This window comes from Bradyrhizobium sp. F1.13.3, from assembly GCF_040548265.1.
GTDB lineage: Bacteria > Pseudomonadota > Alphaproteobacteria > Rhizobiales > Xanthobacteraceae > Bradyrhizobium.
In genome coordinates, this window is sequence record NZ_JBEPRI010000013.1 from 57,672 (window position 1) to 114,552 (window position 56,881).

Below are 56,881 nucleotides of genomic sequence, written 5' to 3' on the forward strand. Positions count from 1 at the left end.
GTCGCAGAACCGGGCGGCACAGCCGTCGACCATGGGAATGTGGTCACGCTCGCCTCTGATCGCCGCCGAAACGTCATTTATGCGGCCGGGGTGCCGACCGGCGAGATTTTTCGGTACGACGTTGGAAGCGGCCGAACATCTCGCTTAGGCAGGCCAGCGGCATACGACCAGCAGTTTGTCTATTCTGGCCGGGTGATGTGGACCGACAGCCGGGGCCGGCTTTATTTTACCGCCAGCAACTCCGGGTCTCCGTCCGTCTATGCCCACGTTTATTATTTCGACCCCGAAACTGGGTTTGGGGAGCACAAGGACTGGCCACTGCAAGCTGCGCAGGCCCTTGAGGCGGGGCAGTGCATCCAAGATGGCAAGCAATGCTTCTTTTCGGATGATCAAGGCCACATATACAGATTTGCTGACGAGGGCCCATCCTGGTCATATCTCGGACAACTACACACCGCCGCGAAAGCTTATGTTTGGTTGTTCAACGTCGATTCGGAGGGACGACACGCCTACCTAGGAACCAGCATTCCTTCTGAGGGCAAGCCAACTGCGCTATTCGAGTTCGACCTGCGAGCAGGAACAACGGAACGCATATGTGACGTCGCCGAGCTAGACCCGTCTCTCAGAAGCCTCAACATCCATACTGGATATGATAGCTGGGACGCGCAGGGGCGGTTCTACTTTGCGAGCTTTAACGGGCCTACCGAGCAGCGGGTGATCCTAACGCGCGTGGATATTCGTCGGCTCAAAGCCACCCTAAGGAAGAACTAAAGGAGTTCTCGTTGGCAACAATCCAATTCTCGTACGGGGGGATCTCCGCGACCAGTCAAACGCGGGACTGGTACCCCTGCAATTATGATCGGCGATTCTGACCCAAAACGCCGAATCAGTCGTTCCAAACCGTCTTCGACAACACGCTGTTCGGACGCGGGCTCACGCAAACGCGAACGTGAGGAGGCTGATAATCCTATCCGTTTGCCTTGTAATGATCGGCGTCACGTTCTTGACGATAGTTACGATCGCACCGCGTCTGAATTTTTGGATCGACGATCTCTGAAGGTCGGCTTCCTCTGCACTTAGGTCGCGTGCAAGGAGATTTTGGTGGCTTGGCAATCCGCCGGGCGCGTTAGAAGACATTACTGCCTCACCAACCTCCGGCGGACGGCGATCACTGCCGCGAGGTGATGCGTAGGATCTGTGCGTTGTTGGCGGTCACGACCGTATCATTGGCTGTCGCGATCACGACACGAACGAACTGCAGGAACTTGGCGGTATCGACGGTGGCTGCGTTAGCGGCAAACAGAACGTCCTTGTCGCGCATATCAAATTTAGTCGCCAGGAAGTATGCGGCGGGATCGCGGAAGTCTGCGTTGTAGACCACCGGCACCGTTGGCCCGACGAACTTGGAGCAATCCACGCCTAGCCGTTCTGCGAGTTCGCGCGGCTCCCGGCGATAGAGGTACACGCCGCTCGGCTCCGCTTGGCCATCCAGGAGGCCCCCCGCCTTCGCCATGGCTTGGGCCATGTTGATCTTCCACATGTCGAACGGGAATTGTCCCTGCTGGCCCGACGCACCGAATGCCAGGAAGATCTGCGGTTCACGGTAGACATAGATGGTATCGCCGGGATGGACCCAGACATTGTTGGCGGGAGTATAAACCAGAGCACCGAACGGAACCGTCGCGCGCTTGCCGTGACGCTCAAGCGTGACCCAGGTTTCCCAGCCCTGCCCCTTTGGACCACCAGCCCGCGAGATCACATCAAGGACCCGCTCACCAGCCGCATTGGCCGTGAGGCGGGTAGGCAGATTGACCTCACCAAGAACGCTGATCAGCGAGGTGTTCTGGGTGACTAGCGAGACCACAACCTGCGGCTCGATGGCGCGGTTGCCGATCGCCTTGACGATGTCCTGCTGGATTTCACTGGGCGTGCGGCCCGCGGCTTTGACCGCGCCCGCATACGGAACAGTGATGAAACCAGCCGAGTCGACGTTCTGGTTCGGCAGGGCAACGAAATTGCCCGGGCGTACGCCTGCTTCGGCTGGAATGAAAAGACCACCCGCCGCCGCCTCGAAGATCGACACCGCAACCACGTCACCAATGCCGAACTTAATGGAAGGCGGCGGTCGATTATCAGGGAACGAGCCCGCGATGGCACCGGGGCCGTATTCTTTGAGGATGTCGACCACCGTGGGCGTGAGCGTCACCAACCCATATTCCGGGCCATTCTTGGTGTGCTCGCTCTTGATGACGTGGTCCTCAGGACCCGACATCGGCATGATTGCACAGCCCGCAGAACCGAGCAGCACAGCGGAAAGCATGCCGATAAGAACGAAGCCCCGTTTAAAATCCACCCGAGTTCCCCACTACAACGAACCCCAAATTCCGCGAATTCCCCAGAGGAGTCAATGAATCGCGCCCGATAACCTGGCTCCTAAGGAGAATAACCTGGAGGTTGTTGCAATGCGGTTACAGGCGGGCACCGGGGGAGATGACCCGATAGGGGGCTAATAGGCGTTTCTGCTGCGGGTAAGTTCTAAACACGTGAGCAGGAGGATCTTCAGGTCGAGCGCCAAGCTCCAATTGTTAATATACCAGAGGTCGCAATCCACCCGGCCCTTCATCTGCTCGACAAACGCGGTTTCGCCGCGATAGCCTTTGACCTGCGCCCAGCCCGTAATACCCGGTTTGACATGGTGCCGAAACGCGTAGTCGCAGAGCAGCTGGCCGTAATGCCCGTCATGCGCCAACGCATGCGGCCGCGGCCCCACTAAGGACATCTCCCCTTTCAGGACGTTCAAAAGTTGCGGCACTTCATCAATGCTCGTTTTACGGAGCATTCGTCCCGTCCGGGTGACGCGCGCATCGATTCGCTTCGCCTGCACCACATTGGGACCATCCTCCATGACGGTCATTGTCCTGAACTTGACGATCGAAAATTGATGTTCGTTAAACCCGTTCCGCCGCTGCCGAAAGAATACAGGGCCAGGCGAATCCAGCTTGATCGCTACCGCGCTGAGAGCCATCAGCGGGGCGAGAAGGATCAATCCGATCGACGCCCCCACAATGTCCAGCACGCGTTTGCCCAGCTGCTCGGCGCGGGAGAGCGGGCCGCGCTGAAGTTCGATAGAGAGCGAGTTTTTTACCCGGAACGACGGGTTCTGAGTAAGGGAGCGAACCCGCCGATCCGGCAACAGCTGCACCGGCAGCGGCGAAATCCGAAGCCCATCCCGCATCAGCTCAATCTTGCGGGTATCGCTCCAAGGAAAGGCCAAAACGATACCCTCAGCGCCTTGCGCGCGTGCCGCGGCAATGGCGCGCTCTAGCGCCGCGAGCTCGTCTTGGCTTAGGGCAAAGCCGCCTGTCGCGGTGGGGAGCATCACACGCTCCACTTCGGTCAGACCAAAGTTTTCCAATAACTCTTCAAGGCCTATCGACGCCAGTTCCTCGCGGGTCCCGAGCAACACGATACGGCGCCCCCGGACCTGCCCATCCGCAACCACACTCAAAACCAGTCGTCTGGACATTCGGCGGCAGACCACCAGCAGCAGCGGGGCAAGCAGGCCAAAGCAGATCATGGAGCCGCGCGAGTAAACCGCGCCGCTTTTCATCAAAAACACCAACGAGGTCAGCAGCAGGCACACCAGGGTCCACTGGCCAAGGATCCGCCCTAGATCCCTCCGCTTCTTTGCAAGAGCCGCTCGAAGATCATACAGACCGGTGGAATGTCCGATGATCACATAAAGCATCGCTGCGACACTCCCCTGAGCGACCACCGGCTCCAGGTTAAGTTCGGCGTTTGCGAGCGTTTGATAGATCCCGGCGCCCACAAGGCTCGACAATACGATCACGGCAGCGTCAAGGACTGCCAAGAAGTACGCGAGGCTTGAGTAGGGTATTTTCAAGCCAAACCAGCGGCCGTCTAATGCAGCACCGGTCGCCGCACCGAGGTCAGGGGCATCAGGCAGCTTGGAGGACGTCGCCTCGCTGGGTTTTGAGAGTGAAGTTCGCGGGATCAAAAATCGCCTCCTACGAAAACAAACAGGCCACCGCCGCCAACAATCACTCTAGCCGCTGCAATGCAGCAGAATTATGCAGAAAACTGAAATTAAAAGCTCTATAATCGTCCCTTACTGCCAACATGATGAGCTCAGAGTCAAGCCATTGTTTTCCATCACCATTCTGAACCGGCTGACGATCGCGTTGGCATTCACGTTAATCGTTCTGGCCACAACCGGCGAAACTTTCGGTCAACCCCCTCGCGGGAAGCGGGAGTGCGGTCCAGGACTTGGTTCTGAAGACCAGAGAAATTGCGATAAGCAATTTTCCGAGCAGCTGCGCAGCAGCAGCGGCATTGTGCCACTCGCCCAAGGCTGGCAGCTGGTGAAAACCAAAAGCCCGACAGGGGGACAGGATGCCATCTCGGTCATGCACGTTGCCGATTCGGGGAAGTCGGACATCGGCCTCGCTGGCCTGAGCCTTCAGTGTGGTCAAGAGCGCCAGAGGATCGACGTGATCGTGATTCTTCTGGACCGTTGGTCGCGCACCGATCGTCCCAAGATCGTCCTCACCTCGCCGAACGGCCGAGCTGCTGAATTTGAGGCATCCGTCACCCAGGCCGGCGAGGCTCTGTTACTGCCGAAGAGTGCATCAGAGCTCGTGCAGAATGATTGGCAATCCGCAACGGAGCTGAACGTCGAAATCGACGGCAAGGCCGGTCAGATTCGGGGGGTCATTTCCGTTACCGGACTGGCGGCCGCGGTCCGCACCTTGATGGAAAGCTGTGCAGGGCGCTAGCGCTGAATCCGGGGGGAACGAGTGACGATTCCTTAAGAAAATGGGTGGAATGGTGGCGACGGAGACAGACAATGACCCCGGTCGCCATCTTGCTATTTCTTACGGGCGCGGTCCTCGCGTGGCGCTTTCGCGTCTGGATTCTTGTGCCCTTCTGCCTAATCGCGATCGTTGCCACGCTCTCGATTCAACTTGCCCAAGATCAGGGCTTTGCAACCGCAGTCGGATACGCACTTTTGGCAGGCTGCGCGCCACAATTTGGCTACGCCTTCGGCCTGCTGGCACGAGGCACATTGATGGCTCGCTATTCACCCCGTCAAACTGTTTCTCGGAAAGCGTCGGTGGCCGCGCTTTATCGGCAGACATCGGCTCGCGACGACCGGGATATCTGACAGGGGTCTGCATCCTGAGTGCCGCCCAAAAGAGGGTTTGGCGACGCCGACCCCCCATGCGATAGTGAAGCACCGCTCCCGGCCATCAGCTTTCTTCACTTTCCTCATCCCCCTTGAAGTTCTCCATTGCCGCTCGCGTTTTCCCTTCTGATCATCCTGTTGGTTGCAGCTGCCGCAACGCCATTCACCGATGGCATTTTCGTCCAGCATACGGTGTATCTGCTGGCCCCGCTCATGCTGGTGTCCGCGGCCGCTGCGGCGAGCTTGGCCGATCTTACTGCACTCACCCCGCTCCGCAGGTTTATGCTGGCGGCGCTCTTCCCGATGCTCTGGATGGTGACGCAAATTGCTCCCCTTCCATTCTCCCTCGTGAATCCCATCTGGCCCACAACAGCCGTCGCGTTGAATGAACCGTCGTTGGCGGGGCGAATCACGGTCGACCTGGGAAATACTTTGCGCGGCTTGATGTGGTATTCGGCCCTCCTGTCACTGCTGCTCTCCACCACCCTGCTGGCAAAAGATCGCAAAAGGGCGGAAGTCTTGCTGGTCGTTCTGACTGGCGTCGCGACGTTTATCGTGCTCGCGAGTTTGAGTCAGATCGTGCTTGCCCGAACAGCCTTGCTAGATCTCGGTCTGGCAGAAAACAATTCGCTTGCTCTCGTTGGGGTCATTGCAGCGCTCGCAAACACGGCAACGATTGCAATGGCAGCGGAGCGCCAGCTTGGTCGCGCCGGCACTCTCTTTCCACTGAATGGCCCATTCCTGCTGCGCATTGTCCCGGGCATTGCCGGTCTCATGATGTCTCTTGCTTACCTGGCAACGCTCGAACGAATAGTCCACATGCTAACGGCGCTGGGATTTGCAATCATGCTGTTCATTGCCGCCGTCCGTCGTCTCGGATATCGGTCTTGGCCGTCGGCGCTCCTGGCCGGCCTCCTCATTATGATGGCTGGTGCAGCGACGCTATCCCAGGAACGACCCGCGACATGGGCGGATCTGCTAGCTCGGAGCCGAATCGAGAATCAAGACTCTGTAGCGATCACACGACGTGCCATATCGGACAGCTCGTGGACCGGCAATGGCGTCGGAACATTCGCCCAGGTTGCCCGCATCTATCAGGACTATGCTGTTGGTATTGCGCCGCGCGCTCCTTCAACCGCAGCGCTGGTTGCAATCGAATGGGGTCGCTTAGCCCTGCCAATCCTGGCGTTATTTGGGCTTCAGGTCTTCTTTTTCATCTTGCGCGGAGCCGTTGGACGCGGACGGGACTCGTTCTTTGCCAGCACAACTTGCGCCCTTGTGCTTGTCGCAATTTGCGAGAGCTTTGTCGACACGAGCATGTTGAACCCGGCGGTGCAGATCATTCTTGCAGGATTGATCGGGCTCGGCTTGGCGCAAAGCACCGGGCGGACCAGCTCCCTGTAAGCGCGACCTCAGACCCTGGCGCTCGAGATCGTCGCCCAGAGCTTGGAGTTGGGCATCTGCATCCGCACCCAGCGATAAGGAACACGCGACCACGGCTTGATCTGCGGCGTCATGTTATCTAGCACCAAGTCTCCGCTATTGGTCCGGACCACGAGAATCAGGTGATGCTCACCGGAATTGACCATGACCTCGCTCAACAGCAAGGCGCGAGCCGGCCAACCGCGCTCCAGCAATTCATGCCGCTTGCTGACCGCATAGTCGTTGCAATCGCCCCGCGCTGGATTGATCAGCCATTGCTCGCCAGCCACGCCGAGTTCATTCCTCTCCGGGGCAATTCCGCGGTTAACCACCTGATTGATCTCCTTGAGATCTGCCCATCGCTCCTCGGTCAGCCGGACCGGCCCGCCCCGAAACATCGGCCGCGTGCGGCACTCGCCTCGGTATCGAAGACAAAATTGGGTAAACGCCATCGGCGGAAGAGTGGGAGTTTCGAGCTTGATGCGCTGGATTGCGGATTGAAGCCCCATTGGCATTCCCACAAGTCCGGCCTGGACCGGCTCAAGCCACATGGAGCCGGCTGCGATGACCCCGAGGGCGATAGTGATGATTCTGCGCATTAGTTGCTCCCCGCATGCTTATTGGCTAGGAAGCTAACGCGAAGGGTTTGAAATTTTGCGGCATCCCGCCATTCAATTAGAAACAAAAGCCAAGCAGGACATTGCGATCCCGTTAACTATGTGAGCTGACCTGAATCATTCGGGCGCTGGCCCCAAAGACTGCAAAGGCGACAAGTTCGGCAAATGCTCAGATTGTCGAGATCGAGGAACAAAAGCCGAATGCCGACGGTGCCCGAGGGCATTCGCATCTATGCGATAAGCGACATTCATGGATGCGCCGATCTGCTTCAGCAGATGTTTGCCGTCATCGACCGCGATCTCACCACAATAGGTTCAAGGCGCGCAATCCACGTTTTCCTCGGAGACTACATCGATCGAGGGCCTGACTCGAATCGGACCATCGAATTGCTGATGGAACGCGGCATGAAGCATGAATCGATCTTCCTGAAAGGCAATCATGAAGCCTTCCTGTTAGACGTTCTGCATGCCCCTTCGCAGCTTCAGGATTGGAAACAATATGGCGGCCTCCAAACCTTAGCCTCGTATGGACTTAGACCTTCCCTCAATCCTGATCCGGCAGAACAAGACGAACTCATTCGACGATTATCGCAGGCAATTCCGCCTCATCAGTTGCACTTCTTCAACAACCTGCGTGCGCGCTTTGTGTGCGGAGATTTCTTTTTTGTCCATGCTGGAGTGAAGCCTGGTGTCGCCCTGGCGAACCAACAAGAACAGGACATGCTCTGGATTCGAGACGAATTCCTGGAGAGCAACAAGAATTTCGGGAAATACATCGTCCACGGCCACACCCCCGTCCAGCAGCCCGACATAAGACCGAATCGGGTCAATATCGATACGGGCGCCTATGCGACCGGAAATTTGACCCTGTTAACACTTCAGGACGACAGTATGATTGCCTTGTAAATCAATGACACGTCGTTTTTGCTTTGGAGATTTGATGCATTCAACGACCCTAGTTCGCGTCCTCCTGTTGGGCCTTGCGGCAGCCGTCGGCTGTTTTGGGATCGTATCAGCAGCCGCAGAACTGATCACCTCCAAGCGGCCGGATTTTCCAGAGCACCCAACCAAGGCCAGTCTCAGCTCGAACGCTCCACCCGAATGGGTTGGATTGATCTCTCCCTTGCGCTCTGACCTCGAAGGCAATCAGGCTCTATTTCTTGCGCTCCAAGTAATGCAACTGCCAAGAGGCGATGACAGGGTTCGGGCCCAGAGCGAACTTGCCCGGTCGCGTCTGAAGCATGTTGTTTCCATATCGCCATATGATGCTGAGCTATGGCTCGCCTTGGCAGTGCTGGAAGCCCGGCAGGATCCGGACAGTCCAGCAGCGATCGAATCCTTGAAGATGGTCTATCTCACGGCACCGAGCGAAGGCCGATTGATGCCTCTGAGGCTTGCTTCTGCAACCCGATTCGATGCCCTCGCCAGCCCCGATGTGAGGGAGCTAGTCCAAGGTGACGTCCGCCTGATGTTGACGCGAGAGCCGAAACAAACGCGAGCCCTGGTGTTCGCATATCGGCAAGCCTCAGCCCGGGGCAAAGAATTCCTGAAAGATGCGATCCGGGCTATCGATCCCGCGCTTCTCAACGTGCTCGGGGGCTAGTCGAGCGGGCCTGCTGCGGGCGGAGGAGTTTGGCCAGCCGACCCAGTTTAGAGCATATTGCCCGTTCCTCGCGAAGCGTCTAAGATTAAGACAACTGGGGGCCCCCAAATGCGATCAATTCTCGGATTACTTACGCTCACCCTGGGCATGTCGACCTTGGTGACACCGTCTTACGCCGCAGACTACGCCGTGCCTACGCAAAGGACCGCGGCGCGTATTCCGTACATTGACCGAGGTCCCAATCCGTACTGCGGGCCCCGCTGCGGATGTCCCACGGTGGCGCAGGTTCGGCACAGGTCGCTGCAACAGGCCTACCCCGCCACATTTGATCCGCGCACGAGGGATGAGCCTCACTATTACTATGGGCCGGTCCGCACTTATGTGCGTTACGTGAACCCCTTGGATCCTGAGCGGGTCTTGACCTACTAGTTTGCCACGCAGCCTTAAGCTCCGTTTAACTGCGGCGGTATAGCCTCGTTCATCGAACGGGGCTAGGTTCGATGTTCGCCATCCAGTTGCTGTCGTGCGCCTTCGTGCTGGGCGCGGCCGTTACATTCGGCAGTTACGCGTTGCTGCGGCATTGCTTGATGCAATGGAGTGACGAGTTCTAAAGGCCTAGCGCTGCACGTTTCCAGCCAAACGCCCTTCGTTCGCTGGCCGGGAATTCGGAAACCTGCTCAGCACGGCTGCCTTCATGAATTTGTAGTGCGCAATGGAAGAACAGAGTTCTTTCAACCGGCGCTGTCCGCTCTGGATCTCCCGATCGAACAGATCCTGATGATGGTTATCCAACGCCTCGCGTTCGAGATATTCATCATCACCGTTGCCGAAGGTCACCGCGGCCCGGGCCAAGACATCTTCGACCCGACGGTTCAGGCCCGATTGCTCCCGCTCGGCCGCGTGCAGCGCTTCCTCGATCGCGACCAGGATAGGCTCTATGCGGGTCCGGTCGGTCTCAGCATCCCGTTCAGGCGAACGCGCGCGGAATCCCCGTTCGCCGCCAAAACGGTCCTTCAGGAAATTCTGCGTGCGGGCCCGCAGGAACAGCTGGAACATGCGTGCGTTTTCCGGTTCAAAGCCAGACTAGAAAATGGGTCGGCGATGGTTAATAAACCTTGAAGCTTCTGGGTTGCTCGGCCCGGCTCCGTGCCATCCAGGCCTTCCAGGCACTCTCATGCTTTTGATACAATTCCAGCCAGCGCTCCTGCACCGTGGCCGCCCAAAGCACGCCGTCGTCAAGCGCCTGACCTTTAGCCTGACCGAACTCGGCCCGGCCCTCGAGGCGCTCGAATTCGAAGGTTTCCTCAACCGTCAAGCCAATCAAGACGCGCTGGCCCGCAGCATCAGGCAGATACCGCCGCGGGGCGTTGTTTCTCAGGCTCGTCATGGCGCTCCCCCTTTAGTGATCCACGGACCGGTCGGGCCTCGAGAACGTCGGCATTATCCCATATGTCCCCCAACGGGCCATCGATCAATGTCCAAATTCAAGGGTACGGAGCAACGATATGCTTCCACATGCAGTACCGACCGCGAACCGCACGAACAACAGAACGCGGGCGTTAACGTAACCGAATGTGGTTACGTGAGAGGTCACCGAGCCTATTTTTGCTCTGCTCGCACGTGTCGCGAAAACAGAACAGCCCATCCCAAGTTGCAAACATTCATGATGCACGCCGCGCTCGGACGAATGATGTAGCCTCTCCGGCTGTCGCGGAACGATAGTGCGAGTACAGCCGGCGGCGCTCGTTGCGTTTGCGCGATCGCCAGGCCCGGGTTGCGTAGCCTCCGCCGAAACCGGCAAAGAAGATCGAAGCCAAAACCGCAACTAGCACCATTGGGCAATCTTTCCATATGCAAGACGTTTCCAACTACTAGCATTGTGGTCGCGCAGTTGTGTCGACATCGTGATAAGTGTCGCTGATTTTCTCATCTCGGCGATAATATCTTGGGCAGCACAGTGCTTAGAAACTGATCGCGCGCACTTCAACCGAAGCACCATAGAGACAGCCTCACGAGCAACAGCGTGATGAAATACAGCCAGCCTGCCATCGCGATCATCGCAAGGCTGAAAAATCCGACCTCGAACATACGGTCTCGAAGCCTTGCGAACGACGATATTGTCTGTGTTTCTTGTAGCATGTCGGTGCTTGCACTCTCCAGTCTCAAGCATATCAAATTGAATTCGGCGATCTCATGACACGAAAGACACGAAGCAAGAATCTCGGTGTGAATGCGACCTTCCCGAACGATCTTAGACGAGTCGTGTTTAACCCTGCGCGCAACCAGGTTCCGAAGATACACACTCCAGAAAACGACGCTGCGGAGAAATCCTTCAAAGCCACCGACTTCATTCGATCAACGCGCCTCTCCTCGCCACGAAGCAAGTTGGCCTTTGCTCAACCCAGATTTCTAACGAGAGAGCAGACGGGGCGGTTTTGCGCGAACCGGAGGCGGCGCCGTCCCGCGAACATGGATCCACTTGCGCCTCCATCACCTTGTTGAACAGTGGAGAGCCGCCTCCTATCGGCTGGCTCTCTTTGTGGCGAAAAACGTCACAAGGATTCCCCGAAATTGCCTTATCTCGGCTGACCCGCGTGCGTACAAGGGTCGGTAACTCGTTCACAGGGTTTCCCTCAATGCTGGGTCTTCTGCTCTTATTTCTGATTGCGATGACCTCATTTGCGGCGGGGTACGTCACCCGTTCAGCGATCTCGCGGCGGCGGCGGGCGAACTATCTCAAGTTGGAACCTTACGTTCGGCCGTCACGACCATCGAAGCCTCCGTCGTTTTTGGTGCGTTCAGACAATCGCAACTCTCCACCGCTCCAAAGACTTGCGTCCGGTGGTCGTCGCGGCAGCTGAGTTGGTGGCATTGAGCGCTTCAACGCGTAGGCTGGTGGGCTTTATTGTCGTTCGTTTCGCTGGGATATTCTGGGATTGCGCATTCCGGCGGCCGTCGCCAGGCGGGCACCAAGCATGATCCCTCATTTCTACTTGCTCAATCAAACCGTAACTTTGTTCACCGCACTCGCGCTCTCAGCGCCGCGGTGCCCCTCCACAACAGGCCCAGGTATGGTTTGGCATCGCCGCGCTCTGGGTTCATAGTGGTGGCGCATCAACCAGATGGAAAACTCAATGAACCGTTTCGCAGTGCTTCTGGCGGGGGTCGCGCTCCTCGGCACGTCCGCATCCGCTCATGCTCAGGGGACCTACTCAAACGGGAGTCGCAACGGATATGCCGCCAGCGCACCACGTTCGACGATCTCGACAACAACATCTGCAGTCTCGCCTTCCAGTCCCGCACCTACACCAAGAAATCTGGGGACGGGCCAAGGACGAACTGAAGGCGCTATGGGGCTCACACCGCAACTGCAACGCGAACTTGGGATCGGGCGGCAACAATGAGTCGCCGCTGGGCAGTGCCGGGCAATTAGACCCGGTCCATTCTGCAGGCTGCGATGGCGTAACCGACATGCTTGGCTTTGTAGGCGAAGAACCTGTGCCCCATCGCGTTTATGCCGTCACGACTTAGCCGTGATCAAGCGACCAATGGTGGACTGATCGCTTAGCCATCAGGCTTCCGGGTTCGTCCAGCCGACGCACGTTGCTGTGCATCAGCCTCGATGTATTTACAAAGGGTGCAGCTCTGCTGAACGAAACCTCCGTGCTTATACGGGGGCCCCGATTTTGTCCCGGTAAGGTTGAGCGGTTAGCTTAATCCGCGTTGTTTGTTGCGAACTCTCACCGATCGCTTATCCCATCGTCTCACCGGGCTTCCCCAAGCTCGGCCCCACCCAAGCAAAGCCGTCGAGCGATATGGGTCCGCTTGGCGGCTTTGTCTTTGTCGCGACGAGAGGATGATTTCGGTTATGGCGCGCAAGCCCTGGTCGTTCAAGGAAGACCGCCGGCTGATGGAGTTGGCCAAGTCTTCGGCTTCATTGGAGGAGGCGGCGAAACAGCTCGGACGCTCGCCCGATGCGATCAAGCGCATGGCCTTGCGCCTTGGTCTTTCGCTGAAACCAAAGACAGGTAAGAAGGGCTAGAGCGAAAGCGTTGCGTCGAGCGCGCAGCGTTCCATCTCCGCTCGGGCGCAGCTCAACCGCGCGACGATCGACCAACGATCTCTCGATGACTGCGAGGCCGCCAAACCGGCTAGAGGACCAGAAGCCCTCTCGCAGATGCCTGAGCCAGCACCCCCAAATGGGTCTGCTCGCCGAATTCGCCCGACAGGATGAGGCTGCGAAGTTCATCCGGCGAGGCGGAGCTGACCTCGACACCTGGCTCTTCCACAAATCCGGGCGCGCGACCGCCGGTTCTGACGAAGAACGAATGAGTCGTATTGCTGATCCGGCTGGAGCAGGTCGCGCATCTGCCGATGAGCTCGACGCTCATCGTGGGATAGCCAGTCTCCTCCAGGAGTTCGCGCGTGGCGGTTTCCGGCGGGTCTTCGTTAGGATCCACCACGCCCGCTGGCAATTCCAGCGAGAAGCGCTCGATCGCCGGACGATACTGACGCACCAGGAGAACGCGCGAGTCCGGCGTCATCGCCAGAATGACTACATAGTCAGGTTGCGCAACTGCATAATAGGTTTCAACGGCAGACTCCGCGGAGAACCTCACATCCCGGGCCACGACCTCGAGCCAGGGGGAGACCACCATATGCTCGGTCTTTAGGATCGTCGGCAATTCCCGGACCATCAGACAATTCTCCTTCGTTGAACCTTGCTGGTAAACCATATGGCCTTGCAGGAATGAGGCCGCTGGCGCGGGAGGCCTGAATTCCAGCGGCTGAATTAGGCGCTTTAGCCCTATTCGCCAGGGAACCGAACGCGCAAATTTGCGTTGATCTCAACTTCGTCGCGAGGTCTGGCCGTGGCACATCTAGCCATTTCCGTCATCCTGGTCTGGTTGGCTATCAATATCGCCTTCGTGGTCTTGCGTTTGCGAGCCACCCGGCCACAGCATGGTGGCAGCACCCGGCAGGTTCCCATTGCGCCCTACAATCCCGCACCCGCTTCCCTCCGCCATCGAATGGGCCGCTAAAACTTGAGAGCGGAGGAGTAAGGGTCTCGGCCCCACTGCCTTTCCCGAGATTCAACGAGTTGGTCGAGTCACGCTGCTTGACGCAGAGCGCTAAATTTCCGACCGACGCGGTGCTGGTGGCCTGACTGGATTGAACCGTTACCCGGGCCGGCAAAACGCTCCGCACCAGGCGTGCCCTGCTCAATCAGCCTTAACGATACTCTCATCTTTCAAAGCGGTCTGGCTCCCATCCGGCTATGGTCGTCCAATGCGCCGAAACCACCTTATCGCAGCCGCAGGAATCTGCTTCGCGCTCATCGTCTATGCCACGCTTGCGAGACTGGCGGGGAGACCCGTGCTTATCGGTCATCACGAGGCTTATTGGGTCGTCGTGATCGAGCGCTTCAGCGCCTACGGGTTGCTGGGATTTCTCTTATCCTTCCTGTTGCCCGGTCGGCTCACCCTCGCATGCTCGCTTGTCGTGGCCGTCGCAATGGGGCTCGAAATCCTGCAAGCAATGACGCCCGATCGTGATCCGGGTTTCCTGGACGTGATGCAAAAAGCAGCAGGCGGGACCGTCGGGGTCCTCCTCGCTCAAACAATCCTGGCCTTCCTACCGAGACCGCCCGCCTGAGCAACACGTCCGCATCGGAAGTTGCTGTCGTTATTTCATCATTTGTCCGCGTCGTTCACCGCCCGGGTTCGCGACCGTATGAATGTTCGCGTGCCATTTCCCGGCCAGCAGATCCGCAGCCTGCCTTGGCTTTGCCCGTTCCAGGCGAGCTGTTCGGAGCATGCGGGCGGCTAAGCCGACCGGCGCCGGCCCTGGAACTGGTTCGGCGTCAGGAGTTCTGCCATCTGGCGGTGGGTGTCCTGGAGCGCCTCGATAGCGCCGTCCAGATCAAAATCGGCGTCTCGGACCGAGGCGAGGAATTTAGCCGTCAGCGCCAGATCGAGCTTGACGCGGGTTGCGCCATCGCGGCTTTTGCGGCGGTCAAGTGACAAATGGATGGCCCGCATTCTGGCCTCGGCAGGCGTGCAGCCACTGAGCCCGGCGAGTTCGTCATAAGTCATCCAGATCTGTGCCATGTTTCAGTCACTCCTTTACTCGGCCTCAGCTTATTTTTCGTGCTTAAAGCTTCGGTTGCCGCGATGCGCGCGCCGACCGTTTCGCAGCGATAGGGTCAATGCGAGCTAAACGAAGAAGGACAATCGTGCCGAGCCCCCGGTGGGTTGCATACAGCGAAGATCGATCTATGCTCACCAGATCGATCAACTGTTGAACTGAGGCAATCGCATTGGGACAGGTCACTCGGAAGCCCTCTCCTTGAGTGATGTCGTGTCCCGTGGCGCCACGCGGCATGTCCCCGTCTTCGGCACCGCTTTAAGCCGGCTTCGCCGCAAACGTCCTGCATTGCTGACGCTTGCGGTGCTCGTGCTGTGTGCCGATTTGGTGCTGGCCGCGGGCGCATGGATGATCGTTGATTTCACCTCGAGGTAAGCAGACATGACCGACCGACCGACTGTCCTCGTTACGGGAGGCGCGGGCTATATCGGCTCGCATGCCTGCCGCGCCCTGACCGCGGCCGGCTATCAGCCCGTCGTTTATGACAATCTGTCGACAGGCCATCGCGGCTTCGTCGCCGGCCCGCTGGTAACGGGCGATCTGCTCGACGGCGCCACGCTGGCGCGCGCCTTCGCCGACCACAAAATCACGGCGGTCATGCATTTCGCGGCGGCGAGCCTCGTCGGCGAGTCGATGACCGACCCGCAAAAGTACTACATCAACAATGTGCAGGGCACGCTGTCGCTATTGCAGGCGATGCGCAATGCGCGTTGCCATCGTATCGTGTTCTCCTCGACCGGCGCCGTCTACGGCAATGCAGACTCCAAGGAACTGCCGGAAGACTTCCCCTGCGCGCCGATTAACCCCTATGGCGCATCGAAGTGGATGATCGAGCGCATGCTGGCCGATTACCGGTCGGCTTACGGCTTCGGCGCGTTCTGTCTGCGCTATTTCAACGCCAGCGGCGCCGATCCTGCCGGCGGGATCGGCGAATTGCGTGACAACGAAACTCATCTCATTCCGCGCGCCATGATGGCGTTACAGGGCCATGTCGATTTTGCCGTGTTCGGTGAAGACTACGACACGCCCGATGGCACCGCGATCCGCGACTACATCCATGTCACCGACCTCGCCGCGGCGCATGTCGTGGCGCTGAAACTGCTGGAACAAGGGCATGCCGGCGGCAGCTTCAATCTGGGCACCGGCTCCGGTTTTTCGGTGCGGGAAATCCTGACCGCCATCAGGCAGGAGACCGGGCGCGAGGTGCCCCACACCGTCAAACCGCGCCGCGCCGGCGATCCCACCTATCTGGTCGCCGATCCCTCTGCAGCGCGAAAAGTGCTGAATTTCGTACCGCGACATTCGGATCTGCCGACCGTGATCCGCACCGCCTGGGCCTGGCACCAGAGGGCTCATCCGCTTAAGCAGCCCTGACGACATCGTCGAAGTCGATCGGGCGGGATAAGACGTTGCCTTATGGTCTATTCCGTTCTGACCCGAGCGATCCCGGCGCAAACGGATGGCGCGATCGCGAACGGCCGTCGAGCCCCTTGGGCAGCTTGTCGGCATTGAGCTTCACGACCGCACCTCTGGCGTCAACGGCCGGCGCCTCGTCCCGGCTGTAGATGAGCGTCGCCTCGAAGGTCACATCGGGCGCCTGCTCGGCCGTCCCGGAACAGGTCGCCATCGCGCCGCTGCACACGCCCGAGAGCTTGACCTCGACTTCGTCGAGCCCGAACACAGTCGGCGGCCCCTCGGCATGTCGCCGCGTGGTCAGAACCGCCGTGAAGCGCTGCTCGTCGATTCGGTAAGAGCCGCCATACGTGAAGAAGCTGTCGCTGCCGGAGATTCGTCCCTCCGCCAGATGCACGACGCCCGTGCCCTGACCGCGCGGGGTCCTGAACCAGGCAGCATATTTGCCGTCTCTCAGCATGAAAACATCCACCGTAAAAACTCAAACGTATTTGCAACCAACTCTGGGGCGCGACAATGACCCGCGCGGGGAGCATTCCGCCACGGTTAACGTCCTGCAAAGCGAGCCAGTCAAATTGCTGCCGACGCGCAGCGACGCGGGCGAGCGCACGCTCCCCCGCGCAGCGGGCAAGAAAGCTGGACCTCGTTGCATACCGCGCTAAAAAGATCGGCTTGCCGACCTCGTTTGGCAGCTTGCATATAACCGCTATCAACTCAGCCAGTTCGTGACAGCTAGCCTTCCTGTCGCGCTGGGAGGAAGTGGTCGAGATTGCAGCCGGTCAGCAGGCGACGCCATATCAGAAGACCGAGGCGACGCTCCCGCCCATTGTGGATATAGAGAGTGCAGCGGAGGGCCACCCGGTCGAGGCCGTCCCAGCCGAATGAAATTATCCATCCGGCCAACAGCTTCCCGGCGCACTGTTTTCTCCGGTCGCTGATTTGAACCTCTTCCTGATAGAGTGCACCAATATCTAAGAGTGATTCCGGTCACACTTGCCTGGGCGTTTCGCTGCTAAGCATCGGGCCTGGATGGGGACCGGGCAAGTATCGGTCGAATTGGATGAGAATTCCCATGAAAAGCCTGATCGGCGCTGTTGTCGGCGCGTGCTGTCTTGCTGCCCCGGCTTTGGCGGAGAGCCCGGCCGCCATCGTCGAGGACGTGCAAGGCAAGGTCGACGGCGTCGCGTTCATGGATTATGTGGCGCCGGGCAAGATCATCAAGCTGGGGCCCAAGGCAACCATTACGCTCAGCTATCTCAAATCGTGCCAGCGCGAGACCATCAGCGAAGGCGTCGTCATGGTCGGCACCGAGCAGAGCACCGTGCAGCTCGGCGAGGTCAAGCGGGAAAAGGTACCCTGCGATACCAACGCGGCAAAACTGTCGGAGCGCGAGGCGAACCAGAGTGCCGCGACGACCTTCCGCACCATGCGGTCGGACGCCAAGGGTGGCGCTCCGGCCAAGCTGCCGACGCTCTACGGAGTCGCACCGTTGGTGCAGGCCAAGAGCGGCAACACCCTGGTGATCGAACGCACCGATGGCAAGGAGCCCACGATCAGCGTGCCGCTCAAGAGCGAGACCATGGTCGGAGGCAAGTTCTATGACTTCGCCAAGGCCGGGAAGTCGCTGACGCCGGGCGGCAGCTATCTCGCCATCCTCGGCACCAAGCGTTACGCCTTCCAGGTCGATCCCAGCGCCACGTCATCGCCGACGCCGATAGTCGGACGCCTGCTGCGGCTCGAATAGGCGGCTAGCGACGGGGCGATGCGGCGGATCGGCAGACGGGACATCGTTGCAGCGATCCTGATTGCGCTTCTTGCAGGCGCCGTCGTCACGTCTCCACCGTTCCAGACGCTGCAGGGCCTGTCGCTCGACATCCTCACGGCACTGCGCGGCAAGCTCGTCGGCGACCACCGCGATCCCGCGACATCACCGGTCGTCGTCGTCGCCATCGACGGCGAGACCTACGACACTCCGCCGTTCAAGGGATCGCCAACGCAGACCTGGACGCGCGAGATCGGCCGGGTTCTCGGCAGCATCGACGACGGCGGCGCCCGGGCGATCGGCTTCGACGTCATCTTCCCGAGCTCGATCGAGCAGTCGGAGATTCCCTTCGGCGACGCGTCACTGGGCAGCCGCATGAGAGGCTTCGATCGGGACTATCTTATCGCCCTGCGGAAGCTTTCCGACAGCGGCAAGCTGGTGCTCGGCGAGATCCTGAGCAACGACCATCAGGAAAGGCCAGACCGCGCGCAGCAACTGGCGGTGAGAAACAATATCCGCGCCCTCAACGTCCATACCGACACCGACGACGTGATCCGGCGGATGCCGCTGAGCTTCTCGATCGACGGCAAGCCGGTCCCCGCGATGGCGGTCGAGCTCGCCGCGCGCGCGCTCGCTGGAAGGCCCGAGATTGGACCGTCCGGAGCGACCGAATTGTCCGGTTATGCAATTCCGAGCGCGGTACCAAACACACTGACGCTCAATTTTCGAGGACTGGGCCGCGACATCCCGACTTTCTCCTTCGCCGATCTTCGGGCCTGCGTCGAAAAGGGCGATCGCGATTTCTTTCGCCGCGCCTTCGGCGGCAAAGTCGTGCTGCTAGGCTCCGCCCTGAATTTCGATGATCGCAAGCTCACCTCGGTGCGACTGTCCGGCGGATATGACGGAACGCCGGCACCACGATGCGCCCAGCCCGCCTCGGCAAGCACCGCACAAAAGGCCCGCAGCGACATCGCCGGTGTCTTCGTGCATGCCAACGCGGTACGAAATCTGATCGAACGCGATGCGGTGACCGAGCTCGGCTTTCCATTGCGGAGCATTCTTACCATGGTGTTCGCAGCGATCGTGGCCTGCGCGGCCTGCGTGCTCGCACCGGGTGGCGCACTGATCGCCTGGTTCGGCCTCACCGCCGTTTACGCCGCTGTGGCCGTCGGTGCATTCGTCCATGCCTTGGCGCTGCCGCTGACGGAGCCGGCACTCGCAAGCCTTGCCGCGCTCGCGATGATGATCGGCTACCGTTTCGTGCTGGCCGATCGTGACGAGCGTTTCCTGCGCAAGAGCTTCGCGTTCTATCTCGCCCCCGAAGTGATCGACACCATGGTTGCCTCCGGCAAGATGCCGGCGCTCGGCGGCGAAATGCGCAACGTCACCATGTTCTTCTCCGACCTGAGCGGCTTCTCCTCCATCGCCGAGACGATGACGCCGGGCGAACTGGTGACGCTGATGAACGAATATCTGTCGGCTATGACCGACATCATCGAGAGCCATGGCGGCTATGTCGACAAATATATCGGCGATTCCATCGTCGCCATGTTCGGTGCGCCGGCCGACGATCCCGCTCATGCGCGCCACGCCGTCCATGCCGCGCTGAAATGTCACGAAAAGCTGGCAGAGCTCAACGCGGGCAGCGCCGCTTTCGCCGGCCACGGCCTGTCGCACCGCATCGGGCTCAACAGCGGCGAGGCCGTAGTCGGCAATATCGGCTCCCGTCGCCGCTTCAACTACACCGTGATGAGCGACACCGTGAACGTCGCCTCGCGGCTCGAAGGAGCCAACAAATACTACGGCACCGCAATCATGGCCTCGGAATCGACGATGGCCCAGACCGGCGACGGCTTCGCCTGGCGTGAACTCGACGCGATCCGGGTGCTGGGGCGTAGCGAGGCGATCAGGGTGTTCGAGCCGCTCGCGGACAAAGGCGCGGAGAGCGCCGGGCAGAAAAAAGTGGCCGCGGCTTACGCGGAGGGGCTCGCCTGCTGGCGGGCGCGGGAGTTCGCCAAGGCGGCTGATGCGTTCGGGCGAACGGCGGAAATGGATCCGGCATCAGCGCTTTTTGGCAAACGCGCGACTGCGCTCGCTACAAATCCACCGGGGTCTGACTGGACGCCGGTGAACATCCTAGAAGGAAAGTAGCGCAGCGTCGCGGCGGTTTTCGGGTCCACTCCACGCTAAAACGGCAACCCTACATAATTCTCCGCGAGCAGGCGCTGTGCCGTCTCAGACGAGAGGAGATATTCCAGTTCGATCTGCTGGAGCCGGTCCTCGTATTCGAGCCGGTCGGGGAAGCGATGCAGCAGCATCGTCATCCACCACGAGAAGCGTTGCGCCTTCCAGATCCGCGCCAGCGCCTTGGCGGAATAGCCCTGGAGCCCGGAATCATCGCCGTTCTGATAGTGCGCGAGCATGGCGTGGTAGAGATAATAGATGTCGGAGGCGGCGCTGTTCAGCCCGCGCGCGCCGGTCGGCGGCACGATGTGGGCGGCATCGCCGGCGAGAAACAGGCGGCCGTAGCTCATCGGCTCGGCCACGAAGCTGCGCAACGGCGCGATGCTCTTTTCGATGGACGGTCCCGTGATCAGGCGGCTGCCGACCTCGTCCGGCAAACGACGCTTCAGCTCGGCCCAGAACGCATCGTCGCTCCAGTCCTCCACCTTGTCGGTGAGCGGCACCTGGACGTAGTAGCGGCTCAGCACTTGCGACCGCAAGGAACACAGCGCGAAGCCGCGCTCGTGCTTCACATAGATCAGCTCCGGCGACACCGGTTTCGTGCGTGACAGCACGCCCAGCCAGCCGAACGGATAGATCTTCTCGTATTCCCGCAGCACGTCCTTCGGGATCGACTTGCGGCTGACGCCGTGAAAGCCGTCGGCGCCGACGATATAGTCGCAATCGACCCGGACGGTCTCGCCATTCGAACGATAGGTCACGTAAGGCCGGTCCGAGGTCAGGTCATGCGGCATCACGTCCTCGGCATTGTGCACGACATTGCCGCCGAGGCGGTCTCGCGCTTCGTAGAGGTCGCGCGTCAGCTCGGTCTGGCCGTAGACCAGCACCGAATTGCCGCGGGAATGCTTGTGGAGGTCGATCTGGGAGAGCACCCCGTCATGGGCGATCTCGAATCCCTTGTGGATCTCGCCCTCGCGGTCCATCCGCTCGCCGCACTGAGCCTCGCGCATCAGCCTTGCGAAGCCGTGCTCGAGCACGCCGGCACGGATCCGGGCAAGCACGTGGTCGCGGCTGTATTTTTCCAGTACGACCGTGTCGATGCCCTTGAGGTGCAGGAGCTGGGACAACAGCAGCCCGGACGGCCCGCCGCCGATGATACAGACCTGAACTTTCATTTTCTCGTCCTCCTCGGCACTTTTTTGCAGATTCAGCGCCATTGACCGATGGAGGCTTTCGTCTTTGTCTTGTACTATTCGAACATGAGAAGCGCAGCCCCCGCCCCGGCCATCCGGGTCTACAATTTGTTCGGCGAGTCCGGCGATCTGCCCGATGTCGTGCATTGCGAGACGATAGCGTCGCGCTCGGTGCTGCACGACTGGACCCTGGCTGTGCACCGCCATGCCCGGCTGCACCAGGTGCTGCTGATCGAGCGCGGCGGCGGCGAAGCCACGCTCGACGGGCGCGTGGTGCAGCTGAAGCCGATGCAAATCGTCAACGTGCCTGTCGGCCACGTCCATGGCTTCCGTTTCGTGCCTGATACCCAGGGTTGGGTGCTGACCATCGCCGCGGAAATATTGGACGAAGCGCTGCTCGCCTCCGAAGGACTGCGCGGTGCCTTGTCGCGCTCGGCCGTGATACGCGGCACGCCGCAGATCCGGACCACCATGAAGCAGATCTTTGCCGAACACGCCGCGCGCGATTTCGGCCGGGCGCATGTGCTGCGTGCACTGTCGGCGGCCATGATCGGGCTGGTGGCCCGCGCGCTCACCGGCGAGAGCGGTGGCAACGGCACGGCTGAAAGCGGACTATTCCGCCGCTTCGAGGCGCTGCTGGAACAGCATCATCTGAAACGCTGGAGCGTTGCGGACTATGCGGGCGCGCTGTCGATCACGCCGACCCATCTCAACCGGGTGACGCGGGCAGCAACCGGCGATACCGCCTCGCACCTGATCCTCAACCGGTTGATCCGCGAGGCGCGGCGCAACCTCGTCTACACCAATTTGCCGGTCTCGACGATCGCCTACGCGCTTGGCTTCGAAGACCCCGCCTATTTCAGCCGGGTCTACGCCGCCGCCACGGGCGTGTCACCGCGCGCCTTTCGCGCGCGGCTCCACGGCGACGAGACCTGAGACGATCACACGTCGAAGAACACCGTCTCTTCCGGTCCCTGCAAATTGATCGTGAAGGAATACACGATCTTGCCGGCGCGTTCGCTTCGCTTTGCGATCAGCGTCGAGCGCCGGACCGGCTGCTCGATCAGGTTGAGCACGGGGTCGGCGGCGTTGGCGGCCTCTTCATCCGAGAAATAGAGGCGCGTATTCAGACCGATATTGATACCGCGCGCGACGATCCAGACATTGATGTGCGGCGCGCCTTTGCGGCCCGTCTTGTCGATGATCGCGCCCGGCTTGATGGTCTCGAAGGTGACAAGACCGCTCTCGAAGTCGGAGCCGGCGCGGCCCCAGCCACGAAATGCCTCGTCAAGCGCGCCGGTCGACCGATCGGCCGGATGGTTGTAGCGGCCGGCCGCGTTCGCCTGCCAGATCTCCAGCAGCACGTCGCGCAATGGCGTGCCGCTGCCGTCGATCACCCTGCCCTCCAGCGTGATGCGCTCGCCTTGCGTGTTCGGCGTCACCAGCACGTTGGAAAAATTCTTCTCGAAAATGTCGAAGCCGGCCATGGCCGGGATCAGCCCGATATGGACGTAGGGCCCGGCCGTCTGCGAGGCGGTTTCCTTGAGGTAGTTGAGCGGCTGCGGCATGGACCTAGTTCCCTGCGGTGCGATTTTCAAAGTAAGTGGAGCGCTGGCCGCGCAAGACGATGTCAAAGCGGTAAGCGAGCGAATCGAACGGAGTCGATGCGTTGAGGTCGAGCGGCGCGACGAGGCGCTCCAGCGCATCCTTGTCCGGGATCGTCGTGAGGATCGGGCAGACCGGGATCAGGGGATCGCCCTCAAAGTACATCTGGGTGATCAGGCGTTGTGCGAAGCCCGAGCCGAACACCGAAAAGTGGATGTGAGCGGGACGCCAGCTGTTGACGTAATTGCGCCAGGGATAGGGTCCAGGCTTCACGGTGCGGAAATAATAGTGGCCGGTGTCGTCGGTCAGCGCGCGACCGCAACCGCCGAAATTCGGATCGATCGGCGCCAGATACGTGTCCTTCTTGTGCCGGTAGCGGCCGCCGGCATTGGCTTGCCAGAACTCGACCAGCGTGTTCGGAACGCCGCGGCCGGTCTCGTCCAGCACGCGGCCGTGGACGATGATGCGTTCGCCGACGGGATCGCCGTCCTTGGCGTAGTTGCGGATCAAATCATTGTCGAGCGGCCCGAGGTCGTTGTGTCCGAACACCGGCCCCGTGATCTCCGAGACCGAGTTCTCAAGCGACAGCAGCGCCTGGCGCGGCGAGCGCAGCACCGAGGATTTGTAGCCTGGCGCGTGCGCCGGCGGATGCATGGAACGGTCGCGCTGGAAGAAGTCGCCGTCACCGAGCGGCGGCGTGAACGGCTCGGGGCGGTTGAGGCGGGGATCCCGCAAGGCTGGCGCCTGGGCATGCATCGGCGTTGTCTCTCCCTCTGGCGCCCGTTTGGGCGCACGGCTTATCGGGAGATGATGACGCCGGCTATTCTCAAGATAAATAGATCGATTATAATGAATTCCATGAAGCAAATCGATCATTTGGCGCTCGATGGCCACGCGCTGGAGCTGTTTCTGGCGGTGCTGGAAGAAGGCTCGGTGACGGCGGCCGCAACGCGGCTCGGCCTGACGCAATCCGCGGTCAGCCACGCCCTGAACAAGCTGCGGCGGATCGTCGGCGATCCGCTGTTTGCCAAATCCGGCCGCGGCATTGTGGCCACGGCGCACGCCCAGGCACTCGCGGCAAAGGCGCGGGCGGTGATCGACGAGATGCGGAGCTTTGCCGGCGGCGTCACGTTCGCGCCGGCGAGCGCGCAGCTTTCGCTGACAATCGCCGCGAACGACTTTCAGCGCGACCTGCTGCTGCCGCGGTTCTTCGATCACGTCGCCGCGCAAGTGACGAGCCTGAACCTGCGCGTGATCCCCTCGCAGTCGCCCTCGCCGGCGATGCTGCGCGAAAACCGCTGCGACCTGCTGATCACGCCGCTGCCGCCGTCCGGCGTCGACATCGTGCAGAAGCGTCTGCTGCAAGACCATTATGTCTGTTACTTCGACCCCAAAGCGCGTGCCGCGCCGGCTACGCGCGACGCCTATCTCGCGGCGCGTCACATCACGGTGGTCTACACTGACAATGAGCGGCTCGACTTCGATCGCCGGCTTGCGGCCAACGGCTTCCACCGCGACATCGCGATCTCGGTGCCGAGCTTCTCCGGCGTGCCGTCCTTCCTGCGTGGCTCGCAGATGCTGGCGAGCATGCCGAGCCTGCTGGCGCCCGGCGTGATGCACGGCTTCGCGCAGGTGCGGATTCCGCTGGCCTCGCGCACGCGAACCCTGGCCGAGCTGCCGATGTTCATGGTCTGGCACCAGCGCTATCAGAAAGATCCGGCGCATCGCTGGATCAGAAGCCAGCTCGAGACCGTGGCGGCGAAGGCCTCGCACCCCGCCCCCGCGAAAAGCTGATCCCCGTCAAACCCACTGGTTGCGCCGGGGCCGCCACGCTAGAATTCCCCCATGACAGTGACCGACATTGCGAGCCGGACCTACAATCACAGCTGGCGGCTGGATCCCATCATCCGCAGCCTGCTTGATACCGACTTCTACAAGCTATTGATGTTGCAAATGATTCGGGAATCTTACCCGGATCAGCAGGTGACGTTCTCGGTCATCAACCGGTCGCGCCATGTCCGGCTCGCCGAAATCATCGACGAGGGCGAACTGCGCGCTCAGCTCGACCACGCCCGCACTATCCGCTTCACCAAGAAAGAGCTGATCTGGCTTGCCGGTAATACTTTCTACGGCAAGACCCACATGTTCTCGGCGGACTTCATCCGCTGGCTCGCCGAATTCCGGCTGCCCGACTACGAGCTTCGCAAGGTCGAAGGCCAGTACGAGCTGCACTTCCACGGGCCGTGGAGCCATACCACGATGTGGGAGATTCCTGCGCTCGCCATCCTCAACGAATTGCGCTCGCGCGCAGCGATGAAGGGCCGCGGCCGCTTCGAGCTCGACGTGCTCTATGCTCGCGCCAAGGCCAAGCTGTGGACCAAGGTGGAACGCCTGCGCAAGCTGGATGGCTTGCGGCTCTCCGATTTCGGCACCCGTCGCCGCCATGGCTTCCTCTGGCAGCGCTGGTGTGTGGAGGCCGTGAAGGAGGGCCTCGGCCCGTCCTTCATCGGCACCTCCAACGTGCTGCTCGCGATGGACAATGATCTCGAAGCGATCGGCACCAACGCCCATGAGCTGCCGATGGTGGCGGCCGCGCTGGCCAGGGACGACGAGGAATTGCGTTGGGCGCCCTACCGCATCCTCGACCAATGGCGCCAGACCTATGGCGGCAACCTCCTGATCGCGCTGCCCGACGCTTTCGGTACCAAGGCTTTCCTGCGCGATGCGCCGGAATGGGTCGCCGACTGGACGGGCTTCCGTCCCGACAGCGCGCCGCCGATCCAGGCCGGCGAGGAGATCATCAAATGGTGGGAGCAGAAGGGGCGCAATCCCAGGGACAAGCTGCTGGTCTTCTCCGACGCGATGGACGTGGGCTCGATCGAGGAGACCTACCATCACTTCACCGGGCGCGTGCGGCTCTCGTTCGGCTGGGGTACCAACCTCACCAATGATTTCGTCGGCTGCACGCCCGACGGCTCGTTCAATCTCGATCCGATTTCGCTGGTGTGCAAGGTGTCGTCAGTCGATGGACATCCGGCCGTCAAGCTCTCCGACAATCCCGAGAAGGCCACCGGCCTGCCTTCGGAGATCGAACGTTATTTGCGCGTCTTCGGCGACGCCGGCCGCGTGCGCAAGCCGGTCCTGGTCTAGCGCCAGACCAATCTCTCTCCATCAGGTAAACCATTGGGGGCGCATGCGAGACATCGGCTCTCCGATGCCGCGTCAGTTCCGGTTCGACGGCATTTGCAACGATCTGCAAGCATCCACTTCACAGCGCCTTCACCCTGCGACGCAGTCTCCCGGCATTTTCAAGTCGAGTTAAGCACCTTTCGCGCGTAATCCGCGTTATGAGCGGATCGCTCCGCTGGGGTCGTTGAGCGACTTGGGGAAACGCAACGTGTTTCGCAGAACAGCGCCGTCAACGAAGGGACGAAGCTTCCTTCATGTCATCAAGCTCGTCTCGCCTTTCGTCACGGTCGTTCTGCTGCAGGCGGCGATCGCCGGCTTCAGCCTGGAGGTGATGTCCTCGGTCCGCGCCTATGTCGCGGGCGAGGCGCTGTGGTCGCGCTCGCAGAAGAACGCCGTCTATTTCCTCAATCTCTATCTGCATTCGGGCGACGCCGGCCAGTTCGCGCAATATCAGGCCTCGCTGGCCGTTCCCATCGGCGACGAGTTCGCGCGCTGGGCGCTCGAGCGCGATCCGGTCGACGTCGAGGCCGCCCGCATCGGCTTCCTGCAGGGCGGCAACCATCCCGATGACGTTCCGGGATTGATCTGGCTGTTTCGCTACTTCAAACAGGTCAGCTTTCTCAAGGAAGCGATCCGCGAGTGGGCTGCCACCGACCCCATGCTGCTGGAGCTGAGCGTGTTCGGCGAGGTCATCCGGTCAGAGTTGAAGAGCGGACCGGTTCAGGACGGCAACCGCCTGCAATTATTGTCGTCGCGGCTTTCGGAGCTCAACACTCAGTTCACGGTGCACGCCAAGCGGTTCTCCACCGTTCTCGGCGAAGGCTCGCGCGCCATCAAGATGACGCTGACTGGCGTCAATATCGTCACAGCGATGACGCTGATCCTGCTCCTGATCTGGCACACGCGGCGATTGGTGCTGCAACGAGAGGCTTTCGAGGACGCCCTGCAGGCCGAGAAGGAGCGCCTGGCCTGGCAGGCGTCGCACGACTGGCTGACCGGCTTGTCCAACCGCCGCGCATTCGAGGCCCGCCTGCAAAGCGAGTTGGACGACACCGCGGCGGGTTCGCTGGGCCTGATCCTGCTCGATCTCGACCAGTTCAAGGACGTCAACGACAGCTGCGGTCACCTCGCCGGCGACCGCCTGCTCTGCCAGATCTCGCGTCTCCTGCAACAGGAGCGGCGGCCGCATGACCTGGTGGCCCGGCTCGGCGGTGACGAATTCGGCCTAATCCTTCCGCAATGCACGCCGTACGACGCCGTGGATATCGCCGAACGGCTGCGCCGGTCGCTCGAGCTATCCGTCTTCGCGTGGGATGATCGTTGCTTTGCAGTGACCGCCAGCATCGGCGTTGCCTGCATTACCAACGGCAACACCACGCTTGAGGACGCGATGCGAAGCGCGGATGCCGCCTGCTATCGCGCCAAGGAGAACGGACGCAACCGTGTTCAGGTCGACAACGGGACGACGGACGTCGTCGTCGTCACCTCGCGGCAGCGCAAGGCCGCCAGCGCATAGCAGCGCTCAGCGCTTTATCGTATTGGCAGAATCCCGAGCCCCGCGAGATGCGCATCCAGAAATTGCTCGACCTGCTGGTGCAGCATCTGCGGTGGCACGGCCAGCATGCGCTCTTCGAGGCCGAGCGAGATGATCCCGTGCACGGCGGAAAACAGGGTGCGTGATAGCAGCGCGATCTGCACGTCGTCTGCATTCGGAAGCAGCCGCACCAGGGGCGCGTGCATCAACGCGAAGGCGTCCATCACCATCTGAAGGATGTCATCGGGGTAAGGGCGGTCGTCCTCCATCCGGTGTTCGAACAGCGAGCGCAGCAGATTGGCGTGCCCCGCGAAGAATTCGAGGTAGGTCGCCGCCAGCCCGTAGAGCTGGCGAACGGGATCCTCGGCAGGAACCTGGCCGAGCCGCACCGTCAGCGCCTCAACCGTCTCTCGATTCACGGTCAGGATCACCCCGTCGAAGTCGCCGAACTCATTATAGACACTCCCAACCGAGCAGCTGGCGGCGTCCGCGACATCCCGGACTTTCAACGATTTCAGCCCCTTAGTCGCAATAATGCTGCGAGCGATCTCCACGATCTGCTGTCGCCGTCGAGATTTTTTTCGATCCCGCAATGATTCGTATTGAACATTGTTCATTTTCAGGATACTCATTTGAACAATGTTCAAGTTAACCCGGAGACCTGCAAAATGCAAACCCTCACTGTTGATATCGCCTCCACCTTCGTCGATGACGCCACCGCTCTCGTGACTGGATTTGGCCGCGGCCTCCTGCGGTTCGCGATGGGGCCAATCGATCGCATCGCAAATGCCTGCGATATTGCCGGCGTCCTGACCGAGCGCCGCGCGACCTTCCGCATGTGGCGGGCCAACCGCGGCCGTGCCCGTCATGAGGGCCGCCGCCTTAGCCTGCTCGGCCGCCTCTCGCCCTTTCGCCGCCTCGCCCATCTCACCTGAGGCGAGCGCAGCCGCCACGTTCGGGTCGGCCCGAATGCAATATCAAGCCGCAAGGAAGGACTTACCATGTCTCGACATTCGAGCCGATGCCGCGGCCTTCGACGATGCGGTTCAGGTTTCGCTCATCGCCCGGGGCAATATCCTGGCAGGCGCGGCCTGCCTGGATAAGGCCGCAACCGAACCATTGCGAACCAAACCACGCCACGCGGAGACCAACAGGATCGGAAGGTAAGCGCGCAGAGCAGGCCGGGGCGACTGTCGTCAACCCACAATAGCCCGTCGCATATCCTCTGGACCCAACGTCCATCCGACAATGAAACTTCAGGCAGCCTTTCCAAAACAGGACTAGTCATGATCAGGGATTTGATGTCGTCACGCCGCTTCGCGCCGCTGTTCTGGGCGCAATTCTTCTCGGCGCTGAACGACAACGTGCTCAAGAACGCACTTGTCATCATCCTGCTTTACAGTGCCGCGACCGGCCACGGAGATGCGCTGGTGACGGTCGCAGGCGCCGTCTTCATCTTCCCCTATTTCATCCTGTCCGGGCTCGGCGGCCAGCTCGCCGACAAATACGTCAAATCCGTCGTCGCAAGGCGGCTCAAATTCGCCGAGATCTTTGCCGCGGGGTTTGCCGCGGCCGGCTTCTTCCTGCACTCGGTGCCGCTGCTGTTCGCGGCGCTGGCACTGTTCGGCGTCATCGCCGCGCTGTTCGGTCCCGTGAAATACGCGATGCTGCCGGATCAGCTCGAGCTCGGCGAGCTCGCGACCGGCAACGCGCTGGTCGAAGGCGCGACCTTCATGGCCATCCTGCTCGGCACCGTCGCCGGCGGCCAGTTCGTGGCCGGCTCCGCGCATATGGGCTGGGTCGCGTCGGCGGTGGTCGTGCTGGCCCTGCTGTCCTGGGCCTTCGCCTCCCGCATTCCCGCGACGACGCCGTCTGCACCCGATCTGCCCGTCAACGCCAATCCCTGGACCTCGACGCTCGGCCTGTTGAAGACGCTGCACGCCGATCACCGGCTGTGGGATGGCACCGTGATCGTCTCCTGGTTCTGGCTGGTGGGCGCCATCGTGCTCTCGCTGCTGCCGGCGCTGGTCAAGGAGGTCATCGGCGGCACCGAGGGCGTGGTGACGTTGTGTCTCGCGATCTTCGCAATCGGCATTGCCATCGGCTCGCTGTTCGCCGCGAATCTGAGCCACGTTCGCCCGAACCTCGCGCTGGTGCCGATCGGCGCCATCATGATGGGGTTCGCCGGCCTCGACCTCGCCTGGGCGATCGGCGTGACCACCAAGGGGCAGGACATCACCGCGGGCGACTTCGCAACCTCGTTCGCGGGACTGCGCATGCTGGTCGATTTCGTCGCCTTCGCATTCGGCGGCGGACTGTTCGTCGTTCCGTCCTTCGCCGCTGTCCAGGCCTGGTCCGCCCCCTCCGAGCGCGCCCGCATCATCGCTGCAGGAAACGTGCTGCAGGCCGCCTTCATGGTGGCCGGCTCGCTGTTGGTCGCGCTGCTGCAGGCCGGCGGATTGCACATCGGCTGGATCTTCTTCGGCCTCGGCGTCGCCAGCTTCGGCGCGGTCTGGTTCGTGCTGACGAAGTGGGGCAAGGAAGGCGTGCGCGACTTCGGCGGGCTGCTGTTCCGCGCGCTGTTCCGCACCGAGGTCCGCGGGCTGGAGAACTTGCCGCCTGCTGGCACGCGCATGCTGATCGCGCCCAATCATGTCAGCCTGATCGACGGCCCGCTGTTGCACGCCGTGCTGCCGATCGACGCGAGCTTCGCGGTTGATACCGGCATCGCCAGGGCCTGGTGGGCCAAGCCGTTCCTGCGGGTGGTCAAGCATTATACCATGGACCCCAGCAAGCCGCTGGCCGCGCGCGACCTCATCAAGCTCGTCGCCGCCGGAGAGCCGGTGGTGATCTTTCCGGAGGGACGCATCACCGTCTCCGGCTCGCTGATGAAGGTCTATGACGGCACCGCGATGATCGCGGACAAGGCCGACGCGGTCGTCGTCCCGGTCCGCATCGAAGGCGCCCAGCGTTCGCATCTCAGCTATCTCAACGGCAGCCAGATCAAGCGCTCGTGGTTTCCGCGGGTGACCGTCACCATCCTGCCGCCGGTCAAGCTGCCGGTCGATCCGTCGCTCAAGGGCAAGGCGCGCCGCAATGCCGCGGGCGCAGCACTTCAGGACGTGATGATCGACGCCATGGTGAAGAACGCCATGCTCGATCACACCCTGTTCGAGGCGCTCGGACACGCCTATCGCGACCGCGACACCGGTAAGGTCATCGTCGAGGACGCGCTCGGCACCAAGCTGACCTATCGCAAGCTGATCCTGGGCGCGCAGGTCTTGAGCCGCAAACTGGAGAACGGCACCGCCATCGGTGAGAATGTCGGCGTGCTGCTGCCGAATTCCGCAGGCGTTGCCGTCGTGTTCATGGCGCTGCAAAACATCGGCCGGGTGCCGGCGATGCTCAACTTCTCGGCTGGCCCGGTCAACGTGCTCGCCGCCATGAAGGCCGCGCAGGTCAAGACCGTGCTGACGTCCAAGGCCTTCATCGAGAAGGGCAAGCTCGACAAGCTGATGGCGGCGATCTCCGCGGAAGTACGCGTCGTCTATCTCGAGGACGTCCGTGCTTCGATCGGCACGGCCGACAAGATCAAGGGCCTGCTCGCCGGTACTACGCCGCGCGTTGTCCGCCAGGCGAGCGATCCGGCCGTCGTGCTGTTCACGTCGGGCTCGGAAGGCACACCCAAGGGCGTTGTGCTGTCCCACCGCAATATCCTTGCCAACGCCGCACAGGCGCTGGCGCGGGTCGATGCCAACGCCAATGACAAGGTGTTCAACGTGCTGCCGGTGTTCCACTCCTTCGGGCTGACCGGCGGAATGATGATGCCGCTGCTCGCGGGCATTCCGATCTACATGTACCCCTCGCCGCTGCACTATCGGATCGTGCCCGAGCTGATCTACCAGACCGGCGCAACGATCCTGTTCGGCACCGACACCTTCCTCACCGGCTACGCCCGCTCGGCACATGCCTATGACTTCCGCACCCTGCGCCTGGTGATCGCCGGCGCCGAGGCGGTCAAGGATCGCACCCGGCAGGTCTTCATGGAGCGTTACGGCATCCGCATCCTCGAAGGCTATGGCGTCACCGAAACCGCGCCGGTGCTGGCAATGAACACGCCGATGGCTAATCGTCCCGGCACGGTCGGCCGCCTGTCGCCACTGATGGAAAGCCGCCTCGACCCGGTGCCCGGCATCGAGGAAGGCGGACGCCTCTCGGTGCGCGGACCGAACGTGATGCTCGGATACTTGCGGGCCGAAAACCCCGGCGTGCTCGAACCGCTCGCCGAGGGCTGGCACGACACCGGCGACATCGTCGCGATCGACCCGGCCGGCTTCATCACCATCAAGGGTCGTGCCAAGCGCTTTGCCAAGATCGCCGGCGAAATGGTCTCGCTGTCGGCGGTCGAGAACATCGCGACGACGCTGTGGCCGCAGGCTGCATCGGTGGCCGTGTCGATCCCGGACCCGCGCAAGGGCGAGCGCATCGTCCTCCTGACGACGGAGAAGGTTGCAGAGCGCAGTGCGATGCAGGGCCAGGCCAAGGCGATCGGCGCATCCGAGCTGACCGTTCCCGCAGCGATCATGGTGGTCGACAAGGTGCCGCTGCTCGGCACCGGCAAGACCGACTACGTCACCGCAACGACGATGGCTCGCGAGCAGGCCTCGGGCGCGGAGCGCGAGGTGGCGTGAGCGAGATGCACGAGGCGCCTCAATCAGGCGAGGCGCGATGCCCCGGAGTGGTTCTGCTTCACGGCATCGCGCGCACCTCGGCATCCCTGACCAGGCTGGAACGAACGCTCCAGGCAAGCGGCTTCGCAACGCGCAACATCGACTATGCCAGTCGCCGCAAGCCGATCACCGCACTCGCGGACGATATTCACCCAGAAGTCGCCCGCTTCGCCGAACGCGATGCGCCGCTCCACTTCGTTGCGCATTCGATGGGCGGTCTGGTGGTGCGCGCCTACATCGCAAAATACCGTCCGGACCGGCTTGCCGGAGTGGTGATGCTGGGCACGTCGAACGGCGGCAGCGAGGTCGCCGATCTCCTGAGCGGATATCGCCTCTACAGCACATTCTACGGACCCGCCGGACTCGAGCTCACCACCACGTCCACGCCCCGGACCGACGCCCTGCCCGCTGTGGACTATCCAATCGGTGTGATCGCGGGAAACCGCTTCATCGATCCCGTCGCCGGTCTCTTCGTTCTGCCGAAGCCGAATGACGGACGGGTCTCAGTGCAAAGCACGATGGTCGCCGGCATGGCCGACCATATCGTCGTGAAGGCGTCCCATACCGGACTTCCGCGTCATGCCGCCGCGATCGAACAGACGATCGCTTTCCTGCGCGACGGCCGCTTCCGCACCGTCTGACTCTTAAGACCCGGCTTCTCCGCGCCGCTCCTGCGCATAACGCACCAGCGCCGCGAAGCGATAGATGCCGTGCACGAATTTGCCGTAGGGCATTGTGATGAACAGCGCGAACACTGCACCCAAATGCAGCGCCAGCAGCGGGCCCATGGCGGCGGTCTCCCGCAAGAGCAGAAGCAGCATGCCGGTGAAGCCGGCCAGGAACAGCATGGCGATGAAGCCGACATCCATGCCGTAGCGCTGCTCGTCGAGCAGTGCCGGATCGCGCCGCATCTTGGCGACGAACAGGCCGATTGGCCCGATGATCAGGCCGACCCCACCGAGCGTGCCGAGCACCACGGGCAGATCCCACCACGGATACGGCGCCTCGCGGCCGAGCAGATAGTGATACAGCGTGGCGACCGAGGTCGCGGCGAAGCAGAGCAGGAAGCCATAGAAGGTCAGGTGATGATACAGCTTGCGCCGGTCGGTCGGCTTGTGATCCTCATTGTAGCAGCCGACGCCGCCACCATGGAGATAGCGCAGCTCACCAGCGTCGCGCGTCGCCTGAAAGATCGAGCCACCGTCCGCAGGACCACCGATCGGCGGGCCGATATCCCGCCAGAACGCACGCACGCTCATCACCAGCGCGAAGATCGCATAAAGGAAGGCAGCGCTGAACAACGCCGCCATCGCGTTGTGCGGCATCAACCTGTAGAACGCGCCGGGGCCGGTGTGCACGCCGAACAGCACGCTGCGGTCGTTCAGGGCCGCGAAGCCGAAGATGAAGGCAGCCATGCTGAGCGCGGCGACGATGCTGATGACGAGGCCATTGCGCGCGAAGGCACCGGACAGCGCCTGCGGCCAGGCATAGGCCGCGTAGGATTCCGCGCGCGCGATCGCCAGCGTCTGCGGGACGTTGACGTTGAATTCATGCGGCGGCGAGAACTGGCAGTCGACGTAGCATGCGCCGCAGCCATGACAGAGATTGGCGAGATAATTGAGATCGCCGTCGGAGAAGGCGCGGCGCATCTCCATGGCGGGAAATACCGCGCAAAGGCCTTCGCAGTAACGGCAGGAATTGCAGACCGTCATCAGGCGGTCCGCTTCGTCGAGAATCCTAGTTCCGTGCATGTTTCGCCGCTTCCCGTCCCGCGATCCGTCCGAACACGCTGCCGATGGTCATGCCCATGCCGGCGGCATAACCCTTGCCGAGCACGTTGCCGGCCATGATCTCGCCGGCCGCGAACATGTTGGCCGACGGCTTGCCATCAGCCATCAGCATGCGCGCCTCCCTGGTCACACGCGTGCCGAGATAGGTGAAGGTGATGCCGGGCCGCACCGGATAAGCAAGATAGGGCGGCGCCTCGATCCGCCGCGCCCAATGCGACTTCTGCGGCGTGATGCCTTCGGTGCGGCAATCGTCCAGGATGGTGTGATCGAAAGTGCCGGGCCGCACCGCGGCGTTGAATTCGGTGATGGTCTTTTCCAGCGCGGCCGGATCGAGCTCGAGCTTGCCGGCGAGCTCAGCCACGGTCTGCCCTGCGATCGGCGGGAACAGCGTCGGCATGAAGCTCGTGACCACGGTGGAATCGAAGATGATGTAGGCGATCTGGTCGGGCTGCGCGGCTACCAGCCGGCCCCAGATCGCGTAGCGCTTCGGCCAGATGTCCTCACCTTCGTCGTAAAAGCGCTGCGCATGCTTGTTGACGACGATGCCGAACACGACCGAATCGTGCCTTGTGATGATGCCGCCGTCGAATTTCGGCGCGCGGGCGTCGATCGCGACCGCATGGCATTGGGTGGGATCGCCAACCTCCTGCACGCCCTTGTCGAGCAGCATCTTCAGGATCGAGCCGCGGTTATAAGGCGAGCCGCGGATCAGGAAATTGTCGGCGGCCTCGCCCCAATATTGCTTCAGCCATTCGATGTTGGCCTCGAACCCGCCGGCCGCAGCGACCAGCGACGTCGCGCGGATCTCGATCTCATCCCTGATCGGTCGCTTGAGGCGGGCGGCGAGAAACATGCCGTCCTCGATCACGAGGTCGCTGACCTCGGCCTCGTATTCGACTTCGACGCCGAGCTTCTCAGCGGTGAGATAAAGTGCGTTCAGCATCGCGCGGCCGCCACCGAGAAAGAAGGAGTTGGTGCGACCAAGGCTCAGCGTGCCGCCGAGCGAGGGCTGCCAGCGCACGCCCTGCTCCACGATCCAGTTCAAGATGTCCTTGGACTCACGGATCATGTGCCGGGCCAGCACCTCGTCGGTCTGGCCGCCGGTGACGCGCAGGAGATCCTCCCAAAACTCCTCCTCGGTGTAGGGGCCGGTGAGGATTTCGGTCGCGTCGTCATGGGCGCAGCGCATGTTGCGGGTGTGGCGCGTGTTGCCGCCACGATAGAATTTCGGCGCGCCTTCGAGCACCAGCACCGACGCCCCACCGCGTCGCGCGCTGATCGCCGCACACAGCGCCGCATTGCCGCCGCCGATCACCAGCACATCGTATTTGCTGCTCATGCCGTCTGCCCGATGCGACGAAGTTGGAGACATTCTGCCCGCCGGCGGCCCCGGTCAATCCGGCTGGCTATTGCGCACCATTGTATACAAAGATATACAAACGTCCAGCAAGCGCGATCGCTGCATGCGCAGGATGCGCGAGCCCACGGGGATGCATGGCAAGACGCCCGACAAAGGCAGGCGGCTCGATCGCGCGCGGCGGCGGCTTGGCGCTCGGCGAAGCCGTGTTCCGCTCGCTCTGCGAGGCGCTGCAGGCCGGCAGCTACCGCGCCGGCGACCGCCTGCGCGAGGAAGAGGTCGCCCAGCGGCTGAAGGTCAGCCGCACGCCGGTGCGGGAGGCTCTGGGGCGGCTCGCGGCACGCGGGTTCGTCGAACCTGCCGGCGGCCGCGGCCTGATCGTGCGCGACCTCGACATCTCGGAGGTGCTCGAACTCTACGCCATGCGCGAGATCATGGAGGGCGCCGCTGCCCGACTTGCCGCCGAGCACGCCTCGGCGCCCGAGATCGATGCACTCAGGGATATCGAGCAGGCTTTCGTCGAAGCGTCCGAGACCGACGCGGCCGAGATGGCAGGAGAAATGGCAAGGCTCAACCGCGCCTTCCACGAGGCGATCTGCCGCGCCGCGCGCAACCGCTATCTCGACAACGCTTCGCGGGAATTGCAGGACTGGATCGCCCTGCTCGGTCCAACCACGTTCACCGTCTCGGGCCGCCCCTCGACCAGCCACCGCGAGCACCAGGCCATCATCGACGCCATCGCGGTTCGCGACGGCAGCAAAGCGGAGCAGCTCGCGCGCACACACATCCGCGAAGCGCTGCGCTGTCGGCTGAAGCTGTTGCAAAAGCAGTAGCAGAGCGCGGCGCTCAGGCGACCAGTTCCGCGACGATCGCCTTCAACACGTCCCGCACATCGCCTGGACTGAGCCGCACCTGTAGTCCTCGCTGACCGCCATTCACATACACGTAATCATGCGCGAGCGCGCTCTGCTCGATCACGGTGCGCACGGGCTTCCGCTGCCCGAATGGGCTGATGCCGCCAACCTTGTAGCCGGTGAGGCGCTCGGCCTCCGGCGGCTTCATCATCTGCGCCGACTTGCCGCTGAAAGCGGCGGCGAGCTTCTTCATCGAGACTTCCTGGTCGGACGGGACGATCACGCAGACCGGCTTGCCGTCGACCAGCGCCATCAGCGTCTTCAACACGCGCGCGGGATCCTCCCCGAGTGCGGCAGCCGCCTGTAGGCTGATGCTCTCGGCATCGGGATCGTAGTCGTAGGTACGGACGGTGAAGGCAATGCCGACGGCTTCAAGCGCACGCGTGGCTGGGCTGACTTTGGACATAGATCAGGTTTATCACCGTCATTGCGAGGAGCGAAGCGACGAAGCAATCCAGAATCTTGCTGCGGAGGCAGTCTGGATCGCTTCGCTTCGCTCGCAATGACGGCGCAGTCCTACTCCGCTGCGTCCCGCAACTCGGCGCGCTCGGCCCTGGCCGCGCAGAACTTGAACTCCGGGATCTTGCCGAACGGATCGAGCGCCGGGTTGGTCAACAAATTCGCCGCCGCTTCCGCGTAGCAGAACGGCATGAACACCATGTTCTCGGGAACGTCGCGGTCGGAGCGGACCTTGACCTCGACCGCGCCGCGGCGGGTCTCGAGCCGGATGAAATCGCCGGGCGCGAGCTTCTTCCTGTGCATGTCCTTTGGCGACATGAACGCAACCGCCTCGGGCTCGATCTGGTCGAGCACCTGCGCGCGGCGGGTCATCGAGCCGGTGTGCCAATGCTCGAGCACGCGGCCCGTCGAGAGCACCATCGGATATTCGGCGTCGGGGATCTCGTCCGGCGGGATGACGTGAGCCGGCACGATCTTGCCGCGGCCGCTCGCGGTCGGGAAGCCCGTGGTGAAGATGATCTCGTTGCCGGGCTTGTTCGGATCGTCCGCCGGATAAGTCACCGCACCTTCACGCACCAGCCGTTCCCAGCTGATGTTCTTGAGCGACGGCATTAGCTCCGCCATCTCGGTGTAGACGTCACCAGGGCCGGCGTAATTCCACGGCAGCCCCATCCGCTTGCCGATCTCCTGGATGATCCAGAGATCCTGCCGCGCGTCGCCCGGCGGCTTGATTACCTGGCGCGCGAGCTGCACGCGGCGATCGGTGTTGGTGAAGGAGCCTTCCTTTTCGGCAAACGCCGAGGCCGGCAGGATGACGTCGGCGTGGAACGCGGTCTCCGTGACGAAGAGATCCTGCACCACGAGATGATCGAGCATGGCAAGCGCCTGGCGCGCGTGCTGGAGATCGGGGTCGGACATCGCGGGGTTCTCGCCCTCGATATACATGCCCGTGATCTCGCCCGCATGGATCGCGTTCATGATCTCGACCACGGTCAGGCCACGCACGGGATCGAGATCCTGGCCCCACAGCTTCTCGAAGGCACCCCGCATGTCGTCGCGGCCGACCGGCTGATAGTCCGGCAGGAACATCGGGATCAGACCGGCATCGGAAGCACCCTGCACGTTGTTCTGGCCGCGCAACGGATGCAGGCCGGTGCCGGGACGGCCGACCTGGCCGGTGATCAGCGCCAGCGCAATCAGGCAGCGCGCATTGTCGGTGCCGTGGACATGCTGGCTGATGCCCATGCCCCAGAAGATGATCGACGATTTTGCCCGCGCATAGGTTCGCGCGACCTCACGCAGGGTCTGCGCCGGGACGCCGCAGATCGCCTCCATCTTCTCCGGCGTGAACTCCTTGATCTTCTCCTTGAGGTCCTCGAACCCCTCGGTGTAGCCGGCGATGTACTGATCGTCGGTCAGCCCTTCGGTGATGATCGTGTGGATCATCGCGTTCAGCATGGCGACGTCGGAGCCCGGCTTGAACTGCAGATGCTTGGTTGCATGGCGCGACAGCGTTTGCCGGCGCGGGTCCATCACGAACAGCTTGGCGCCGTTCTGCTTGACCGCATTCTTGATGAAGGTCGCGGCGACCGGATGGTTCACGGTCGGGTTGGCGCCGATCACGATGATGACCTCGGCGTCCATCGCAGCCGAGAACGGCGCTGACACCGCGCCCGAGCTCAGACCTTCGAACAGCGCCGCGACCGACGAGGCGTGGCACAGACGGGTGCAATGGTCGACATTGTTCGAACCGAAGCCGGTGCGCACCAGCTTCTGGAACAGATAGGCCTCCTCGTTGGAGCCCTTCGCCGAGCCGAAGCCCGCCAGCGCCTTCACGCCCTTCTCGTCGCGGATCATGACGAGGCCCTTGGCCGCGATGTCGAGCGCTTCTTCCCAGCTCGCTTCGCGGAAATGCGTGAACGGATTGGCCGGATCGACCTGGTCGTTGGAATCCTTCTTCGCGTTCGGCAGCCGCACCAGCGGCTTGGTCAGCCGATGCGGATGGTGGATGTAGTCGAAGCCGAAACGGCCCTTGACGCAGAGACGGTTGCGGTTGGCCGGGCCGTCGCGACCCTCGGCATAGATCACCTTCTCGTCCTTGACCTCATAGGTCACCTGGCAGCCGACGCCGCAGAACGGGCAGAGCGAATCTACCTTCTTGTCGGCGTAGGTGACGCGGGTCTGCTTCTCGTCGAGCATTACGGCCGGCATCAGGGCCCCGGTCGGACAGGCCTGCACGCATTCGCCGCAAGCGACGCAGGTGGACTCGCCCATGGGATCGTCGAAATCGAACACGATTTTCGAGCCGTGGCTACGATAGGCCATGCCGATGACGTCGTTGACCTGGACCTCGCGGCAAGCGCGCACGCAGAGGCCGCACTGGATGCAGGCGTCGAGATTGACGCGCATCGCCGGATGGCTGGCGTCGGTCGCCCAACGCTCGGCGGCGGGGAAGCGGCTCTCGGTGACCCCAGTGGTTGCGGCCCAGTGCCAGAATTTGGATTCCGGATCATGCGAGGTCTCGCGCGCCGGCTGATCGGCGACCAGCAGCTCCATGACCATTTTTTGCGCGGAAACCGCGCGCGCGCTCTCGGTCTTCACCTTCATGCCGACCGACGGCGTGCGCTTGCAGGACGCCGCGAGCACGCGCTCGCCCTCGATCTCGACCATGCAGGCGCGGCAATTGCCGTCGGGGCGATAATCGGGCGCCGGCGAATAGCACAGATGCGGAATCTCGCGTCCCCCGCGTTTTGCGACTTGCCAGATCGTCTCGCCTGCATTGGCCTCGACCTGCTTGCCGTCGAGCTCGAACGTAATCTTCGTCATTCGGCCGCTTCCTTGAACTCGTCAGGGAAATATTTGATCACGGTGGCAAGCGGATTCGATGCCGCCTGTCCAAGCCCGCAGATCGAGGCATCGCGCATCGCCTGGCTCAATTCGTCCAGGAGAGCGCGGTTCCAGACCGGCTGCTGCATCAGCAGTGCGGCCTTCTGGGTTCCGACGCGACACGGCGTGCATTGGCCGCAGCTCTCGTCTTCGAAGAACTTCATCAAGTTCAACGCGGCCCCGCGCACGCTGTCCTTTTGCGACAGGATCACGATCGCGGCCGAGCCGATGAAGCAGCCGTATTTTTCAAGCGTGCCGAAATCGAGCGGGATGTCGTCCATCGCCGCCGGCAGGATGCCGCCGGACGCACCACCCGGCAGGTAAGCGTAGAACTGATGACCGTCGGCCATGCCGCCGCAATATTCCTCGATCAGCTCGCGCGCGGTGATGCCAGCAGGCGCGAGCTTCATGCCGGGATTCTTGACGCGGCCCGAGACCGAGAAACTGCGCAGGCCGTGCCGCTCGTGGCGGCCGTGGCCCTTCCACCAGTCGGGGCCCTTCTCGACGATGTCGCGCACCCACCACAAGGTCTCGATGTTGTTGATCAACGTCGGCAGGCCGAACAGGCCGACCTGGAATGGATATGGCGGCTTGTGCCTGGGCAGACCGCGTTTGCCCTCGATGCTTTCCAGCAGCGAGGATTCCTCACCGCAGATATAGGCGCCGGCGCCGCGCCGCATGTGCAGCGTCGGACCGCCCGGCGGGAGCTTTGCGATCTCGCGTTCGAGGATTTCGCGCGATGCCGGATATTCGTCGCGCAGGTAGATGTAGATATCCGAGGCCTGTACCACATGGGCGCCGATCAGCATGCCCTCGAGAAAGCGGTGCGGATCGCTTTCGAGATAGACGCGATCCTTGAACGTGCCGGGCTCGCCCTCGTCGCCGTTAATCGCCATCAGCCGCGGGCCGGGTTCACCAAGCACCGCGCGCCATTTACGTCCCGTCGGGAATCCGGCGCCGCCGAGACCGCGCAACGAGGCGTCGTCGAGTGCCTTCAGCAGGTCGTCCGTCGGTAGTTCGCCCGAGCGCAGGCGATTGAGCAGCTTGTAGCCGCCGCCGGCGACATAGGCCTCATAGCCGATATATTTGGGCACATGCGCGTGGGTGTCGCCAGCCTTCGCTGCCGCCATGACATTGGCGACCGTAGCGTGATCGACGAAGTTGTGTCCGACTTCCGCGGCAGGCGCCGTGTCGCAGCGGCCGACGCAGGGCGCACGCACCACGCGGATGCCGGGACCGGACGCATCCTGCAAATCGGCGAGCAGCTTCTCTCCGCCGAGCATCGCGCAGGTCAGCGAGTCGCAGACGCGGATCGTCAGCGGCGCGATATCGGGCTCGCCTTCCTTCACCACGTCGAAATGCGCGTAGAAGGTTGCGGTCTCGAACACCTCGGCGAACGCGAGCTTCATCTCATCGGCTAGCGCGGCGAGGTGCGCGGCCGAGATCTGGCGATACTTGTCCTGAATCAGATGCAGATATTCGATCAACAGGTCGCGACGCCGCGGCCTGTCGCCGAGCAGCTGCTCGATCTCGTGCGCGGCGGTGGGATCGACCTGCCGTCCCTTGGGCGTGGATTTGGCGCGCTTCCGTCCTTGGCCGGGATGTTCGAACTCGCGAACCTTGTGAACGTCGTCGTTGCTGCTCATGGAGACGTCGCGTTCTCTTCAAATGCGTGATGAGTTTAGGCCGGATCGCCACAGCGATCAGTCTTCATTTCTCGACTCGATCAACGGAAACGGCAGTTCCTGCGCCCCGCCGACCAAGCCAAATTCGACGCAACTCTAGTCTCTGGTATGCCAGATGCAAGACAATTTAGAGCGTCTCTAGAATGATTTAGGAGGCAGGCGGTCGCCCGCCATGCCCCTTTACGCAAGCGTCGGACGGAACCCGATCTCAGGTCTTGCTCATGCACTCTTCGATGTAGAACCAGCGGTCATCCCCGGCGAGGCCCTTGGCTTTCACGTCGGCGCGGCAGGCCTTGAGCTTCGGCTTGTTGGCTGCCCATTTCGCCTTCATGTCTTTCAGCTTCTGCATGGTGAGCTTCATCTTGCCAGGCTTTGCTTCGGTCGTTGCAGCAGGCGCCGCCGGTGTCGTTGTCGTCTGCGCGGATGCGGTATGAAGCCCAGCGACGAGCAGCACGGCCGCAAGGCAAATTCGAGTGCGAAGCATTTCAATCCCCCTAAGTCCCATTGATATCTAAAAGGCAAACGCCTCGGGACGCTGATGATCAGCGTCCCGCTTCTGTCTCGACGGCGGTCAGAATATCTTGACCGCGCTCTCCAATGTCTTCCAGACACCCCAAAGCAGGGGAACGCCGACGAAGGCCCAGAACAGCGCCGCCTTGGCGTCAAGTCCGCCAAATCCGATGCCGTAGGAGCCGTGCGGCCCCGCGGCGGCGGCGTTGGCGCTTGCAGCCTGCAACTTGGCGACATCGGCCTCCTTCATGTGCCATTTCGAATCGACCGGCTTGATCAGATAGTTGCAGATCAAACCCGCGATCAGCATCGCACAGAGGATGTACATGGTCGTGTTGTAGAGCTGATCGCGCGGCACGCCTGCCGCGAGCTGGAACTCGCGGATGTAGTTGACCACGACGGGGCCGATGATGCCCGCGGTGGACCACGCCGTCAGTAGCCGGCCATGGATGGCGCCCACGAACTGGGTTCCGAACATGTCGGCGAGGTAGGCCGGCACGGTGGCGAAGCCGCCGCCATACATCGACAGGATGATGCCGAAGCCGAGCACGAACAGCAGCTTCGAACCCATCGCCGCAAAAGTCGGCGCCAGCGCGTAAAGCACGATGCCGAGGATGAAGAACGTATAGTAGGTGTTCTTGCGACCGATCTTGTCCGACAGCGATGCCCAGAAGAAGCGGCCGCCGATGTTGAACAGCGACAGCAATCCGGCGAACCCCGCGGCAATCGCGGCGATCTGCGCCTTCTGCCCCGCATCGAGTGCGTTGAAGCCCACCTCCGGCAGGCCGATCAGCTTGCCGGCGAAGATCTCCTGGAGCATCGGCGAGGCCATGCCGATCACGCCGATGCCGGCCGAGACGTTCAGGCACAGCACCCACCAGATCAGCCAGAATTGCGGCGTCTTGTGCGCGTCGTTGAGATGGACGTTGGCCTTCGAGATCATCGCGTTGGCCTTCGACGGCGCGGTCCAGCCCTCGGGCTGCCAGCCGGGCGGCGGCAAGCGATAGCGGAACGCGCCGATCATCATGAACACGAAGTAGATGACGCCCATCGCGACGAAGGTCTCCCAGACGCCGACCGAGGTCGGGGTCTTGAAGTAGTTCATCAAGAGGTTCGCCAGCGGCGCGCCGATCATGGCGCCGCCGCCGAAGCCCATGATGGCCATGCCGGTCGCCATGCCGCGGCGATCCGGGAACCACTTCACCAGCGTCGACACCGGCGAGATATAGCCGAGGCCGAGACCGATGCCGCCGATCACGCCGGAACCCAGCCACAACAGCCAGAGCTGATGGGTGTAAACCCCGATCGCACCGAGGAAGAGGCCGCCGCACCAGCACAGCGCCGAGACGAAGCCGGCCTTGCGCGGGCCTACGCGCTCCAGCCAGCCGCCCCACACCGCAGCCGCGATACCGAGCAGCACGAAAAAGAGCGTGTACATCCACCCCATGCTGGCGACCTTCCAGTCGCAGCTGGTCGTGAACAGCTCCTGAAACAGTGACATCTCTGCGCACGCCTTCGGCGCGGTCACGCCGATCGCGCGCGACAGCGGCAGCCAGAACACCGAGAAGCCGTAGGCCATGCCGATGCAGAGATGGATGCACAGCGCAGCCGGCGGCACCAGCCAGCGATTGAACCCGGCGGTCGCGATGGTCCGCTCGCGATCCAGAAAACCTGCGCCGGCACCCGAAAGTGTTCCCGCGCTCTCGATGGTAGACATGCATTCCTCCCCTAAAGCCGCCCTTCTGAGCGGCCTGCCACGACGGTCCTGTTCCTCAGCCTGCAGCGCAGCCTTTGTCCCTGCTGCCCCGCATAATGATCGACGCGCGCCAGGATCATCACGCGCATCCGAGACGTTTAACCCCTAACCATGGGGACTATGCCCGACGCCACGGCCGGGCTTCTTTCGACGGCCCATTTGCTCCGCATATCGCAGGCAAGACTCGACCTCCGCATCTCGGCGGAGAACGTCAATTGGGGCAGAAGTGATGATCGATGTCGATAGACAAAAGGTAGGTATCAACCGAGTGACTGCCGGCTAAGTGGGCAGCGCACCATTGATATTTTCTATCGAGCGATCGGCCTTCTCTATCAAGAACACGATGCGCGCGTCGTTGCGCTCGGTGATCTCCACCGTGTCGCCGGTCTCTCGGATCAGGTTCGGAATGTCAATCACCGACAGCGGATCGGTGCAGTACACTTCGAGCTGATCGCCCGGCTGCAGCGGCTTCAGCGCTTTGCGCGTCTTCAGGGCGGGCAGCGGGCATTTCAGCCCGGTGAGATCGAGCGTCGTTCTGGTCATCGACGCAACATGGCGGGAAGGGCCGATGGCGTCAACGCCAAGGCACAACGCCGGACTCAGAGCAGATCGGCATAGGACAAAAAACCCACGCACTGCCCCGGCTCGACACGCGTGACCTCCTCATCGAGCTCGATGAGGCCGTCGGTGTCGACCAGAGAGGACAACAGCCCAGCCCCCTCGCGTGGAAACTTGATTGCCTCGAGTGCGCCGTCCTGCGTGCGCCGCAAGGAGGCCCGAACATATTCGCGTCGGCCCGCCTTCTTCCTGTAGGTGAATGCCGCGCGCACCGGGATCGGCAACAGCGGCGCCGGCAGGCTGCCCGCAAGCGCCAGCACCGTCGGCCTCACCACATGCACGAAGGTGACGAAACTCGCGACGGGATTGCCCGGCAATCCGATCAGCGGCGTGCCCTCAATGATGCCCATCGCCACGGGACGTCCCGGCTTGATCGCCATCCGCCACAACACCAGCGAGCCGATGCTCTCGACTGCGGCCTTGACGTGATCCTCTTCCCCGGTCGACACGCCGCCGGTGGTGAGGATCAGATCGTGCGTGCCGGCGACTTGCTTGAGGCCATTCGCAAGCGAGATACGTTCGTCGCGCAAAATGCCGAGATCGCTGACGTCGCAGCCGAGCCGGCGCAGCATCGCCATCAGCATGAAGCGATTGGAATCGAACAGCTGCGAGGGCGCGCGCGGCTCGCCGGGCGAGGCCAGTTCGTCGCCGGTCGAGAACACCGCGACGCGGATGCGCCTGACGACGTCGAGCCTGACAAGGCCGAACGCCGCCGCGAGCGCGACATGCTGCGGCAGCAAGCGCTGGCCGGCGCGCAGCGCGATGTGGCCTTGTGGAATGTCCTCTCCCGCAGGGCGGACATTCGCGCCCGGCTTCAGCCCCGGCGGCAGCACAATTCGGCCGGTACCATCGACGCGGACGTCTTCCTGCATGAAGACGGTTTCGGCATCCGGCGGCATCGGCGCGCCGGTGAAGATGCGCGCGGTGTGGCCGGCCTTGATCGGCGCCAGTGCCAGACCTCCGGCCTGGATGCGGCCGTCGAGCGGGAGTGCCCGCTCGGCGCTGTCCGGAAGATCCGCGTTGCGCACGGCGTAGCCGTCAACAGCGGAGTTGGTGAACGGCGGCAACGGCAGCGGCGCCGCGATATCGCGGGCCAGCACACGACCATCAGCATCGACAAGCGCCACGGTTTCGAGATCGACTATGGCGTTGACGCGCGTCGTGATCAGACCAACGGCCTCGTCGACCGACATCATCGGTCCGCCGAAGGCAAAACAATCGTCCGACAGTTGCGCCATGGTGCCTCGTCAGCGCATCGCGGCGCTTTTCGCGACCGCTTCCTCGACCGGCATCGCCGCGCTAAGCAGCAATTCCGCGGCTGCGGCGATATCGTCGAGATGGACGGTCGGCAGTCGGGTTTCAATGGCAACGTCAGCCGCGATCCCGAAAATTCCGGGATCATCGGGAAACAGCAACGGCTTGTCGTTGGCGGCGCGATGCACTTCGATCTTGCGATGCGGCTCGCGCTTGAAACCCTCGACGACGACGAGATCGACCTCCGACAATTTGCTCAACAGTTCCGGCAGACGCGGCTCCATCGCCCCGCGCAATTCGTGCATCAGGGCCCAGCGATTTGACGAAGCAACCAGCACCTCGGCCGCGCCGGCCTCGCGATGGCGCCAGGAATCCTTGCCGGGAACGTCGACGTCGAACTGGTGGTGCGCATGCTTGATGACCGAGACGCGCAAGCCAAGCGCATTGAAATGCGGGATCAGCCGCGTCAACAGCGTGGTCTTGCCCGCACCGCTCCAGCCTGCAAGGCCGATGACTTTCATTCCAGCTCCGTCTCCGCGAGCGACCCGGTCCTTGATGGAACCACTCTCTCCTCCGTCATTGCGAGCGCGGCGAAGCAATCCAGGAATGCATCCACGGCGGCAGCCTGGATTGCTTCGCTTCGCTCGCAATGACGAATAGGCGGCATTTCGTTCTCTCGCTAGCATGCTTATATCGGCTTGACCCGAATGTCATGCTAACGTCGCGGCCATGATGAAGATCGACAAAGCCCCAGCGCCCCTGATCGTCCCCGACACCGAGGACCCGCGCCTCACCGAGAGCGTGACCGGGACCGACCAGTCCGGCGCCAGGATCGAGATCAAGGTGCCGGTGGAGCGCCCGCTGACGCTCTACCTGAATTCGCAGGAGATCGTCACCATGATGACGATCGGCGACTATCCGGAATATCTGGCGCTGGGCTATTTGCTCAACCAGAACATGCTGAAATACAACGACGCGGTCACCGAGGTCGAATACGACGACGACCTCCAGGTGGTGGTGGTGCGCACCGAGCACCACACCAATTTCGAAGCCAAGCTGAAGAAGCGCACGCAGACTTCGGGCTGCGCGCAGGGCACCGCCTTCGGCGATCTGTTAGAGGCGGTCGAGAGCGTCGCGCTGCCGAAGGCGGAGCTGCGCACCTCCTGGCTCTACCAGATGACTCAGACCATCAACACCATGCCCTCGCTCTATCTGGAGGCCGGTGCGATCCACGGCTGCGTGCTCTGCAGGGAGGGCGAGCCGCTCTGCTACACCGAGGATGTCGGCCGTCACAACGCCGTCGACAAGATCGCGGGCTGGATGTACCGCCACGGCGTCGATGCGTCCGACAAGATCCTCTACACCACGGGACGGCTCACCTCCGAGATGGTGATCAAGACGGTCCGCATGGGAATTCCAATTTTGGTATCGCGCTCCGGCTTCACCGCCTGGGGCGTCGATCTCGCCCGGCAGGTGGGCTTGACGCTGGTCGGCCGCGCACGCGGCAAACGGTTCATCGCGTTGTCGGGGGAAGAGCGCATCGTCTACGACCAGAACCTCGCTTACGTCGAGGAGGAATCGGCCAAGCACAAGCGCAAGGGTGAAGGTGGTGACGATTAGCTTTCCGACCACGCAAGGCGTGCTGCTCGCCGGCGGCCTCGCGCGGCGCATGGGCGGCGGCGACAAGCCGATGCGCACCATTGGCGGGCGCACCATCCTGGAGCGGGTGATCGCACGCCTGAAGCCGCAATGCAGCGGGCTGATCCTCAACGCCAATGGCGATCCCGCCCGCTTCGCCGCGTTCGGTTTGCAGGTCGTCGCCGACGACGTGCCCGGCTTTCCCGGCCCGCTCGCCGGCATCCTTGCCGCGCTCGACTGGACCGCGGCGAACCGGCCTGAGGTGGAGTGGGTGCTCAGTGCCGCCGGCGACTGCCCGTTCCTGCCGCGCGATCTGGTCGCGCGCTTGCACGAAGAACGCCTCGCCGCGAATGCCGAGCTCGCCGTCGCGGCATCAGGCGGCCAGTCGCATCCGGTGATAGGCTTGTGGCGCGTTGGCTTGCGCGACGAACTGCGTCACGCGCTGGTGGTCGAGGATCTCCGCAAGATCGACCGCTGGACCGCGCGCTACCCGCTCGCGACGGTGACGTGGCAGACCGAGCCGCTCGATCCGTTCTTCAATGCCAACACGGTCGAGGATATCGCGGAAGCCGAGCGGCTGGCCGCACTGGATGCGGCGTCTTAATCAAGCTCTACGCCGGCCGGAATCCCGCCCCCTCCAGTGCCGCGCGAGCCTCGTCCGAGCCGAGCGCATCTAGAAAGGCCTGCACTGCTGGTCGCTGCTTGCGCGCTGTGACCAGTGCGAAGTCATAGTGTTCCTCCGCGAGGGGAATGAAACCGAGGCCGACCGCATGGGCGACTGGCGCAATGGTCATGCCCCAGTCGGCGCGGTGCTGTGCGACCGCCGCGGCCACCGCATTGTGCGAGCGTGGCTGGTTCCAATAGCCTTCCGGGCGCGCACCACCGAGCAAGCGATCGATCAGGATGCGCGTGCCGGCGCCCTGGTTACGGTTGACCATGATGCAGGAGGGATCAGCGAGCGCCGCGACGACGGCGTCCTTCGCGCTGTGGCCTTCGAAACGCTTGTCTCCCTTGCGGAACACGATGCCCTGCATCCTTCGCCAGCCTGGCACGAGTTCGAGTCCTTCGACGAGGTAAGGCGTATTGTAGGTCTCGGTCTTGTCGTCGAATAGATGGATCGGCGCCAGATCGCATTCGCCGCGCCGTGCCGCCGCAAGTCCGCCGAGACTGCCGACCGCGATCGAACGCACGGTCAGGCCGGCATGCGCGAGTTGCGCCGTGACGAGATCGAGTCCGGTACAATGGCTGCCGACGATGACGAGATCGGGCACCCGCACGTGCGGCGTGAAGAGCGTCACCTCGGCCTCGGTTCCGGCCGGCATCTGGTCGGCGAGCGCGTCGATGCGCAGAAAACCGTCGGCCTGCGCGAACGACGTGATCGCACCGGATCCCTTGCCGGAGGGATAGGCGATCAAGCCGTCCTTGCCTTCCACCAGCGAGACCATGACGAATTCGGTGCGGCCGAGCTCGGACGCAATGCGCACCGGCACGGTCGCGCTCACCCTGGCATCGGCGCGTGGGGGCAATCCCGCAATCTTGCGCAGCACGGGCACGATCATGTCGTGGAAGGTGAACATCGCCGAGGTCGGAAAACCCGGCAGGATCACCACCGGCTTGCCGTCGCACACCGCAAGACACAGCGGCTTGCCGGGCTTGAGCGCGATGCCATGCGCGATGATGCCGGGCTGGCCGAGCCGGCCGATGATGCGATGGGAGAGATCGCCCGCGCCTTTCGACGTGCCGCCGGAGAGCACCAGCATGTCGGCGTCCGCAAGCGCACGCCGCATGGCGGCTTCGAGCTGGGCTTCGTCGTCGGGAATGGCGCCGAGGAACACCGCTTCACCGCCGTTCTCGTCGATCGCAGCAGTGACGATCGCGCCGTTGGTGTCGTAGATCGCAGCAGGCGCGAGCACCTCGCCCGGCTGAACCAGTTCGTCGCCGGTGGAGATCACGGCCACACGAGGTTTGCGCACGACGCGCACTTCGGCAATACCGCAAGCCGCCAGCATGCCGACCTCGCGCGAGCCGATGATCGTGCCGGCGCGCAGCAGCGCCTCGCCGCGCGCGATATCGGATCCTGCGTAGGATATGAATTGCCCGGGCGAGGCCGCGCGACGGACCTCGATCGCACCCGACCCGGCCGGCTGGGTATGCTCGACCATGACCACGGCATCGGCACCGCGCGGCAGCGGACCGCCGGTGGCAATCGCCGTTGCCGTTCCCGCCGCCACTTGCAGCGCCGGGACGGTGCCGCAGTGAATGGTCTCGCCATTCAACCCGAGGCGAACCGGCGCGCCTTCGCCGGCTCTCGCAAGGTCCGCCGAGCGCACCGCAAAGCCGTCGACATTGGAACGGTCGAACGGCGGCACGTCGATCGGCGCAGTGAAGTCTTCAGCGAGCGACGCACCGAGCGCAGCACCGAGTTTGCGCGTTTCGCTCAAAAGAGCGCGCGGGAACAGCGCGGCCTCGAAGCGAGCCAGGGCCTCCTCGCGGGAAAGGATTTTGAGGAACTGTTCCTGTTCGAGCGCGCTGCGGACTTGCGATTGCGGGATCACGGTCATGCTAAACCCATATCATTCCCGCATTAGATAGGCATCGACCGGCGCGCCCGCTGCAAATCCCTCGTGACTGGCGGGAACGAGCAGCCATGCATCCGCACGGGCAATTGCCTGGAGCGGCCATTCTCCTACCGCAAGCGGCACCCACGCACGATGTTCCTCGGCCAGCAGGACCATTTCGGCGATGCCGACGCTGGATGCAATTTTTCGCGCGAGCGGCAAGTTCATCTGTCGGCGCGGCAGCCGCGCCGATAGCGGGTCTACGAGCGGCCGCACGAGCGCGAGCCAGACCGCGAGCGCATGATCCGGCGATCCGGGCAAGGCGACGACAGGAATGGTTCCGAGCCGCCCGACCGCGGCGGTGCGTCCGGGCTGGAGCGCAAGACCATGGGCGATCACGTCACCATGCTGGGCCAGCGCCGTGACCGCTGCATCCGTGCGACCGACACCGCTGCCGCCGATCGTCAGCAGGAGATCGCAGGTGGGCGCACCGAACGCCGCCGCGATCGATCCCGCATCGCGCGCGCCGGCCTCGCTCGTTTGCACATCCAGTCCTGCGGCGCGTGCGATGTCCGCGATCAGATGCATGGTTCCCGTTGCGCCTGGTACATTGACAATGCGCAGCCGCGGACGGCGCACGCGCAGTCGGTTCAGTCCGGCGGCGCGCGCGAGCAGCAGAGCGCCAGGATCGATCGGATACCCCTTTGCCGCGGCAGGCGTGCGTCCGTCGATGTCGCTTCCAGCACGCCTGACGCCCTGCCCCGGCACGCCCTCCGCCAGCACCTGGGCGAGCGGACCAGACAGTTCGACTGCGTCGGCATCGAGCACACAGTCGCATCCCGCCGGCATCGCCTCGCCGGCATCGACCCAGGCGGGCGCTGTTGCGAGAGGCAGCGGTGAATAGGAGGACGCGCCGACCAGATCATTGGCGCATAGCGCCCAGCCGTCCGCGGCAGCGACGTCGCGAGGCGGTCGGGCCGCGAGCAGCGGATTGCCGGCCGCGATACAGCCGGCCGCTTCACTCAGCGGCAACTCCACCGGCGCGAGCGGATCAAGCCCTGTCAGCAACGCAGCGAGCGCGGCGTCGAGCGGCGTCAGCGATGGCGGCAGGCGCTGGGTCATGCGCATGGTGGACCACGCATCGCCCGGTTTGGCAACCGCTGGCGATACGAACGTCAGCCGCCCGACTTGTCCGCATTGGGGAAGAACAGTTGTTGTCCGTCGACCTTGTATCGGGCGATCACCGCCTGTCCGTCGGGCGAGATCAGCCAGTCGACGAAGTCTTGCCCCAACTCCTTCTTGACGTTCGGAAACTTCGCGGGGTTCACCAGCATCACGCCGTACTGATTGAGCAGCCGCTTGTCGCCTTCGACGACGATGTCGAGATCGCCGCGTTCCCGAAAAGCGATCCAGCCGCCGCGGTCGGACAGCACATAGGCGTTCGCCGCGCGCGCTGCGTCGAGGGCGGAGGCCATGTCCTGCTTGGCTTCGCGATACCAGGCGCCCTTGGTGCGGGCGATGTCGATGCCGGCAACGATCCAGAGCGCGAGCTCAGCGGCATGCGTGCCCGAGCGGTCTCCGCGCGTCACGAACGGCGCGCCCTTGGCCTCGATCGCCTTCAGCGCGGTCGCGATGTCCTTGCCCTTGACGCCGGCGGGATCGCTCTTCGGCCCGATCAGCACATAGTCGTTGTACATCACGTCGAAGCGCTTCGCGGCAAAGCCGTCGGCAACGAATTTCTCCTCCTGCGGCCGTGCATGCATCAGCACGACGTCGACTTCGCCCCTTCGTGCCCCCTCGAGCACCTCGTCGGCGCGCCGCGCGATCACCGTCACCTCGATGCCGGTCTTGTCACGGAATATCGGCAGCAGATAGTCGAGCAGGCCGGACTCCTGCGTCGCTGAGGTCGTGACGAGCACGATCGCGCGGTCCTCCGCGGATGACGCCGCAACGCCTGCGGCGAGGCCGCAGACAAGCGCGAATGCAACAGAGAGGCGGCGGACGGCCATGATCGGGTTCCCACTGGCTAAGACGCGATCATGATGATGATCGATTGCGCCGCACTCGTGACGCGGTTGCTCGTTGCGGCGCCGGATGCCAACAACAAAAGATAGAGCGCGGATCAAACCACTACCGGCGACAGACTTACCCTGCGCGCCGCGCGCCGACAATTCGGGAAATCTCGGCAACGCACGGAGCGGCATGCCGATTGCAGTCGCGCACGCGACAGCCGCACGATCCACACCACGCGAGCGATTCAGGATCGTTCACCAAAGCAGGGATCGCGCGTGAGGATGTGTTGCAAAGCAACGAGATGATCGGGCATGGTCGTGGCGGACAAAACTTGAAATGCAGAATTCCACCTGCGTCGAACGTCAAAAAGAAGCAAGAATTTGCATAGGAATGCAGGATGGAATTCCTGACGACCAGCGAAGCCGCCGACTATCTTCGGCTCGGCGAACGCAAGCTATACGAACTGGTCACCACCGGTGCGATCCCCTGCACCAAGGTGACCGGAAAGTGGCTCTTCCCGCGGCACGAGCTCGATCTCTGGGTGCTGTCCGGACTGGCGCGTCCGGCCGGCATGCTGATCGCCGAGCCGCCGCCGGTCGTCGGCGGCAGCCAGGACGAGCTTCTGGATTGGGGTCTGCGCGAATCCGGCTCGGGCCTGGGATCGATGAGCGAGGGCAGCGCGCGCGGGCTCGAGCGCTTGCAGCGCGACGAGGTGATGGCCGTGGCAATGCACTTCCACAGCCTCGATGCCGGCGGCAATCTCGCCGCCGACGCCAATGCGACGGTCCTGCGAGATGCTCCGGACCTGCATGATGCATTGCTGGTCGCGTTCGTGCGCCGCGAGCAAGGTCTCGTGCTGCCGCCGGGCAATCCCAAGCGGCTGCGCGGCCTTTCCGACGTGCTCGCGCTCGGGGCCAGGATGGCGATGCGGCAACAGGGCACGGGCGCGCAGATGCTGCTCGATGTGCTGCTGAAGCGCGCCGGCGCCTCGACGCGCGATTTGCGCCGGATCGAGACGCCCGCTCTGACCGGGCCGGATCTCGCCGAGATCGTCCGCGCGGGACAAGCCGATTGCGGAATCGCGACGCGTGCGTCGGCGCGCTCGGCCGGCCTCGATTTCGTGCCGCTGGTCTGGGAGAACTTCGACCTCGCGATGCGGCAGCGCAGCTATTTCCGCCCCGCCATGCAGGGCCTGATCCGGTTCCTCAGCGAAAAGCGGTTGCTCCAGCGCGCCGAGGAGCTGACCGGCTACGATCCCTCCCCGGCCGGACAGATCCGCTTCGCCGGCTGACGTTGACGCCCGCCCCCAAATAGTTGCAAAAGAAACCAATTCAGCCGGGCATACCCGGGGCACACCGGCCAACGCGCCGGATCAGGGGAGGACAAACGTGAAGCCAACGAGATTTGGACTGCCGGTCGCTGCCGGCTTTGCAGCGACGTTCGTGGCAGCAACACTGCTGCCGGGCGCCGCATTGGCGCAGGTGTCCGACGACGTCGTCAAGATCGGCGTGCTCACCGACATGAACGGTCCGGCCTCGGCGCCGACCGGCCAGGGCTCGGTGACGGCGGCGCAGATGGCAATCGACGATTTCGGCGGCACCGTGCTCGGCAAGCCGATCAGCATCGTCGTCGGCGACCATCAGCTCAAGGCCGATATCGGCGGCGCGATTGCACGGCGCTGGTACGACGTCGACCAGGTCGATCTGATCGTCGACGTGCCGGTCTCCGCGGTCGGGCTCGCGGTGCAGAACATGGCCAACGAGAAGAAGCGGCTGTTCATCACCCACTCCACCGGCACCGCGGATTTCCACGGCAAGTTCTGCTCGCCTTACGCGATCCAGTGGGTGTTCGACACCCGCGCGCTCGCGGTCGGCACCGCGGACGCGGTGGTCAAGCGCGGCGGCGACAGCTGGTTCTTCATCACCGACGACTATGCCTTCGGCCATTCGCTGGAGCGCGACGCCTCGGCGGTGGTGACCGCCAATGGCGGCAAGGTGCTGGGCTCGGTGAAGCCGCCGCTGGCAACGCCCGACCTCTCTTCGTTCGTGCTGCAGGCGCAGGCCTCCAAGGCCAAGATCATCGGCATCGCCGCGGGTCCCCCCAACAACATGAACGAGATCAAGACCGGCTCCGAGTTCGGCGTGTTCAAGGGCGGCCAGCAGATGGCGGCACTGCTGGCGCTGATCACCGACATTCATGGCCTCGGCCTGCAGGCCGCGCAAGGGCTGTTGCTGACGACCTCATTCTATTGGGACCTGGACGACAAGACCCGCGAATGGTCGAAGCGCTACTTCGCCAAGATGAACAAGATGCCGTCGATGTGGCAGGCGGGCGTCTATTCGAGCGTGATGCACTATCTCAACGCCATCAAGGACACCGGCACCGACGATCCGCTCAAGGTCGCCGCCAAGATGCGGGAAAAGCCGATCGAGGATTTCTTCGCCCGCAACGGCCGCTTACGCGATGACAATCTGATGGTGCACGATCTCTGGCTGGTGCAGGTGAAGACGCCGGAGGAAAGCAAATATCCGTGGGACTATTACAAGATCCTCACGACGATCTCGGGCGACAAGGCGTTCGGTCCGCCGGACCCGGCGTGTGCGATGGTGAAGAAGTGAGGGTGTAGCGAAGTCGCGCTGACGGTGCACCCTCTCCCCTTGCGAGAGAGGGTGGATTCGCGAAGCGAAGCCGGGTGAGGGGTTGTCTCCGCTCGACCAGCTCTCGCTGAATGCGCGGAGAGATACCCCTCATCCGGCGCTTCGCGCCACTTTCTCCCGCATCCGCCTTCGCCAAGGCTTCGGCGGACATGAGGGGAGAAGGAAGTAAGCGGGCGGCCGCTCGCTACTTCAGCACTCCGATTTCGCGGAAGTATTTTGCGGCGCCCGGATGGATCAGCTCGGGCTTCGGCGCGGCGGCGACGGTGTTCGCGGCCGTGGTCTCGCAGGCCTGGGCGAGCTGCTTGCAGAATGTCGGCTCGACACTGTGGAGCGTCTTCGCCAGCCGATAGGCGACATCGTCGGGCAGATCTTCGCGCGTCAGCACAAAGCTCCAGGAGCCGAGCGAGGCGATCGGCTCGGATTGGTTCGGGTAGCTGCCGGCGGGCACGGTGAGCGGCTTCAGGAACGCGTGCTTGGCGCGGACGCGCGCGATCTCCTCGGTATCAGGCGCGATGAAACGCGCGCCTGACGCGCTCGAGGCTACCGCGGCAAAACCGGGCCAGCCGATCCCCGCGCCCCAGAGTGCTGCGACACGGCCATCCTCGACCATCGCGGGGCCGTCGCCGGCGCGGTCGAGATAGATCGCCTTGAAATCCTCGTCCTGCCTCAACCCGAGCCCATCGAGCACGTAGCGCGCCAGGATCGGCAAGCCGGAGCCCTTGGCGCCGAATGCGACGGGCTGGCCGACGAGATCGCGAATGGTCTTGTAGGGGCTGTCCGCGCGCACCACGAACATTCCGGGGTTGGAATAGATCGCCGTGAGAATCTTCAACCGTACCGGCGCGCGGCCGATGCCGGCGAAGGCTTCATAGGCCGGCTCGCCCGCGACCAGAGCGAGATCGAGCTCGCCCTTCTCCAGCAGCGGAATGTTCTCGTTGCTGCCTTTGGTGTTGCGCGGGGCGATGATGGCTTGCGGATCGGCCGCGTTCATCGCCTGCGCAAAGGCGTTGCCATAGAGCGGAAAGCCGCCGCCGGGCGTCGCGGTGCCCAGGCTGATCGTCAGGCCGGGTGTCGTGCTCGGAATGGCGTTGCCTCCGGTTTGAGCGATGGCGGGGCTTGAAAGCAGCGCCGCGCCGAGAACAAGGGTGATCGCGAATCTCATGGTCGGTCCCGGCGGGGGCGCGTCAACATCGACTTGCGGCGATGTAGGCAGCGCCCCGTTTTTGTGAAAGCATGCAGCTCAACGACAATAGAACAATGGGAGGCGTCATGTTGCGAATTTTGCGTAACAGTGTTTTCGGGCTGGTTTTCCTTTCAACGCTGTTGGGCGCCGCACCTCCCGCCTCCGCCGCTTATCCCGACCGTCCCGTGCACTGGATCATCGGCTTCTCCGCCGGCGGCCCGGTCGACATCGTGGCGCGGATCATGGCGCAGTGGCTGACCGACCGCTTCGGCCAGCAATTCATCGTAGAGAACCGCACCGGCTCCGGCGGCAACATCGCGGCCGCTGCCGCGATCACCTCACCGCCAGACGGCTACACGCTGCTGTTCGTCGCGCCCAACAACGCGATCTCGACCTCGCTCTACAAGAAGCTGCCGTTCGACTTCCTGCGCGACACCGTGCCGGTCGCCAGCATCATGCAGCTCACCAACATGCTGGTCGTCTCCAACGCGTTCCCGGCGAAGACGGTTCAGGAGTTCATCGACTACTGCAAGGCCAATCCCGGCAAGATCTCCTTTGCCTCGTCCGGCAACGGCACCTCGGTGCACATGTCGGCGGAGCTGTTCAAGGTGATGTCCAAGTGCGACATGGTGCACGTGCCCTATCGGGGCTCGGCGATCGCCTTCCCCGACATCATCTCCAACAAGGTGCAGCTGATCTTCGACAACCTCCCCTCCGCGATGGAGCAGGCCAAGGGCGGCAATGTCCGCGCGCTCGGCGTCACCTCGCCGCAGCGCTGGCCGAGCGTGCCGGACGTGCCCGCGATCGCCGAGACGTTGCCCGGCTTCGAATCGGTCGGCTTCTACGGCATCTCCGCGCCGAAGGGCACGCCGCCTGATGTGATCGAGATCCTCAACAAGGCCGTCAACGAGGCGCTGAAGGACCCGAAGCTGGTCGCGCGCCTCACCGAGACCGGCGGCATCCCCAAGCCGATGACGCCGGCCGAGTTCGGCAAGCTG

The 56,881-nt window shown here is 62.9% G+C and carries 51 protein-coding genes (2 of these 51 only partly in view); 24 read left to right on the forward strand and 27 right to left on the reverse strand.

Annotation, left to right across the window (positions count from 1 at the left end; genetic code table 11):
- Window positions 1–771 carry the 3' portion of a ligand-binding sensor domain-containing protein gene (locus ABIB66_RS29700; protein ID WP_354256569.1) on the forward strand. 489 nt of this gene lie to the left of the window's left edge, so only the last 771 of its 1,260 coding nucleotides appear in the window; the start codon falls outside the window, past its left edge; it ends in the stop codon at window positions 769–771.
- 397 nt (window positions 772–1,168) lie between these two features.
- Here ABIB66_RS29700 and ABIB66_RS29705 read toward each other — a convergent pair whose 3' ends face one another.
- Window positions 1,169–2,353: a polysaccharide biosynthesis/export family protein gene (locus tag ABIB66_RS29705; protein ID WP_354256572.1), complete on the reverse strand. Its 1,185-nt coding sequence runs from the start codon at window positions 2,351–2,353 to the stop codon at window positions 1,169–1,171.
- A 153-nt stretch (window positions 2,354–2,506) separates the two neighbouring features.
- Entirely contained in the window at window positions 2,507–4,018 is a 1,512-nt protein-coding gene (locus ABIB66_RS29710) for an undecaprenyl-phosphate glucose phosphotransferase (protein ID WP_354256574.1), read from the reverse strand.
- 73 nt (window positions 4,019–4,091) lie between these two features.
- Here ABIB66_RS29710 and ABIB66_RS29715 point away from each other — a divergent pair, with 73 nt between their 5' ends.
- The 3 genes from ABIB66_RS29715 to ABIB66_RS29725 all read left to right on the forward strand — a co-directional run bounded on the left by ABIB66_RS29715 (window position 4,092) and on the right by ABIB66_RS29725 (window position 6,610).
- Window positions 4,092–4,796, forward strand: a complete 705-nt coding sequence (locus ABIB66_RS29715) for a hypothetical protein (RefSeq protein WP_354256577.1) — start codon at window positions 4,092–4,094, stop codon at window positions 4,794–4,796.
- Between the two features lie 71 nt (window positions 4,797–4,867).
- On the forward strand, window positions 4,868–5,185 hold the full coding sequence (locus tag ABIB66_RS29720) for a hypothetical protein (RefSeq protein ID WP_354256580.1): 318 nt from the start codon (window positions 4,868–4,870) through the stop codon (window positions 5,183–5,185).
- Between the two features lie 126 nt (window positions 5,186–5,311).
- On the forward strand, window positions 5,312–6,610 hold the full coding sequence (locus ABIB66_RS29725; RefSeq protein ID WP_354256583.1) for an O-antigen ligase family protein: 1,299 nt from the start codon (window positions 5,312–5,314) through the stop codon (window positions 6,608–6,610).
- Between the two features lie 8 nt (window positions 6,611–6,618).
- Here ABIB66_RS29725 and ABIB66_RS29730 read toward each other — a convergent pair whose 3' ends face one another.
- Window positions 6,619–7,227, reverse strand: a complete 609-nt coding sequence (locus tag ABIB66_RS29730; RefSeq protein ID WP_354065132.1) for a transglutaminase-like cysteine peptidase — start codon at window positions 7,225–7,227, stop codon at window positions 6,619–6,621.
- Window positions 7,228–7,446: 219 nt separating this feature from the next.
- Between ABIB66_RS29730 and ABIB66_RS29735 the strand changes: the two genes are divergently transcribed.
- A complete protein-coding gene (locus ABIB66_RS29735) occupies window positions 7,447–8,151 on the forward strand; it encodes a metallophosphoesterase family protein (RefSeq protein ID WP_275172064.1) in 705 nt (234 codons plus the stop codon).
- A 34-nt stretch (window positions 8,152–8,185) separates the two neighbouring features.
- A complete protein-coding gene (locus ABIB66_RS29740; RefSeq protein ID WP_354256588.1) occupies window positions 8,186–8,848 on the forward strand; it encodes a hypothetical protein in 663 nt (220 codons plus the stop codon).
- A gap of 615 nt (window positions 8,849–9,463) precedes the next feature.
- Here the strand turns inward: ABIB66_RS29740 and ABIB66_RS29745 are convergent.
- Window positions 9,464–9,904: a hypothetical protein gene (locus ABIB66_RS29745; protein ID WP_354065138.1), complete on the reverse strand. Its 441-nt coding sequence runs from the start codon at window positions 9,902–9,904 to the stop codon at window positions 9,464–9,466.
- 49 nt (window positions 9,905–9,953) lie between these two features.
- Complete coding sequence (locus ABIB66_RS29750) at window positions 9,954–10,235, reverse strand: hypothetical protein (RefSeq protein WP_275172070.1); 282 nt, start codon at window positions 10,233–10,235, stop codon at window positions 9,954–9,956.
- 2,481 nt (window positions 10,236–12,716) lie between these two features.
- Between ABIB66_RS29750 and ABIB66_RS29755 the strand changes: the two genes are divergently transcribed.
- A complete protein-coding gene (locus ABIB66_RS29755; RefSeq protein ID WP_275172072.1) occupies window positions 12,717–12,890 on the forward strand; it encodes a hypothetical protein in 174 nt (57 codons plus the stop codon).
- Window positions 12,891–12,999: 109 nt separating this feature from the next.
- On the opposite strand, the gene ABIB66_RS29760 is transcribed toward ABIB66_RS29755, so the two are convergent.
- A complete protein-coding gene (locus ABIB66_RS29760) occupies window positions 13,000–13,545 on the reverse strand; it encodes an NUDIX hydrolase (RefSeq protein WP_354101387.1) in 546 nt (181 codons plus the stop codon).
- A 592-nt stretch (window positions 13,546–14,137) separates the two neighbouring features.
- Between ABIB66_RS29760 and ABIB66_RS29765 the strand changes: the two genes are divergently transcribed.
- On the forward strand, window positions 14,138–14,503 hold the full coding sequence (locus ABIB66_RS29765; RefSeq protein ID WP_354210380.1) for a VanZ family protein: 366 nt from the start codon (window positions 14,138–14,140) through the stop codon (window positions 14,501–14,503).
- A gap of 30 nt (window positions 14,504–14,533) precedes the next feature.
- Here the strand turns inward: ABIB66_RS29765 and ABIB66_RS29770 are convergent, their stop codons facing one another.
- On the reverse strand, window positions 14,534–14,665 hold the full coding sequence (locus tag ABIB66_RS29770) for a CHRD domain-containing protein (protein ID WP_354256593.1): 132 nt from the start codon (window positions 14,663–14,665) through the stop codon (window positions 14,534–14,536).
- Window positions 14,666–14,673: 8 nt separating this feature from the next.
- Window positions 14,674–14,958: a hypothetical protein gene (locus ABIB66_RS29775; protein WP_354101389.1), complete on the reverse strand. Its 285-nt coding sequence runs from the start codon at window positions 14,956–14,958 to the stop codon at window positions 14,674–14,676.
- A 238-nt stretch (window positions 14,959–15,196) separates the two neighbouring features.
- On the opposite strand from ABIB66_RS29775, the gene ABIB66_RS29780 reads away from it, so the two are divergent.
- Window positions 15,197–15,370, forward strand: coding sequence for a hypothetical protein (locus tag ABIB66_RS29780; RefSeq protein WP_354065149.1), 174 nt, complete (start codon window positions 15,197–15,199; stop codon window positions 15,368–15,370).
- Between the two features lie 6 nt (window positions 15,371–15,376).
- Window positions 15,377–16,369 carry a UDP-glucose 4-epimerase GalE gene (gene galE / locus ABIB66_RS29785; protein WP_354256597.1) on the forward strand — a complete coding sequence of 331 codons (993 nt, stop codon included), beginning with the start codon at window positions 15,377–15,379 and terminating at the stop codon, window positions 16,367–16,369.
- Between the two features lie 40 nt (window positions 16,370–16,409).
- On the opposite strand, the gene ABIB66_RS29790 is transcribed toward galE, so the two are convergent.
- Window positions 16,410–16,868 carry a hypothetical protein gene (locus tag ABIB66_RS29790; RefSeq protein WP_275172079.1) on the reverse strand — a complete coding sequence of 153 codons (459 nt, stop codon included), beginning with the start codon at window positions 16,866–16,868 and terminating at the stop codon, window positions 16,410–16,412.
- Between the two features lie 612 nt (window positions 16,869–17,480).
- On the opposite strand from ABIB66_RS29790, the gene ABIB66_RS29795 reads away from it, so the two are divergent.
- Together ABIB66_RS29795 and ABIB66_RS29800 are read left to right on the forward strand one after the other, a co-directional pair.
- The gene (locus ABIB66_RS29795; RefSeq protein WP_354210384.1) at window positions 17,481–18,152 is read left to right on the forward strand and encodes a hypothetical protein; all 672 of its coding nucleotides are present in this window, start codon (window positions 17,481–17,483) and stop codon (window positions 18,150–18,152) included.
- Window positions 18,153–18,170: 18 nt separating this feature from the next.
- Window positions 18,171–20,321: a CHASE2 domain-containing protein gene (locus ABIB66_RS29800; RefSeq protein WP_354210385.1), complete on the forward strand. Its 2,151-nt coding sequence runs from the start codon at window positions 18,171–18,173 to the stop codon at window positions 20,319–20,321.
- A gap of 35 nt (window positions 20,322–20,356) precedes the next feature.
- Here the strand turns inward: ABIB66_RS29800 and pobA are convergent, their stop codons facing one another.
- Window positions 20,357–21,529 carry a 4-hydroxybenzoate 3-monooxygenase gene (gene pobA / locus ABIB66_RS29805; protein ID WP_354210386.1) on the reverse strand — a complete coding sequence of 391 codons (1,173 nt, stop codon included), beginning with the start codon at window positions 21,527–21,529 and terminating at the stop codon, window positions 20,357–20,359.
- 48 nt (window positions 21,530–21,577) lie between these two features.
- Here pobA and ABIB66_RS29810 point away from each other — a divergent pair, with 48 nt between their 5' ends.
- Window positions 21,578–22,483 (forward strand): helix-turn-helix domain-containing protein, encoded by a 906-nt coding sequence (locus tag ABIB66_RS29810; protein WP_354256600.1) that lies wholly within the window; start codon window positions 21,578–21,580, stop codon window positions 22,481–22,483.
- Window positions 22,484–22,488: 5 nt separating this feature from the next.
- Here the strand turns inward: ABIB66_RS29810 and pcaG are convergent, their stop codons facing one another.
- Together pcaG and pcaH are read right to left on the reverse strand one after the other, a co-directional pair.
- A complete protein-coding gene (gene pcaG / locus ABIB66_RS29815) occupies window positions 22,489–23,115 on the reverse strand; it encodes a protocatechuate 3,4-dioxygenase subunit alpha (RefSeq protein WP_354210388.1) in 627 nt (208 codons plus the stop codon).
- A gap of 4 nt (window positions 23,116–23,119) precedes the next feature.
- Entirely contained in the window at window positions 23,120–23,908 is a 789-nt protein-coding gene (pcaH, locus tag ABIB66_RS29820; protein ID WP_354210389.1) for a protocatechuate 3,4-dioxygenase subunit beta, read from the reverse strand.
- 93 nt (window positions 23,909–24,001) lie between these two features.
- Between pcaH and ABIB66_RS29825 the strand changes: the two genes are divergently transcribed.
- The 3 genes from ABIB66_RS29825 to ABIB66_RS29835 all read left to right on the forward strand — a co-directional run bounded on the left by ABIB66_RS29825 (window position 24,002) and on the right by ABIB66_RS29835 (window position 27,857).
- Window positions 24,002–24,946 carry a LysR family transcriptional regulator gene (locus tag ABIB66_RS29825; protein WP_354256603.1) on the forward strand — a complete coding sequence of 315 codons (945 nt, stop codon included), beginning with the start codon at window positions 24,002–24,004 and terminating at the stop codon, window positions 24,944–24,946.
- Window positions 24,947–24,997: 51 nt separating this feature from the next.
- Entirely contained in the window at window positions 24,998–26,302 is a 1,305-nt protein-coding gene (gene pncB, locus ABIB66_RS29830; RefSeq protein WP_354210391.1) for a nicotinate phosphoribosyltransferase, read from the forward strand.
- Window positions 26,303–26,549: 247 nt separating this feature from the next.
- A complete protein-coding gene (locus ABIB66_RS29835) occupies window positions 26,550–27,857 on the forward strand; it encodes a GGDEF domain-containing protein (RefSeq protein ID WP_354210392.1) in 1,308 nt (435 codons plus the stop codon).
- A gap of 14 nt (window positions 27,858–27,871) precedes the next feature.
- Here the strand turns inward: ABIB66_RS29835 and ABIB66_RS29840 are convergent, their stop codons facing one another.
- Window positions 27,872–28,492 (reverse strand): TetR/AcrR family transcriptional regulator, encoded by a 621-nt coding sequence (locus ABIB66_RS29840; protein WP_354210458.1) that lies wholly within the window; start codon window positions 28,490–28,492, stop codon window positions 27,872–27,874.
- A 669-nt stretch (window positions 28,493–29,161) separates the two neighbouring features.
- Between ABIB66_RS29840 and ABIB66_RS29845 the strand changes: the two genes are divergently transcribed.
- Together ABIB66_RS29845 and ABIB66_RS29850 are read left to right on the forward strand one after the other, a co-directional pair.
- Window positions 29,162–32,566 carry an acyl-[ACP]--phospholipid O-acyltransferase gene (locus ABIB66_RS29845; RefSeq protein WP_354210393.1) on the forward strand — a complete coding sequence of 1,135 codons (3,405 nt, stop codon included), beginning with the start codon at window positions 29,162–29,164 and terminating at the stop codon, window positions 32,564–32,566.
- A gap of 5 nt (window positions 32,567–32,571) precedes the next feature.
- Window positions 32,572–33,246, forward strand: a complete 675-nt coding sequence (locus ABIB66_RS29850; RefSeq protein WP_354210459.1) for an esterase/lipase family protein — start codon at window positions 32,572–32,574, stop codon at window positions 33,244–33,246.
- Window positions 33,247–33,249: 3 nt separating this feature from the next.
- Here ABIB66_RS29850 and tcuB read toward each other — a convergent pair whose 3' ends face one another.
- Entirely contained in the window at window positions 33,250–34,356 is a 1,107-nt protein-coding gene (gene tcuB, locus ABIB66_RS29855; RefSeq protein ID WP_354210395.1) for a tricarballylate utilization 4Fe-4S protein TcuB, read from the reverse strand.
- On the reverse strand, window positions 34,343–35,734 hold the full coding sequence (gene tcuA / locus ABIB66_RS29860) for an FAD-dependent tricarballylate dehydrogenase TcuA (protein ID WP_354256606.1): 1,392 nt from the start codon (window positions 35,732–35,734) through the stop codon (window positions 34,343–34,345). Before tcuA ends, tcuB begins: the two co-directional genes overlap by 14 nt.
- Window positions 35,735–35,889: 155 nt before the next feature.
- On the opposite strand from tcuA, the gene ABIB66_RS29865 reads away from it, so the two are divergent.
- Entirely contained in the window at window positions 35,890–36,585 is a 696-nt protein-coding gene (locus ABIB66_RS29865; protein WP_354256609.1) for a GntR family transcriptional regulator, read from the forward strand.
- Window positions 36,586–36,598: 13 nt separating this feature from the next.
- Here ABIB66_RS29865 and ybaK read toward each other — a convergent pair whose 3' ends face one another.
- The 8 genes from ybaK to mobB all read right to left on the reverse strand — a co-directional run bounded on the left by ybaK (window position 36,599) and on the right by mobB (window position 46,355).
- The gene (gene ybaK / locus ABIB66_RS29870; protein ID WP_354210398.1) at window positions 36,599–37,072 is read right to left on the reverse strand and encodes a Cys-tRNA(Pro) deacylase; all 474 of its coding nucleotides are present in this window, start codon (window positions 37,070–37,072) and stop codon (window positions 36,599–36,601) included.
- Window positions 37,073–37,182: 110 nt separating this feature from the next.
- Window positions 37,183–39,951 carry a formate dehydrogenase subunit alpha gene (gene fdhF, locus ABIB66_RS29875; protein WP_354210399.1) on the reverse strand — a complete coding sequence of 923 codons (2,769 nt, stop codon included), beginning with the start codon at window positions 39,949–39,951 and terminating at the stop codon, window positions 37,183–37,185.
- Window positions 39,948–41,657, reverse strand: a complete 1,710-nt coding sequence (locus ABIB66_RS29880; protein ID WP_354210401.1) for an NADH-ubiquinone oxidoreductase-F iron-sulfur binding region domain-containing protein — start codon at window positions 41,655–41,657, stop codon at window positions 39,948–39,950. Before ABIB66_RS29880 ends, fdhF begins: the two co-directional genes overlap by 4 nt.
- A gap of 247 nt (window positions 41,658–41,904) precedes the next feature.
- The gene (locus ABIB66_RS29885; RefSeq protein WP_354210402.1) at window positions 41,905–42,180 is read right to left on the reverse strand and encodes a hypothetical protein; all 276 of its coding nucleotides are present in this window, start codon (window positions 42,178–42,180) and stop codon (window positions 41,905–41,907) included.
- Window positions 42,181–42,267: 87 nt separating this feature from the next.
- Window positions 42,268–43,923, reverse strand: a complete 1,656-nt coding sequence (locus ABIB66_RS29890) for an OFA family MFS transporter (protein ID WP_354065193.1) — start codon at window positions 43,921–43,923, stop codon at window positions 42,268–42,270.
- 318 nt (window positions 43,924–44,241) lie between these two features.
- Window positions 44,242–44,505 carry a sulfurtransferase TusA family protein gene (locus ABIB66_RS29895; RefSeq protein WP_007606513.1) on the reverse strand — a complete coding sequence of 88 codons (264 nt, stop codon included), beginning with the start codon at window positions 44,503–44,505 and terminating at the stop codon, window positions 44,242–44,244.
- A gap of 56 nt (window positions 44,506–44,561) precedes the next feature.
- Complete coding sequence (locus ABIB66_RS29900) at window positions 44,562–45,818, reverse strand: molybdopterin molybdotransferase MoeA (protein WP_354210403.1); 1,257 nt, start codon at window positions 45,816–45,818, stop codon at window positions 44,562–44,564.
- A 9-nt stretch (window positions 45,819–45,827) separates the two neighbouring features.
- Window positions 45,828–46,355: a molybdopterin-guanine dinucleotide biosynthesis protein B gene (mobB, locus tag ABIB66_RS29905; protein WP_354210404.1), complete on the reverse strand. Its 528-nt coding sequence runs from the start codon at window positions 46,353–46,355 to the stop codon at window positions 45,828–45,830.
- 208 nt (window positions 46,356–46,563) lie between these two features.
- Here mobB and fdhD point away from each other — a divergent pair, with 208 nt between their 5' ends.
- On the forward strand, window positions 46,564–47,454 hold the full coding sequence (gene fdhD / locus ABIB66_RS29910; RefSeq protein WP_354210405.1) for a formate dehydrogenase accessory sulfurtransferase FdhD: 891 nt from the start codon (window positions 46,564–46,566) through the stop codon (window positions 47,452–47,454).
- Window positions 47,441–48,076 (forward strand): molybdenum cofactor guanylyltransferase MobA, encoded by a 636-nt coding sequence (gene mobA, locus ABIB66_RS29915; protein ID WP_354210406.1) that lies wholly within the window; start codon window positions 47,441–47,443, stop codon window positions 48,074–48,076. Before fdhD ends, mobA begins: the two co-directional genes overlap by 14 nt.
- Window positions 48,077–48,083: 7 nt before the next feature.
- On the opposite strand, the gene ABIB66_RS29920 is transcribed toward mobA, so the two are convergent.
- Genes ABIB66_RS29920 through ABIB66_RS29930 form a run of 3 tightly spaced genes read right to left on the reverse strand, consistent with a single transcriptional unit; the run spans window position 48,084 to window position 52,039 of the window.
- Window positions 48,084–50,033, reverse strand: a complete 1,950-nt coding sequence (locus ABIB66_RS29920) for a molybdopterin biosynthesis protein (RefSeq protein ID WP_354210407.1) — start codon at window positions 50,031–50,033, stop codon at window positions 48,084–48,086.
- A 12-nt stretch (window positions 50,034–50,045) separates the two neighbouring features.
- Window positions 50,046–51,152: a molybdopterin-binding protein gene (locus ABIB66_RS29925; RefSeq protein ID WP_354210460.1), complete on the reverse strand. Its 1,107-nt coding sequence runs from the start codon at window positions 51,150–51,152 to the stop codon at window positions 50,046–50,048.
- A 53-nt stretch (window positions 51,153–51,205) separates the two neighbouring features.
- On the reverse strand, window positions 51,206–52,039 hold the full coding sequence (locus tag ABIB66_RS29930) for an ABC transporter substrate-binding protein (protein ID WP_354210408.1): 834 nt from the start codon (window positions 52,037–52,039) through the stop codon (window positions 51,206–51,208).
- Window positions 52,040–52,440: 401 nt separating this feature from the next.
- On the opposite strand from ABIB66_RS29930, the gene ABIB66_RS29935 reads away from it, so the two are divergent.
- Together ABIB66_RS29935 and ABIB66_RS29940 are read left to right on the forward strand one after the other, a co-directional pair.
- Window positions 52,441–53,334, forward strand: coding sequence for a substrate-binding domain-containing protein (locus ABIB66_RS29935; RefSeq protein WP_354210409.1), 894 nt, complete (start codon window positions 52,441–52,443; stop codon window positions 53,332–53,334).
- Window positions 53,335–53,431: 97 nt separating this feature from the next.
- Entirely contained in the window at window positions 53,432–54,661 is a 1,230-nt protein-coding gene (locus ABIB66_RS29940) for an ABC transporter substrate-binding protein (protein WP_275172119.1), read from the forward strand.
- 223 nt (window positions 54,662–54,884) lie between these two features.
- On the opposite strand, the gene ABIB66_RS29945 is transcribed toward ABIB66_RS29940, so the two are convergent.
- Window positions 54,885–55,862 (reverse strand): TAXI family TRAP transporter solute-binding subunit, encoded by a 978-nt coding sequence (locus ABIB66_RS29945; RefSeq protein WP_354210410.1) that lies wholly within the window; start codon window positions 55,860–55,862, stop codon window positions 54,885–54,887.
- Between the two features lie 107 nt (window positions 55,863–55,969).
- On the opposite strand from ABIB66_RS29945, the gene ABIB66_RS29950 reads away from it, so the two are divergent.
- Window positions 55,970–56,881: the 5' portion of a Bug family tripartite tricarboxylate transporter substrate binding protein gene (locus tag ABIB66_RS29950; RefSeq protein WP_354210411.1), read on the forward strand. 63 nt of this gene lie beyond the right edge of the window; the window shows 912 of its 975 coding nt (coding positions 1–912); the start codon lies at window positions 55,970–55,972; its stop codon lies beyond the right edge, outside the window.

Excerpts from the sequence above, each read along its gene's own strand:
- ABIB66_RS29715 (WP_354256577.1), top strand. The coding sequence starts at position 4,092 with ATGCAGAAAACTGAAATTAAAAGCTCTATAATCGTCCCTTACTGCCAA.
- ABIB66_RS29720 (WP_354256580.1), top strand. The coding sequence starts at position 4,868 with ATGACCCCGGTCGCCATCTTGCTATTTCTTACGGGCGCGGTCCTCGCG.
- ABIB66_RS29730 (WP_354065132.1), bottom strand. The coding sequence starts at position 7,227 with ATGCGCAGAATCATCACTATCGCCCTCGGGGTCATCGCAGCCGGCTCC.
- ABIB66_RS29735 (WP_275172064.1), top strand. The coding sequence starts at position 7,447 with ATGCCGACGGTGCCCGAGGGCATTCGCATCTATGCGATAAGCGACATT.
- ABIB66_RS29740 (WP_354256588.1), top strand. The coding sequence starts at position 8,186 with ATGCATTCAACGACCCTAGTTCGCGTCCTCCTGTTGGGCCTTGCGGCA.
- ABIB66_RS29745 (WP_354065138.1), bottom strand. The coding sequence starts at position 9,904 with ATGTTCCAGCTGTTCCTGCGGGCCCGCACGCAGAATTTCCTGAAGGAC.
- ABIB66_RS29750 (WP_275172070.1), bottom strand. The coding sequence starts at position 10,235 with ATGACGAGCCTGAGAAACAACGCCCCGCGGCGGTATCTGCCTGATGCT.
- ABIB66_RS29755 (WP_275172072.1), top strand. The coding sequence starts at position 12,717 with ATGGCGCGCAAGCCCTGGTCGTTCAAGGAAGACCGCCGGCTGATGGAG.
- ABIB66_RS29760 (WP_354101387.1), bottom strand. The coding sequence starts at position 13,545 with ATGGTCCGGGAATTGCCGACGATCCTAAAGACCGAGCATATGGTGGTC.
- ABIB66_RS29765 (WP_354210380.1), top strand. The coding sequence starts at position 14,138 with ATGCGCCGAAACCACCTTATCGCAGCCGCAGGAATCTGCTTCGCGCTC.
- ABIB66_RS29770 (WP_354256593.1), bottom strand. The coding sequence starts at position 14,665 with ATGCTCCGAACAGCTCGCCTGGAACGGGCAAAGCCAAGGCAGGCTGCG.
- ABIB66_RS29775 (WP_354101389.1), bottom strand. The coding sequence starts at position 14,958 with ATGGCACAGATCTGGATGACTTATGACGAACTCGCCGGGCTCAGTGGC.
- galE (WP_354256597.1), top strand. The coding sequence starts at position 15,377 with ATGACCGACCGACCGACTGTCCTCGTTACGGGAGGCGCGGGCTATATC.
- ABIB66_RS29790 (WP_275172079.1), bottom strand. The coding sequence starts at position 16,868 with ATGCTGAGAGACGGCAAATATGCTGCCTGGTTCAGGACCCCGCGCGGT.
- ABIB66_RS29795 (WP_354210384.1), top strand. The coding sequence starts at position 17,481 with ATGAAAAGCCTGATCGGCGCTGTTGTCGGCGCGTGCTGTCTTGCTGCC.
- ABIB66_RS29800 (WP_354210385.1), top strand. The coding sequence starts at position 18,171 with ATGCGGCGGATCGGCAGACGGGACATCGTTGCAGCGATCCTGATTGCG.
- pobA (WP_354210386.1), bottom strand. The coding sequence starts at position 21,529 with ATGAAAGTTCAGGTCTGTATCATCGGCGGCGGGCCGTCCGGGCTGCTG.
- ABIB66_RS29810 (WP_354256600.1), top strand. The coding sequence starts at position 21,578 with ATGGAGGCTTTCGTCTTTGTCTTGTACTATTCGAACATGAGAAGCGCA.
- pcaG (WP_354210388.1), bottom strand. The coding sequence starts at position 23,115 with ATGCCGCAGCCGCTCAACTACCTCAAGGAAACCGCCTCGCAGACGGCC.
- pcaH (WP_354210389.1), bottom strand. The coding sequence starts at position 23,908 with ATGCATGCCCAGGCGCCAGCCTTGCGGGATCCCCGCCTCAACCGCCCC.
- ABIB66_RS29825 (WP_354256603.1), top strand. The coding sequence starts at position 24,002 with ATGAATTCCATGAAGCAAATCGATCATTTGGCGCTCGATGGCCACGCG.
- pncB (WP_354210391.1), top strand. The coding sequence starts at position 24,998 with ATGACAGTGACCGACATTGCGAGCCGGACCTACAATCACAGCTGGCGG.
- ABIB66_RS29840 (WP_354210458.1), bottom strand. The coding sequence starts at position 28,492 with ATGAACAATGTTCAATACGAATCATTGCGGGATCGAAAAAAATCTCGA.
- ABIB66_RS29845 (WP_354210393.1), top strand. The coding sequence starts at position 29,162 with ATGATCAGGGATTTGATGTCGTCACGCCGCTTCGCGCCGCTGTTCTGG.
- ABIB66_RS29850 (WP_354210459.1), top strand. The coding sequence starts at position 32,572 with ATGCACGAGGCGCCTCAATCAGGCGAGGCGCGATGCCCCGGAGTGGTT.
- tcuB (WP_354210395.1), bottom strand. The coding sequence starts at position 34,356 with ATGCACGGAACTAGGATTCTCGACGAAGCGGACCGCCTGATGACGGTC.
- tcuA (WP_354256606.1), bottom strand. The coding sequence starts at position 35,734 with ATGAGCAGCAAATACGATGTGCTGGTGATCGGCGGCGGCAATGCGGCG.
- ABIB66_RS29865 (WP_354256609.1), top strand. The coding sequence starts at position 35,890 with ATGGCAAGACGCCCGACAAAGGCAGGCGGCTCGATCGCGCGCGGCGGC.
- ybaK (WP_354210398.1), bottom strand. The coding sequence starts at position 37,072 with ATGTCCAAAGTCAGCCCAGCCACGCGTGCGCTTGAAGCCGTCGGCATT.
- fdhF (WP_354210399.1), bottom strand. The coding sequence starts at position 39,951 with ATGACGAAGATTACGTTCGAGCTCGACGGCAAGCAGGTCGAGGCCAAT.
- ABIB66_RS29880 (WP_354210401.1), bottom strand. The coding sequence starts at position 41,657 with ATGAGCAGCAACGACGACGTTCACAAGGTTCGCGAGTTCGAACATCCC.
- ABIB66_RS29885 (WP_354210402.1), bottom strand. The coding sequence starts at position 42,180 with ATGCTTCGCACTCGAATTTGCCTTGCGGCCGTGCTGCTCGTCGCTGGG.
- ABIB66_RS29890 (WP_354065193.1), bottom strand. The coding sequence starts at position 43,923 with ATGTCTACCATCGAGAGCGCGGGAACACTTTCGGGTGCCGGCGCAGGT.
- ABIB66_RS29895 (WP_007606513.1), bottom strand. The coding sequence starts at position 44,505 with ATGACCAGAACGACGCTCGATCTCACCGGGCTGAAATGCCCGCTGCCC.
- ABIB66_RS29900 (WP_354210403.1), bottom strand. The coding sequence starts at position 45,818 with ATGGCGCAACTGTCGGACGATTGTTTTGCCTTCGGCGGACCGATGATG.
- mobB (WP_354210404.1), bottom strand. The coding sequence starts at position 46,355 with ATGAAAGTCATCGGCCTTGCAGGCTGGAGCGGTGCGGGCAAGACCACG.
- fdhD (WP_354210405.1), top strand. The coding sequence starts at position 46,564 with ATGATGAAGATCGACAAAGCCCCAGCGCCCCTGATCGTCCCCGACACC.
- ABIB66_RS29920 (WP_354210407.1), bottom strand. The coding sequence starts at position 50,033 with ATGACCGTGATCCCGCAATCGCAAGTCCGCAGCGCGCTCGAACAGGAA.
- ABIB66_RS29925 (WP_354210460.1), bottom strand. The coding sequence starts at position 51,152 with ATGACCCAGCGCCTGCCGCCATCGCTGACGCCGCTCGACGCCGCGCTC.
- ABIB66_RS29930 (WP_354210408.1), bottom strand. The coding sequence starts at position 52,039 with ATGGCCGTCCGCCGCCTCTCTGTTGCATTCGCGCTTGTCTGCGGCCTC.
- ABIB66_RS29935 (WP_354210409.1), top strand. The coding sequence starts at position 52,441 with ATGGAATTCCTGACGACCAGCGAAGCCGCCGACTATCTTCGGCTCGGC.
- ABIB66_RS29945 (WP_354210410.1), bottom strand. The coding sequence starts at position 55,862 with ATGAGATTCGCGATCACCCTTGTTCTCGGCGCGGCGCTGCTTTCAAGC.